Genomic DNA, 45,511 nt, shown 5'->3' on the forward strand with positions numbered 1-45,511 from the left:
ATACAATGCGCATATTGAATGTTCAAATATAGACAAATGTTTTCAATTTTATTACACTCCATGAAGAAAAAACCTTTTTATTCGATGAAAAGGGAAAAAAAAGAGGATATACCATAAAGATACATCCTCTTTTGGAAAGTATAGAAAGTGTTGAAGGGGCTTTATTTAATCAACTCAATGCTTCGTTTCACGAAGTTGTTGAGCGCTTCGCCTTTCAGCATGCCGTTCTGCAACAGGGCCAGGTCGATAAGCTGGCGGACAACAGGATTTTGGGCAGCATAACCGGTCAGGACGGCTTCCTTCTTCGTCTTTAGTTCGTCCCACTTCTTGTCCAGTTCGGTCAATTCATCCTTCTCGGCAACAGGGATTTCTTCTTCCTTCTTGCCTTCATGGCTCTTTTTCAGCGCATTGCGTCGGTTGTTGGTGTCGTCTATGGAGAGCTGGATGGGCGCGATGTCGGCAGCGCAGGCCTGTTCTTCACCGGCCAACACCTCCTTAACCAGCGGATGATCGGCATTGAGCACAAGATTGAACATGTCAGGCATGTCGCCATAGAAACTCATACCGGCCTGGATGTTGGCCATCTCTTTCATACGACGCATGTATTCGCTCTGCGTAATCATAACCGGAGCCGAGTTTTCACCCATAGCCTGTGCCACGACATAAAATTCCGTCTTGTCCATCTTGGGCAGCTGGCTCTTGAACATGGCTGAGAGAGCTTCCTGCTTGTCGGCCGCAAGCACTTCGTTCTTCTTGTCTTCCTTCACAATGAGGTTGTCGATGACGTCGCTGTCTACACGGGTGAAGCGCACCTTATCAAACTTCTGCTCCAGCATGCTTACGACGGCAATATCCAGCTGACCGTCCATCAGCAATACATTGTAGCCTTTGTTTTTGGCAGCCTCGATGTAGCTGTACTGCTCGTCCTTGTTGTTGGCATACAGATAAATCAGGGTATTATCCTTATCGCTTTGGTTGTCTTTGATGAGGGTCTTATACTCGTCGAAGGTGTATTGCTTGCCGTCGGTATCGGTGAAAAGGGCAAAATCCTTGGCACGATCGTAGAAATCCTCCTGAGTCAGCATGCCGTAGTCGATGAAAATCTTCAGGTCGTTCCATTTTTCTTCGAACTGTTTGCGGTCGTTCTTGAAGATAGACTGCAAGCGGTCGGACACCTTCTTGGTAATGTAGGTCGAAATCTTCTTGACGTTGGAGTCGCTTTGCAGGTACGAGCGCGATACGTTCAACGGGATGTCGGGCGAGTCAAGTACGCCGTGAAGCAGTGTCAGGAAGTCGGGCACGATGCCTTCTACGGAGTCCGTAACATATACCTGGTTGCAATAGAGCTGTATCTTGTTCTTGTTCAGTTCGATGTTGCTCTTTACCTTGGGGAAATAGAGCACACCGGTGAGATGGAACGGATAGTCTACGTTCAGGTGAATCCAGAACAAAGGCTCGTCGGACATGGGATAGAGGTCGCGGTAGAAGGTCTTGTAGTCTTCGTCCTTCAGCTCGCTCGGCTTGCGGGTCCAGAGTGGGGTGGTCTCGTTGATAACGTTGTCTTCAGCGGTTTCCACCTGCTTGCCGTCCTTCCATTCCTTCTTCTTGCCGAAAGCTACGGGCACAGGCAAGAAGCTGCAATATTTCTTCAATAGCGTGGAGATGCGGGACTCTTCGAGAAATTCCTTGCAATCATCGTCGATGTAGAGGACGATGTCGGTACCCCGGTCGGCCTTGTCGCAATCTTCAATGGTAAACTCAGGGCTTCCGTCGCAAGTCCACTTTACGGCTTGTGCGCCTTCCTTGCACGACTTGGTGATGATTTCTACTTTCTTGGCTACCATGAAGGCCGAGTAGAAGCCCAGACCGAAGTGGCCGATGATGGCGTTGGCGTCATTCTTGTATTTCTCAAGGAAGTCGTTGGCACCGGAGAAGGCTATCTGGTTGATGTATTTGTCGATTTCTTCGGCAGTCAGACCGATACCTCGATCGGACACGGTGATGGTGTCTTTGCCCAGACTGATGCGGACGGTCAGGTCGCCCAATTCGTCCTTGTACTCACCAATGGAGGACAAAGTCTTCAGCTTCTGCGTGGCATCAATGGCGTTGGACACCAGCTCGCGCAGGAATATTTCGTGGTCGCTGTACAAAAACTTTTTGATGACGGGGAAGATGTTCTCAGTCGTTACCCCAATGTTACCTTTTTGCATAATTCAAACAGTATATTATAGGTTTTACTTATTTTTGCTCTGACGTAAGGATACAAAAAAAATGCCAGTCCGTCGCGAACTGACATTTTGTCTGTATCTTCTTGTTCTTACGGTCAAAGTTTCTGCATCGTCAGCTCGTCCTTGCCGTCTTCGTAGGTCACGCTGACGGTATCGCCCGGTTGTACGCCGCCCGAAACAATCAGTTCGGACAGGCCGTCTTCCAGGTAGTTCTGGATGGCACGCTTCAGTGGACGGGCGCCAAACTGCACATCATAGCCTTTCGTGGCAAGGAACTTCTTGACCGCATCGTCTACCTGAAGATGATAGCCAATGTTCTCAAGGCGTTCATACAAGCCTTTCAGCTCGATGTCGACAATGCGCGTAATGGCTTCGAGCGACAACTGGTCGAAAGTGATGATTTCGTCCAAACGGTTCAGGAACTCAGGCGAGAAAGTTTTGTTCAATGCCTTTTGGATAACGCCACGAGAATACTCTTTATCGTCCGCACGGTTCTGAGCGGCAAAGCCTACACCACGGCCGAACTCCTTGAGCTGACGCGTACCGATGTTGGAGGTTATGATGATAACCGTATTCTTGAAATCAATGGTACGGCCCACGTTGTCGGTCAGCCGGCCTTCGTCGAGTACCTGCAAAAGGATGTTGAAGACGTCGGGATGGGCCTTCTCAATCTCGTCCAGCAGAACGATGGAGTAGGGTTTGCGGCGCACTTTTTCGGTGAGCTGTCCGCCTTCTTCATAGCCTACATAGCCGGGAGCGGCACCTATCATGCGCGATACGGTATATTTCTCCATGTATTCGCTCATATCAATACGTATCAGCGCATCGTCCGAACCGAACATGTAGCGTGCCAGCTGCTTGGCCAAATGTGTTTTTCCCACACCGGTCGGGCCCAGAAACATGAACGTGCCGATGGGACGATTGGGGTCTTTCAGCCCCACACGGCTGCGTACAATGGCCTTCACCAACTTCTCGATGGCCATGTCCTGGGCGATGACCTTCTGCTGAAGCTCTTCCTTCATGCCGGCCAGCTTCAGCCCTTCGGCCTGTGCCATACGCTGTACGGGCACCCCCGACATCATGGACACCACAGAAGCTATTTCTTCCTCGTCCACCGTCTGGCGTTGTTCTTTCAACTGCGCTTCCCAGTCGGCTTTCATCTGCTCTAATTGCGTCGTGAGTTCTTTCTCACGGTCACGGTAGCCGGCAGCCAATTCAAAGTTCTGCGCCTTCACGGCCTCGATTTTCTGCAAGCGGGCGTTCTCTATCAGGAGTTCCTGTTTTTCGATTTCCTTGGGCACACTGATGTTAGTCAGGTGCACACGCGAGCCGGCTTCGTCGAGAGCATCAATGGCCTTATCGGGGAAGTTGCGGTCATTGATGTAGCGGGCTGTCAATTTGACACACGCCTCAAGGGCGGCGTCAGTATAGCGCACATTGTGATGGTCTTCGTATTTCTCTTTGATGTTCTTCAATATCTGCAATGTCTCCTCGGCGGTGGTAGGCTCCACGATGACCTTCTGGAAGCGGCGCTCCAACGCACCGTCCTTTTCGATGCTCTTGCGGTATTCGTCTAAGGTGGTGGCGCCAATGCATTGTATCTCGCCGCGCGTCAGGGCAGGCTTCAGCATGTTGGCAGCATCCATAGTGCCTGCAGCGGCTCCAGCACCGACGATGGTATGTATTTCGTCGATGAAAAGGATGACATTGGGGTTCTTCTGCAATTCGTTGATAATGGAACGGATGCGTTCTTCGAACTGGCCGCGATACTTGGTGCCCGCTACGACGGACGCCATGTCGAGCATGATGACCCGTTTGTCGAAGAGTATGCGGGATACCTTACGCTGCGTGATGCGCAGAGCCAATCCTTCGACAATAGCCGATTTGCCCACGCCGGGTTCGCCAATCAATACAGGATTATTCTTTTTGCGTCGGCTTAAAATCTGTGCCAGGCGCTCGATCTCCCGTTCACGGCCCACAACGGGATCCAGTTTGCCTTCGGCAGCGGCACGGGTAATGTCGGTTCCGAAGTTGTCGAGTACGGGCGTATCGTTGGCAGAACGGCGCGTAGCCGTTTGTGACGAGGCAGACGAGCTGCCCGTACCGCTGCGAGAGTACGATGAACCGTCTTCTTCTTCGTCGTCATCGTCTTCGGTAAAACCCATGCCGGCGTTCGGATTGGCCGATTTCATCGTAAGGACGTCGTACACGTCCTGATAGGTAATGCCGTTGTCTGTCAGCACGATAGATGCCACATTATTGTCATCTTTCAGGATGGCCAGCAGCAAATGTTCCGTATCGGCCAGTTCGCTCTTCAGCAAGCGAGCTTCGAGCATACATATTTTAAGTATTCGGGTAGCCACAAGCGAAAGGGAAACTTCTGCATCGGGCAGCAAATCTTCTTCCGCTTCCAGGTTTTCTTCCAGCTCCCTTTTAATCCGGTTTACGTCCGCATCGAGCTTCATCAGCACATCCATGGCCTTTCCGCCGCCGTCGCGCAGGATGCCAAGCAGCAGATGCTCAGGGCCAATGTAGCTGTTTCCCAGTCTGTTAGCCTCTTCTTTACTATAGGTTAGCACGTCTGAAACTCTTTGTGAAAATTGACTGTTCATTGATTTACTCCTTTTGTTTGGGTTATAATCCGAGACAAAGATACGCATTTTTAGCGGCTCTGTCACGATGTTTCAGTAATAATCAGCAAATCCCGTGCCAAAATAGCGGAGCTGTCTTTTTCTGTATTCATCCATATCACAAAGTATGTCTGAAGGCATCACATTGCTTTCTCTAATGAAAAACATCGCTTTTCCCCGATGAAAACATTGGATTGGAAGAAGCAATTCTTGCGGATTATGGAAACAAAATATGATAGTTCGACAACCCCAACAGGGCTTTTGGCCGTACACCTTATATTATTTATAAAGTCTTTCGCTTTCCACATCGTGCTCCTGTCCACCTTCCTTCTGAAACTTTCTTTCCGAAATGTTTTCGTATGTCGTAAAAAAGCAGTACTTTAGCGTAGTTTTTCATGAACTATACAATGTATAATTAATAATCTTTTTAAATGCTTGAACAAGACAGAATTATAAAGATTAACATCGAGGAGGAAATGAAGTCATCGTACATTGACTACTCCATGTCGGTCATTGTTTCGCGTGCCCTTCCAGATGTTAGAGATGGTTTTAAGCCTGTTCACCGAAGAATTCTTTTCGGAATGATGGGGCTGGGAAATACGTCGGACAAACCTTATAAGAAATCGGCCAGAGTAGTAGGTGAAGTATTGGGTAAATATCATCCGCACGGCGACTCTTCCGTTTACGGCGCATTGGTACGTATGGCACAGCCATGGGCCATGCGCTACATGCTGGTAGACGGCCAAGGCAACTACGGCTCGGTAGACGGCGACAGTGCAGCGGCCATGCGATACACGGAATGCCGCCTGCAAAAGATCGGTGAAGACATGATGCAGGACATCGATAAGGAGACTGTCGACATGCAAAACAACTTCGACGACTCCCTTCAGGAGCCCACTGTGATGCCTACACGCATCCCGAACCTGCTGGTAAATGGTGCTTCCGGTATTGCCGTTGGTATGGCTACCAATATGCCTACCCATAACCTCTCGGAGGTAATCGACGCCTGCGTGGCCTACATTGACAACAATGATATTGACATTGAGGAACTTATGAACTACGTCAAGGCTCCCGACTTCCCTACAGGAGGCTATATCTATGGTATGAGCGGTGTACGCGAAGCCTATCTGACGGGCCGCGGCCGTGTAGTGATGCGTGCCAAGGCCGAGATAGAGACTGGGCAGACGCACGACAAGATTGTCGTTACCGAAATACCTTACGGCGTAAACAAGGCCGAACTCATCAAGAGCATCGCCGATTTGGCCAACGAAAAGAAAATAGAAGGTATCACGAACGCCAACGATGAGTCCGACCGCGAAGGTATGCGCATCGTCATCGACGTGAAGCGCGACGCCAACGCCAGCGTGGTGCTGAACAAACTCTACAAGATGACGCAGCTCCAGACCTCGTTCGGCGTGAACAACGTGGCATTGGTGCACGGACGTCCGCGCCTGCTGAACCTGAAGGAGCTCATCAAATACTTCGTAGAACATCGTCACGACGTCGTAATCCGCCGTACAGAGTTCGACTTGCGCAAGGCCAAAGAACGCATCCACATCCTGGAAGGCTTGATTATCGCTTCGGACAACATCGACGAAGTGGTTCGCATCATCCGCGCCAACAAGATGCCGGCCGATGCCATCGCGGCGCTGATGGAACGCTTCCAACTGACCGAAATACAGAGCCGCGCCATCGTTGATATGCGTCTGCGCCAACTCACCGGCCTGATGCAGGACCAGTTGCATGCCGAATACGAGGAAGTCAAGAAGCAAATTGCCTACTTGGAGGAAATTCTGGTGAACGACGAGCTTTGCCGCAAGGTCATTAAGGACGAGCTAATCGAGGTAAAAGAGAAATACGGCGACGAACGCCGCTCCGAAATCGTGTATTCTTCCGAGGAATTCAACCCTGAAGACTTCTACGCCGACGACGAGATGATTATCACGATCTCGCATATGGGCTACATCAAGCGTACACCGCTGAGCGAATTTCGCGCACAAAACCGGGGTGGGGTAGGCTCCAAAGGCTCTGAAACCCGCGACGAAGACTTCGTAGAGCACATCTATCCGGCTACGATGCACAATACCATGATGTTCTTTACCCAGAAAGGCAAGTGCTACTGGCTGAAAGTGTACGAGATACCCGAAGGCTCGAAAAACTCGAAAGGACGCGCCATCCAAAACCTGTTGAACATCGAACCCGACGATGCCGTCAATGCCTACCTGCGCGTACAGAACCTGAACGACCCGAAATTCATCAACAGCCACTACGTACTGTTCTGCACCAAGAACGGTGTCATCAAGAAGACTTCGCTCGAACAATATTCCCGTCCGCGCCAGAATGGGGTGAACGCCATCTCCATCCGCGAAGACGACCGCGTCATCGAAGTGCGCATGACCAACGGTGACAACGAAATCATCATAGCCAACCGCAACGGGCGCGCCATCCGCTTCCATGAAAGTACCGTGCGTGTCATGGGCCGCACGGCAACAGGTGTACGCGGCATGACACTCGACGAAGACGGGCAGGACGAAGTAATAGGCATGATATGCGTCAAAGATCCTGAGACGGAAACCATCATGGTTGTTTCGGAACAGGGATATGGCAAGCGCTCGGACATTGAAGACTATCGCAAGACCAATCGGGGAGGAAAGGGCGTGAAAACCATCAGCATCACCGAGAAAACCGGTAAGCTCGTGGCCATCAAATCGGTAACGGATGAAAACGACCTGATGATTATCAACAAGTCCGGCATCACCATCCGACTGAAAGTGGCCGACGTGCGCATCATGGGCCGCGCTACGCAGGGAGTACGTCTCATCAATCTGGAGAAACGGAATGACGAGATCGGCTCCGTATGCAAGGTAACCTCGGAAACGGAGGAAGACATGCCGCACGCCGAGAACCTGCCGGGTAGCGAAAACAACGTCGAGAACGCTGAAAATGAACCTGATAATGAATAAGAATAGACAACATAGTACTAATTTAAACTTTTCTACAATCATGAAAAAAGTATTATTTACAGTTGCTTTGCTGCTTGTCGCAGGTTTTACCTTTGCCCAGGTGAAAGCAGTAAAGGAAGCTAAACAAGTGGCAAGTGCAGTACAACCGGATTTTGCCAAAGCAGAAAAACTGATCAATCAAGCGTTGACCAATCCTGAAACAAAAGACCAGGCTGAAACGTGGGATGTAGCCGGCTTCATCCAGAGAAGAAGAAGCGAGAAAGAAATGGAAAATGCCTATTTGAGAAAACCGTATGACACGCTGCAAGTGTACAACAGTGCATTGAACATGTGTCGGTACTACTTCAAGTGCGACGAACTGGCCCAGATTCCCAATGAGAAGGGCAAGGTCAAGAACAAGTACAGAAAGCCCAACTCAAGCACGATCTTGGCAGAACGCGGCAATCTGATTAACGGGGGTATTCAGTACTACAACCGGTATCTGGAGAATGAAAACAAAGAAGACGGAGAGAAAGCATTGAGCTTCTTCGGTACCTATGTAGACATTGCCGGACATCCCATGTTCGCTGAAGATGCGACCGTTAAGGCCGACACCTTACTGCCGCAAATCGCATACTACGCAGCCATGGTGGCTACTCGTCTGGAAGACTATCCCGGCGTATTGAAGTATGCTCCGTATGCAAAAGACGACAAAGAGGTAGGCAAATACGCCATGGAATTTGTCTCTTTGGCCTTGAAAGCCCAGGGAGAAACAGACAAATGGGTTGCTTCACTGCAAGAAGGCGTGCAGAAATACCCCGACCACCAGTTCTTCTTCGGCAATCTGATTGACTACTACAGCAACAACAACAAATATGATGAAGCCATGAAGTTCGCCGACGATATGTTGGCTAAAGACCCGAACAATTCATTCTATCTGTATGTAAAGGGCTATCTGTATCACAATCAGTACACCGTTTTAAAGGAGGAGAAGAAGGACGACGAAGTTGCTGCCGCTTTGGAGAAAGCCATCGAATTCTATCAGAAAACCACAGAAGTCGACCCCAACTATGCGGAAGCCTATTCTAACTTAGGCTTGGTTTACTGTCTGCAAGCTCAGGATTACTCCGAAAAATCCACAACTGACGTAAACGACCCGAAGTATAAGGAAGATCAGGAAGTATTGAAAACTTTCTATGAAAAGGCAAGACCTTGCTACGAGAAAGCAAGAGAGTTGCAGCCCGATAAAAAGGAACTGTGGCTGAACGGCCTTTACAGAGTTTACTACAATCTGGAAATGGGTCCCGAATTTGAAGAAATCGAAAAACTTGGAAACTTCTAAACTTTGACTTACAACACGAATGGCCCTAAACCGGATTGGCGGTTTAGGGCTATTCTTTTTTTAGGCTCTCATCTCAGAACTTCCGGGAAAGCGCAAAAAGGAGAGTAGTATGCAGGGTATCTCCTTAGCATAGAAGCATTTCCCAATTATATATTAAACATAATCGTGATTATATTTCAAACGTGGCTACGCTATTTGGGATTCGTCTTCACAACGGGCGGAAACTGAAGAACGTCGCACAGATAACAATTTGCAGATACGCATCTATGGGGAGCACAGATACGCATCTATGGGGAGCACAGATACGTATCTATCGGGAGCACAGATACGCATCTGTCAGTTTGCAGATACGTATCTGTCAGTTGGTAGATACGCATCTGTCAGTTGGTAGATACGCATCTGTCAGTTTGCAGATACGCATCTGTCAGTTTGCAGATACGCATCTGTCAGTTTGCAGATACGTATCTGTCAGTTGGTAAATACGCATCTGTCAGTTGGTAGATACGTATCTGTCATGTTAGTAGATACGCATCTGTCAGTTGATAGATACGCATCTGTCATGTTGATAGATACGCATCTGTCAGTTTGCAGCGGGCAGCTTAATGCCATTTTGTACCAAGAAAAAATCCTGGCTGCCGCTTCGTAGGAAAAGACAACCGGGATTTTATACAGAATTTTTATCCTTCGGAGACGCTTGTTTATTGCTCGTTTGCTATTTCGTCCAGGATTTTCAATGCTCTGTCGAGTACCGTAGTATCATCTATCATCACCAGTCCGCCGTCGGGGCCCGGTTCGAAATGAATGCCTACACTCTTGCCCTCCTTAAAATTATGTCCGCCGAAGAAGTTTCTGACAGTCTCTACGCTCAGACCTAATTCATCGGCAATCCGGTGCATACTTCCTGTGGGCAGGGAATCTTTAATCTTGCGCAGTTCGTTAAAAGTTATTGTTCTCATAATTTTTTAATGATTTGGGGGTTTGAAAAGATTTGTCTTCAGTTTCTCAAATTATTTCTATGGAGGATGCCGGCACCCATCCTACTTTGCCGTCTTCCAGACGGATTTCCTTCCATTCGCGCATGCTGTGGTCCTTGATTTCCACCTTGCGGCCTTCGTGCAGGATAAAGAGGCCGGTTCCGCTCTCACTCGGCGTGCTGCGCACGGTGACGCTCGGCGACAAAATAATGGCATCCTTCCGGTTGGTCAGGTATTCTTTCTGTTGTGATGCAAACAGATTGGCAAGGATGGTCACCACCAAAAACAAGATGGCGGCGGAAAATCCGGCTTTCTTCCACTTGACACGACGGGTAAAGAAAAAGACAGACAGGGATGCCAGCAACAGCAGGAACGATACAATCCCCGTCTTTGCCCATGCGTCGGAACTCTGTGAATTGACTAATGACTTAATCCAGGTCACAAAAAAGATTTCGGGCACAGGGATGACTTTGTCGATGGTCTTGGCACGGGATATTTCCAAATTGGCGCGTATATCGGCGTTTCCAGGGCTTAACAGGAGGGCGCGCTCGTAGTTCAGGATGGCGCGCGCAATGTCGTCCGTCTTGTAGTAACAGTTGCCTAAATTGTAATAAATCTCCGGTGCTTCCCCCTGTTGCAGCAGGCTTTCATAGATTTGGATGGCCGATGCAAAATCATTCTTGACGTAGGCGCTGTCTCCTTCCGCCTTCGTCGCATTTACCATCTGCTTGGCTGCCGAAAACGCCGAAGCGTCGGACTTCATCAGCGAATCGGAGCCGACCGAATCGTTGAGGGCGGCATCCTGACCGCACAATGTGGCCGACGACGCCATTAATATAAGGGTTAAAATCCATATCTTTTTCATGCCATCTAATCTCCTCTGTTTAATGTTTGATTGAGTTTTCCATTTTACTGATTACATCAAATGATGCTGTATAGACCTTGTCCATAGCCTGATTGGCATCTCCCGGTGCAAAGCGGGCAAATTCGCAGCTGTCCAGTGCCCGGAGGAATTCCTTTATCAGGTCGTCGGCCACCCCGTATTTGCGCAGCTCCTCTTCGATGTTGTCTTTGGACAGACGCGAAACCGGAATAGTCAGCTTGTCGCTGATATAGCCCCACAAAGCTTTCAGCACCTCATCGTAGAACTCATCTTTCTTATTGGCCGCAAGCAGCTTTCCGGCCTGCTTCATGCGCTTCACTGCAACTTTGTTGGCTTTCTTCGTGCGGACTCTTGCCACATTGGCGTTGGCGGCAATCTGCTTGCGGTAAAGGATAAAGCAAGCTGCAAACACGATGCCGGGGATGAGATAGAACAGCCAGCAGGTTGTCGAGCCGTAGAAATACTTTCCTCTCGGCATTAGTTTCACATCGTTCTGCTTGATGAAACGAATGTCTTCATTCAGCACCTTCAGATCTTCCTTATTAGTAAAATTCGCGATCGTCTGCGTTGCATTGCCGGCTCCTTTGGCCACCTGGACGACGTATTCTTCCGTAGTCAGAGTCTTGTACGACTGCGACTTGATGTCAAAGTAGCTGAACCGGATGGGAGGGATTTTATAGGTCCCCGCATTGCGCGGAATGGCCAGGTATTCTATCACTTTACTCCCGGACAGGCCGGCGTTGGTCAGACGGAACTTGTTGTCGACCTTGGGGTCATATACTTCAAAATCTTCGGGGAACTTGATTTCAGGATCCGATACCAGTTTCAGATTTCCCGTACCGGAAATGACCAGCTTCACCGTAATGGCGTCGTTTGTTTTCACGTCCGTACTGTTGATGGAAGAAGAAAGGGTGAACTCCCCTACTCCTCCGCTGAAGTCCGCCGGCTTGCCGGCCGGTAAGGATTTGACGTCGACCGTCAGTTTGGGAGTCATCAAGGTTTTCTTTATCTGAATGCGTCCGGCCCCTCCGCTGAAGAATGCTTCAAACGGATCGACAACCTCTTCCATCTTCTCGATGGAAGCGTCAAAGCGGGCTGCATCAATGGTCAGCTTGCCCGACTGCTGCGGGAAAAGCACGAACTGGCGATAGATGGTGGAGTGATAGTTCCGCCCTTTGTAGTGTTCCAGTCCCCAGCGTCTGTCGTTGGGAAGCTCGACCTCTTGAGAATGAAATCCCTTGAAATCAGGCAGTTTCACATTGTCGAATCCACGAAGATCCACCACCGTATATATCTTATAAGTCAGCAGAATGGCCTCCTGCTCATAGACATTGGTTTTGCTGAGAGTCGCCGTAATGAACAAATCGTTATTGGCTACGGACGTCCCAGACGAGGACGTTCCTCTTCCGCCTTCTCGGCTGCTCCGGTCATCCTGCGCATCGGATGACTTGTCAGCAGGCAGCACTTTAATCTTAACAGAATTAGACAGATACTGCTCACGTCCCACCGAAAGCGTAGTCCCTGGAATGGTGTATTCTCCTTCAGACTTGGCTAACAAGATGTAAGTATATGTCAGATTTTCCGTAACATTCCCGTTGATGTCCTGCCTGCTATAAGAACGGCTGGGACCCATCAATACGTCAAAGCCGCTGACTGAAGGCGCCCGGAAGTCTCTCACCTTTTGTGTGTTAACCGTATATGACAGCCTGAACTGGTCTCCTACGGCTACGACATCGGGAGCTGACGCCGTGAATGTCACCTTATCGTCGGCATAACAATACAAAGCCGTGGCAAACAATGCCATCCATAAGAAAACGATTTTTCTCATATATATCATTTGTTGTTATTTAATTTACCAATCTTTCTCCAGACGGTTACCCTTGATAACCTGCTGTTGTTTTTTCACTTTGTCTTGCACGTCTTTCTCATCCTGCATTACGGAGTTCAACAACTGTTCCGCATTCTCCTTAGACATCTGATTGTCTTGCTTCTGCTGCTGGGGAGGTTCCTGCTGCTGATCATTGTTTTGATTCTGCTGTTGATTTTGCTGCTGATCTTGTTTTTCCTCCTGCTTCTGCTGGTTCTGCTGGTCTTGATTTTGCTGATCTTGTTGTTGGTCTTTCAGCAATTTCTGCGCCAAAGCCAGATTATAGCGGGTTTCATTATCTTTCGGATTGTTACGAAGCGACTGCTTATATGCTTCTATCGCTTTTGCATAATCTTTCTGCGACTGAAAGATGACACCCATATTATGATAAATCTGTGCCAGGTTAGGCTTTTCTTTCTCCACCTTGGCCGCACCGGCATATTGCTCCATCGCCTCTTGCAGTTTGTTCTGCTGCATCAATGTATTTGCCAGATTGTACATGGCAACGGTCGATTTCGGATTAATCTCCAATGCTTTCCTATAATTGATTTCCGCATTTTCATACACACTGTCGTTATACATCCGGTTTCCTTTCCGTATAAGATCGCGCTCGGCTTTCTGTGCATGTAGCGTCGCAGCTGCTGCGAACAGTAAAAACAATCCAATATATTTCTGATAACTCATGCTCATTGCTCCTTTTTCTTGGTTGAAAACAAATGGATATTGCGGAACAATGGATTCTTACGTTCCAATATCAGCATTTCAGCCAACAGAAGAATTAAGACAATCCATGCCACAGCCTGAAACTGTTCATTATATTCTGTATAGACCTTGGTTTCCACATCCGCCTTGGCCATTTTGTCTATCTCGCCGATAATCGCTTTTTGAGCGTTATTCGTGTTGTCCACACGTACATAGATGCCGTTACCCGTTTTGGCGATTTCCTGACACATTTGCTCGTTCAGGCGCGTTACAATGACATTACCTTCACGGTCACGGCGATAGTCGTTGGTTCCTTCCACCGGTATGGGCGCTCCGTCCGGCAAGCCAACTCCCAATACATTCACCTGAATGCCTTTTTCCGTAGCGGCCTTGACGGCTTCCATCGCCCCACCCTCGTGGTTCTCACCGTCGGTTATCAGAATAATGGCACGCCCTACCCCTTCCTGCGGTGTAAAACTGCGGGTAGCCAAACCGATTGCAGCTCCGATGGCGGTTCCTTGTTTGGAAATCAAGGAAGGGTCGATTGATTCCAGAAACATTTTGGCCGAAATATAGTCGTTGGTGATAGGAAGTTGTGTAAAGGCATCACCTGCAAATACGATCATACCCACTTTGTCATTCTGCATCTTGTCCACGAGGCGAGCCACCAGGCGTTTAGCCTTTTCCAGTCGGCTGGGCTGTACGTCTTGTGCCAACATGGAGTTTGAAATATCCAAGGCTACCAGCACTTCCACACCTTGTCTCTTGACAGTTTCGAGTTTTGACCCGAATTGAGGACGGGCCAGCAATACGGCAAAAAGGCCGATAGCAGCCCATACAAACCAGAACTTTACATCGGGACGATATCGGGAAACATCCGGCATCAACTGAGCCATCAATATCGGATCGCCAAACTTTTGGATCGCCTTACGTCTGCGATAGTTGGAATACAAATAAAATGCAACCAACAATGGCATCAATATCAGCAAATATAAATATGCAGGTTCTTCAAAGCGAAACATATCTTTATATACTCTCTAATTACAAATTATACTTCATATACACTGTTCTCTTCCAATTTATTATGGAATTTTCTTCAGAATGGTATTACGTAACAGCACTTCGAGCAATACGCACAAGAATGCTCCTATGGCAAACAGGCGATATTCTTCCTGCCGCTTGCTAAATTCCTTTACACTGAGTTTGGTTTTCTCTAACTTGTCGATTTCTTCATATACCTCTTTCAGCTTGGAATTGCTTGTAGCGCGAAAATAGTTACCGTCTGTGGTGCCTGCTATTTGCGTCAGGGTTTTCTCGTCTATCTCTACAGGCATGTTGACATATTGTACCGTACCCCCTACCGGATAAGGATAGGGTGCCATTCCGTTTGTTCCCACCCCAATGGTATAAACGCGGATACCGAAACTCTTGGCTATCTCGGCTGCCGTCAGAGGCGAAATATCTCCCCTGTTGTTCGTCCCGTCAGTAAGAAGGATGATGACTTTGGACTTAGCCTTGCTGTCTTTCAGTCGGGTGACTGCATTGGCTATACCCATACCCACAGCTGTACCGTCTTCAATCACACCGCATTTGATGTCCTTTATCAAGTTTAACAATACTGCATGGTCCACTGTCAGCGGACATTGCGTGAAGCTCTCACCTGCAAAGAGTGTGATGCCGATATTATCGTTGGGACGACCATTGATAAACTGGGCAGCCACATCTTTCGCGGCCTCCAGACGGTTAGGCTTCAAGTCTTCTGCCAGCATACTGGTAGAGACGTCGACAGCCATCATAATGTCTATACCTTCTATCTCGCTATTTTGCCAGCTGTCTGTGGTTTGAGGACGGGCCAACACCAAAATAAGCAGTACCAAACTAATGATACGCAGGACAAACGGTGCATGAAGCAGATAGTTCTTATAACTTTTTGGAGTATGGGCATAAACACGTGCATCAGAAATCTGAAGGGTTGCCTCATTGTTTCTGCGCTTCATGATATACCATACTATATAAGGTATAAGCAAAAGCAATAGAAATAAATATTCAATATTAGCAAAAACCATTGTTTTAAGCAAAGTAATTATACAACTCTTTACATATATAGACTACGGCCCAAATAAAGGCTGCAACTGCCATAACAATCCCCGCCCCCAATAAAAGTTTGGTTTGCAGGGAACGTTTCTCTACAATCGTTATCTCAGTAGGCTGCGGCTTCGCATTTTCGTCTTCTTTCTCTTTAGTCTCATTTATGAAATCTACCGCATTAATCAGGTTGGCATCATTTTCGTTCATCAGCGGATTGTGCTTGGCAAATTTTACCAAATCGGCCGTTTGAAATAAGGTGCGAAGATCGGCTAAAGCCTTTTTATCATTCGTTTCCAACAACTTTTCAATAATCTCAGTGGAGGTCATCTCTAACGCATTGAAACCGAAACGCTCTTTGATATAGGTGCGAAGAGTGTCTGTCAACTCCGTATAGTATTCCTTCGGCTGTCCTTTCTGCCATACTTTCTCTTGCTTGATGCGCTCTATTTCCTGCATAGCGACTTGGTGTGGCGGCAACTTGGGTTCCACTTTCACTTTGCGGATAATGGGTTTGTTGTCGCGAATTCGTTTTATCAGATAGATAGCTGCCAACAAGAAGGGAGCCAGCAACAGTACACAAGCTATAAACAGATACCAGTCTTCCCACACAAAAGGAGCGTTCATCACGGTTTTGGGGCCGAAAAACTGGTCGGGATGCAACGTATCCACAGGAATAGAATAAACTTTTAGTGCCAATGCCTTTGACCGGTAGGGCTTATTGTCTACCAAGACTTCCATCGGCGGAAGGTAATAAAGTGCCGAGTCGAAAGACGTGATGGTATATTCCTGAGTAATCAAAGTACGTTTTCCGTCATTCAACAACTGTGTATCGGGTTTTGCCACATCAACGATTTCCACTCCGCGCACCAATGTATCTCTGTATGCCGGAAATATGGCCCGTTTGTCGGCATCAAGCGATACTTCCAGTTTAATCTTCGCCTGCTCACCAATTAATATCTGCAAAGAGTCGATACTCGCGTCCACTGTTACAGATTGAGCATACCCTTTGCCAATAAAAAGCGATGCTATAGCTATAGAAAACCAATATTTTTTCATCATTAAAACGTTCTTTTCTTTACGACATCAGTTTCTTTTCGCAAACAATGTCATCAGGGCTTTTACATAGTCTTGGTCGGTACGCACTGAAACATTGTCCACATTACTTTTAGTAAACGTTTCATTCAGTTCGGCCTGCTTATTCACCCACCATTCGTGATGGGCTTTACGCACCGTGCGCGAGGAGGTGTCTATCCATTGCTCATGTCCCGTTTCAGCATCCTTTATTTTCATCAAACCGATGGCCGGAAGTTCTTCCACCCGTCGGTCATATACCTGGATGGCTACCACGTCATGCTTTCGGTTGGCAATGGTCATAGCATCCTTGAAACTCTCCTGGTCGATGAAATCAGAAAGGACAAAAGCTGTGCACCGGCGTTTCATTACATTGGTCAGGTACTCCAGTCCCATACGAATATTTGTACGACGGCTTTCTGCATGGAAATCAATCAGTTCTCTGATGATATACAGGATATGTTTGCGTCCCTTCTTGGGAGGAATGAATTTTTCTATCCGGTCAGAGAAAAAGATAACTCCTATCTTATCATTGTTCTGAATGGCCGAAAAAGCCAGCGTAGCCGTTATTTCGGTCACCATATCCTTCTTCATCTGTTTCACCGTACCAAATTCCAAACTACCGGAAACATCGACCAGCAACATCACCGTCAATTCACGTTCTTCCTCGAAAACCTTGACATAAGGTTTATTAAAACGTGCCGTTACATTCCAGTCAATATCACGAATGTCATCACCAAACTGATATTCGCGCACTTCGGAAAAAGCCATTCCCCTACCCTTGAAGGCCGAATGGTATTGTCCTGCAAAGATATTGCTGGATAAGCCGTGTGTTTTGATTTCTATTTGGCGAACTTTCTTTAATAGTTCAGTGGTTTCCATCTGCAAGTTTCATAAATATAAACTATCCGCGTCCTGCAAGCAAGGAACTTAAATATATCAATTAATAATCCACAACTTTTCGGAGATATTCCCGCTTACCGCGGCATATTATCTCTTTGGTCGATACATCAAGGTACTTCTACCTTGTTCAGGATACGGCTTACAATCTCATCCGAGGTCAGGTTGCCGGCTTCCGCTTCGTATGTCAGGCCGATACGATGACGTAGTACGTCATGGGCTACGGCACGCACATCTTCAGGAATGACGTAACCACGATGTTTGATGAATGCATAACTGCGGGCAGCCAGTGCCAAATTAATAGAAGCACGTGGAGAGCCGCCGAATCCTATCATTTCCTTCAACTCCTTCAAATCATATTTCTCAGGATAACGGGTCGCGAAAACAATATCTACAATGTATTTTTCAATCTTCTCATCCAAATAAACCTGACGTACCACCTTACGGGCTTCCATGATTTCTTCCGCTTTCAGAATAGGACGTACATCTGTTTTATCTCCGTTTATATTCTGGCGAATAATCAACTTTTCTTCTTCCAATTTCGGATAGTCTATGACGACTTTCAACATAAAACGGTCCACCTGGGCTTCGGGAAGCGGGTAAGTCCCTTCTTGTTCAATCGGATTTTGGGTCGCCATTACCAAGAAAGGTTCGGGCAACCTGAACGTTTCTTTTCCGATAGTCACCTGACGCTCCTGCATAGCTTCGAGTAATGCACTCTGTACCTTGGCAGGAGCACGGTTGATTTCATCAGCCAATACAAAATTTGCGAACACGGGACCTTTCTTTACCTGGAAGCTTTCGTCCTTTTGACTATAAATCATAGTACCGATAACATCGGCCGGCAGCAAATCCGGCGTGAACTGGATACGGCTGTATTTGGCATCGATCAAAGACGCCAGTGTCTTGATTGCCAACGTTTTTGCCAAGCCCGGCACACCTTCTAACAATACATGTCCGTCGGAAAGCAAACCGATCAGCAAAGATTCTATCAAATGTTTTTGTCCAACAATGACCTGGTCCATGCCAGCAGTCAGATTGGTAATGAAAGCACTTTGTCTTTCAATCCGTTCATTCAGTTCACGGATATCAATAGTTTCAGCCATAAATCAATATTTTTTAAGTTCTATTTTTCTGTTTTTATTGCATCAGCGCAAGCCTTTCTTTTTTGCTCCCAAAAGTACAGGAAATTCATAAACCATACCACCTAAATTTTATTAAAAATAGGGACTAAACCTTTAGATTAAACTAAATTTACTCGCATAGTACTTACAATGTGTACCTAATATATTTCACGCCGAGATATGACATTGAATATATTTTTACAGAAAAGGGATTGCATGATGTAGAAAACATAAGGTGCTATTTCGACATCATTGATTTTGTATATATTCTAATATGATGACAATCACCTATATTACAAACCAGCACATCACGCCTAACGCTATGCTACGACAATATTAGCATTACGGTAAATGTGAGACTTCACTCTGCCAACTTAATTTGAATCATGACAACCTCCATTTTTGGGTTCATTTCCTAAAATATACAATAATAATTGGTGGATAGGTATTTATTCAAAGAAATCCATTAAATTTGTCTCCAAAGCAATAAGTTAAACTACAATGAAAGACTTAAATCAGTTGAAATTAGTGTTGGTGAAGAGGAAAAACCAACAAATGGCTGACCGAACAGTTAGGAGTAAACCGAACAACAGTCTCCAAATAGTGTACTAATACGACCCAACCTGATTTGGCAACACTAAAACGTATATATCAGAGTTGTTGGAGATTAGTGTGGGCGAAACTATCAACTTTAAATAGGATGTACAATTATGAGCAATACCAAATTTAATGAGAATACCAGAGTACAGGTCCCGGCTGCACTTCATCTGTGCAAGTTAGGCTATACTTATTTGGATAACATTTATGAATACGACACAAAGACAAATATCTTGATTGACATTTTCTTAAATGCCGTAAAACGCCTTAATCCTGAATTGTCAAATACGGAGGCATCATTGTTAATTGCCAAAATTGTCAATATGGCCAATAATGATGATTTGGGACGTGAATTTTATCAGTTGCTTTCCGCAAACAGCGGCACGAAACTCATTGATTTTGAGAATCCCGAAAACAACAATTGGCATGTGACGACAGAGTTTACATGTGAAAATGAAGACACTGAAGATGAGTTTCGCCCCGATATTACTTGTTTTGTAAACGGTCTTCCACTTGCTTTCATTGAGGTCAAAAAGCCAAACAACCGTGATGGTATTCTGGCGGAAAGAGAACGCATCAACAAGCGAATGAGCAAACCGTGTTTTCGCCGCTTCTTCAACATCACCCAGCTGATGATTTTCTCCAATAACCAAGAGTATGATACCAACAGTCGTGTCCCTATACAGGGGGCGTTTTATTGCTGCACGGCTAAGGAGGAAGCATTTTTCAATGTATTCCGCGAGGAGGACAAACGGTATGTGGAAGATTATCCTTATCGGGCCATAACCGAAGAAAAGGAGAATAAGGTGCTGAAGCATCGCAACTGCGTGGTCATCAAGAACCTACCAGAATATCAAACCAACAAATCGGTAGATACACCGACAAACCGCATCATCACTTCCATGTTGAGCAAAGAAAGATTTTTATTCTTGCTGCGCTATGGTTTTGCGTATGTGGATTGTAAAATAGAATTGGCCGATGGCACACAGAGTACTCAATTACAAAAGCATGTGATGCGCTATCAGCAGTTATTCGCGTCGTATGCCATCCGTAATGCTTTGACAAGAGGTGTGAAAAGCGGTATCATTTGGCATACGCAAGGCAGCGGAAAGACGGCACTTGCCTATTATAGCGTGAAAAGTCTGACCGATTATTTTGCGCAACGTAATGTGATAGCAAAATTCTATTTCATAGTTGATCGCCTTGACTTGATGGAGCAGGCTAAGGATGAATTCGTGGCAAGAGGACTGACTGTCAGGACAGCAAACAGTAGGGATGAATTGATGTCAGATATACGCAGTACGAATTTGACGGAAAATGCAGAGGGCAAAGCTGAGATAATGGTGGTCAATATTCAGAAATTCAAACAAGATTCTACCAAAATACGGATTGATTCCGATTACAGTACCCGTTTACAGCGTATTTTCTTTATTGATGAAGCACACCGAGGCTATAATCCGCAAGGCAGTTTTCTTGCAAACCTTTTGGAAGCAGACCAAAGCGCTGTCAAAATCGCATTGACAGGGACACCACTACTAAAAGAAGAACGCGAATCATGGCGAGTGTTCGGCGACTACATTCATACTTATTATTACGATAAGTCCATTGCCGATGGCTACACCTGCAAACTAATGCGCGAGCCAGTTGAAACAATCTACAAAGAGAAGATTGAAAACATCCTTGATAAGTTGGCAGGCGATGTGGAAGTCAAGAAGTCTGATATTGACCGCAACCAAATCATGGAACATGAAAGCTACCTTAACGCACTGCTGGATTATATCATAGCCGATTTTCGCCGCTTCCGCCGAGAGCAAAATGACGAAACAGTAGGAGCAATGATAGTCTGCCGCACAAATCCTCAGGCAAGAGAACTATACCGTCTTTGGCAAGAGCGCTTCAAAATTGCAAGCGAGGTCAGTCTATACAAAGAGCAGCAAATGTTTATGGTGGCAGAACCGATGCTCCAATATGGGAACTACAAACCACTCACGGCATCACTCATACTGCATGACGAAGGCAACAAACAAGAATATATTGATGGCTTCAAGAAACGGCAAGAGATAGATGTTCTCATAGTCAATAAGATGCTTCTTACAGGCTTTGACGCATCACGTTTGAAGAAGTTGTATTTGGGCCGTTCTCTCGATGGACACGACCTGTTGCAAGCCCTTACAAGGGTAAATCGTCCTTATCGTGATTTCAAGTATGGCTATGTGGTGGACTTTGTGGACATTAAAGAAAACTTTGATGCAACCAATGACCGCTACTTGCGAGAACTAAACCGCACTTCAGACGAATCGGACAATTCGCATACCGGGAATATCGCTAACGACATTTTGGTCAGTAAGGAGGACATAGAGACCAAGATAAAAGAAATAAAGAGTGTGCTGTTCAATTTCACCGTAGATAATGTAGAGGAGTTCCGCAATCAAATAGACGAGATTGAAAACAAGGATAGTTTGTATGAATTACGCAACATACTTGCAGATGCCAAGGCTATAATCAACCAGATACGTTCTTTTGGTGATGAAGAAATCAAGGAGAAGCTTGCTTCGCTTCCCGTTAGAAGAATTCCCACACTTATAACAGAAGTCACCCATCGCATTGAGCGAATCAATCTTTTTGAAAGTACAGAACACAAGACTGATGTTTCCGGCATTATCAATGTGGCTCTTTCGGAACTGGAGTTTGAGTTCAAGAAAGGGATGCCTGAGGAATTGCAGATTATTGTCAACGATATTCGGGAACGTTGTGAACGGGTACAAGCAGAGTTTGAGGCGAATTTCGACATCAAAGAAGAACGGTATGTTACCCTCGCCGATGAGTTCCGTGAATATTTCCGCAAGAAAGGATTTGTGCCGCAAAACACCGAAGAGGCCAAAGTTAGCATTCAATATATGGACGAGGTGATGAAGAAAATACGCGAAATAAACCGCCGTAACAACATACTTAAACGCAAGTATAAAGGAGATGAACGGTTTGTCCGTATTCACAAACGCATTGAGGAGCAGAACCGAAGGCGTGAGCGCCCCATCATATCGGCGCACGAATATGAGATTGCTGAGAATTTGTCAAAAATGAAAGATGAAATCGACCGACGACTGTTCCTCGACATCAACATCCTTGATAATGAACCTGCATTTGGGCAGGATGTGCTGGCTATCATAGGCAAAGAACTTATAGCGATGAAGCTACGGGCAGACATCAAGGACCGCAAGTATTTAAGCAACTTGATTACAACAGAGTATTTACAACAACGCAACAACACTTATTAGTATTATGAATAATATCAATATAGCAGAGGCTACCATAGCCCTGATTGATTCTTTGAAAAGTACAACAGGAGCTTTCGGGTTGGCGGGAACAGGAAGTGAATACAAGATTGTGACTGAAATGTTTCTTTATAAGTTCTTCAATGACAAGTTTGGCTATGAAGCCAAGCGCGATCCGATGTATGGAGAACGTTTGTCGAAAGCAGAGAAATGGGATGCCGAATATGATACGTTCACCGATGATGAAGTGGAAGATTTGTTCAGCTATCTGCCACATTCTGTGCCACGCATGAAACCGGAACACACGTTATCACATCTCTACAATTCTGCCACAAAGGGTGATTTTTCCACTTTGCTCGATAAGACATTGGTAGATATTGCCTCGCTCAATGCCGGGACATTCTCTGTCACCACATCGGGAAAGAGTAAGGTCAATATTTTCTTTCCGCTTACAACCTACGTTACCGATACACAGAAACGTGACGAGTTTGCAAAGTCGCTGATGCGCAATGTGGCTTCATTCAACTTTGAAGATGTTTTTGATGAGAAATACGATTTCTTCTCACGCATTTTCGAGCATCTGCTGAAAGGCTTTAACAACGCAGGAGGTGGAAAATATGCCGAGTATTACACTCCGCGCGCCATAGCGCAAGTTATGGCACGCTTGCTGGTAGGTGAGAATACCGATTTGCGCGGTGTAACCTGTTATGACCCTTCGGCTGGAACGGGTACTTTGCTAATGGCTCTGGCACATCAAATAGGCGAAGAGCGTTGCACTATCTTCTCGCAAGATATTTCAGAAAAATCATCGGAAATGCTTCGGCTGAATCTTATTCTTAACAACTTTGCAGCCTCGTTGCCAAATGTAGTGCAAGGTAATACGCTTACAGAACCATCCCATAAGGAAAGTAACGGCGTGTTGCGTAAGTTTGATTTCATTGTCTCCAATCCTCCGTTCAAACTCGATTTTCCAGAATACCGTGATACCTTGGCTTCTGATACCATCCGTTTTTGGGCAGGCGTGCCAAATGCAGTGAAAAAGGTTGACCCGATGAAGCCAAAGATGGCTATCTATACTTGTTTCATACAGCATGTACTTAATTCCTTGAAACCAACAGGTAAGGCCGCCATCGTCATTCCCACTGGTTTCATCACAGCCAAGAACGGTATAGAAAAGCGCATCTTACAACGTATTGTGGACGAGCGATGGGTGTATGGCGTAGTTTCCATGCCAAGCGATGTATTTGCCACTACCGGCACTAACGTATCAGTCATCTTCTTCGACAAAACGACCAATCATGACAAAGTTATCTTGATTGATGCAAGTAAACTTGGCGAGGAATACAAAGAAGGGAACAACCAGAAACGACGTCTTCGCGATTTTGAAATAGACAAAATAGTCCACTCATTCCAAAACAAGGAAGCGGTAGAAGATTTTTCCGTGGCTGTGACCTACGATGAAATCAAGGAGAAAGGTTACAGCCTCTCAGCCGGACAGTATTTCGACATCAAGATTGACTATGTGGACATTACCGAAGATGAATTTAATAAGCGAATTGCTGAATACAAGCAAACGCTTTCCGAGCAGTTTGCCGAAAGCCGCCGTCTGGAGGAAGAAATCATGGAACAATTAAACCTGCTGCATTTCAATGAACAATAAGAAGTCCATACGATTTTTCAATGACCGAGAGGTTCGGGCAATATGGAGCGATGCCGACAATAAATGGTATTTCTCCGCAACCGATGTAGTCAGGGCTATCAACAATGAACCGGACTACACCAAGGCGGGGAATTATTGGCGCTGGTTGAAAAAGAAACTGTCAAACAACGGGATTCAACTCGTGAGCAGCACTCACGACTTCAAATTTGAAGCACCCGACGGGAAGATGCGAAAGGCAGATGTTCTGGATACAGACGGTGTGCAGATGTTGGCCAAACATTATCCGAACAATCGCGCCAATGCCTTTCTCGACTGGTTCACCTATTCCGACAATACGCTTGATGGTCAAAGCCGCAAAAAAGCATACGACCTCTTTGAAAGCGGATTGCTGAACACCTTGGAACCGGGCAGTATCAAATGCTTGCAACAAATTCACGCATACATCTTCGGTGGATTGTATGATTTTGCAGGACAACTGCGCACAAAAAACATAAGCAAAGGCGGTTTTGTATTTGCCAATGCGTTGCATCTTCCGACGATTCTTTTTAATATAGAGAATATACTGGAGACTACTTTCGATGAGATCGTAAGTAAATATGTAGAAATGAACGTTGCACATCCATTTATGGAGGGCAACGGACGCAGCACGCGGATATGGCTCGATATGATATTTAAACGTTCATTAAGGAAATGCGTTGATTGGAGCCGGATTAACAAGAACGACTATCTGCAAGCCATGCAAAAAAGTCCGGTGAATGACAGTGATATACGCCTTTTGCTGCACGGCGCCCTTACCGATAAAATCAATGATAGAGAGATGTTTATGAAAGGAATCGACTACTCATATTACTATGAGCAGGAAGATTGAGAACTAAAAGCTTTGGACTTTAACGAATAACTACCTAAAAAGACAACACGATAAATGGGGATAAAGAAATATAAATTAGGAGAGATTGCTGATATTATTGGCGGAGTGGCGTATCAACCTTCTGATATTTGTGATAATGGTATAAGAATTCTTCGTGGTGGAAATATTCAATCTCAAAGTATCATATTGAAGTCCGACGATGTTTTTCTGCCATTATCATACAAAAGTCAAGAAAATCAAATTTGTATTGGAGACACAATATTAGTTGCCTCAACAGGCAGTGTCGATGTATTAGGCAAGGCAGCTACATGCTTTAAGAAAATACCATATACACAAATAGGCGCATTTCTTCGTATTGTTAGACCTAAGGAACAACGCTATGCCATGTTGATTTCAATAGCATTGAATAGCGAATATTTTGCACGCTATATAAAATCACAAGCAAAGGGGACAAGTATAAACAATATAACCATCGGGCATTTGCACAACTTTGAAATATATTTTCCAGATGACTATATTCCTATCTGTAATTTGTATTTATCATTAGAAAAAAAGATTTTGCTTAATCGTGCAATAAATCAGAATTTAGAGGCTTTGGCAAAGCAACTCTATGATTATTGGTTCGTGCAGTTTGACTTCCCAAATGAGGAAGGTAAGCCGTATAAATCCAGTGGTGGAGAAATGGTATGGAGTGAAAAATTAAAGCGTGATATTCCTGCATCATGGGAAACCAAAACGATAGAGGATATTGCTGACGTTTACAATGGTGCAACACCTTCAACTGTTAATGAACAAAATTATGGAGGAGATATTGTTTGGATAACTCCAAAAGATTTATCTGACCAAAAGCAAAAATTTGTCTATCAAGGAGAACGCAATATTTCAAAAGCGGGATATAATTCTTGTAGTACTCATTTGTTGCCTCCAAATACAATATTAATGTCAAGCCGTGCGCCAATAGGTCTGTTGTCTATTGCTAAAACAGAGTTGTGTACCAATCAAGGATTTAAGAGTTTTGTTCCAAAAGTAGAAAACATATCAACTTACCTGTATTATTATCTAAACATTCATATCAGACAGATAAAACAACTTGGCACTGGTACAACATTCAAAGAGGTTTCTCGTGAAGATGTGTTGAATTTTCCAATTCTAAAACCAAGTGATGCAATCTTGAATTCATGGGAAGAACGAGTATCAGCTCTTAATAATAAACAGTTTGAAATTCAAAAAGAAAATGAATACCTTACTAAGCAGCGCGACGAATTCCTGCCACTCCTGATGAACGGTCAAGTATCGGTAAATTCGGACTGATGTCCGCATTTACGGTTGCGGCTCGGCATAGTGAAAGCCAGCTTTCTCTCTGCACTCGCCTTGCACGTAAATTCTGATTTATCGCACGATTGATAGCTAATTTACGATGAATGCTATCTAAAACAGCAACCATTATGTCTTGACGCATTTTATCAACGTTTTCAATGGGTATGGCTTTGTAAGCGGCTTCCAGTTGAAGATTTTTCAATCCAGAGGTTTTGCCCTCAAAATTGAAGAAAACGCCATTATTGTAGACTGCTGCAAGTAATAGAACAACATATCGTGGATTCACTCTTCTTTTACCCGAAAGGCAACGCAGAAATTGGTGCATACAACAGGATCTACTGTGTCGATTAATTCTCGCGAGATAAAAGCAACGCGACCTGTTGATTGTGTGGGACTCCCGCCGGATTTCTCCACGATGATATCCCCTGTTTTCAAGCATTTGGCCTCAAAAGATTGCCGGCTGATATAGCGCGTAGGAATCTGCCGAAATTGCTGTCATATATGGGAATAATATCCGCACCTCTTACACACGCGACTTTGCAAGGCTGACTTCCGAATAGTTTTCTTCGCCCCAGTCTCCGCTAATGAATAACTCTATGATATCTATTATATTATTCGTTATCCGCAATTCTATTCATTCTGCAACCTGAAAAACTCTTTCTGCTGTTCAATCTCCCGACGCAGTTCCTCTTGTGTCGGCATATAGGTAAGATACTTGGCAGCAAAAAGTTGGTCGTTGTTGTTAAGAACCGAATAATGTGCCACGTCTTCGTCTGTTTCAGCGCAAAGCAACATGCCAATGGTGGGGTTATGACCCTCCGGGCGTACCAATTCATCGTACATTTTGACATACATATCCATCTGTCCCACATCTTGATAGCGTAGCTTGGTGGTCTTCAAGTCGATGAGAACGAAACAACGAAGGTGATAATTATAGAACACCAGATCAATATAATAGTCCTCCTTCTCTGTATGGATGTGCTTCTGGCGGTCAACGAAAGCGAAGCCCTTGCCCAATTCCATCAAGAATGGAATCAAGTGATCAATAATGCTTTGTTCCAGATTGTTTTCCGTATAGTCGGTATTGTTCTTGAAACCAAGAAATTCCGCAACAACAGGATTCTTCAGATATTCAAGTTTATCCTGCAACGGCTCAGTCAGTTTTACCATTTCATCATGCACAACGGCTTTATCTTGTGACTGTAGCAAACGATGGTAATACTGAGAAGAAACGTTACGTTGTAGCGTGCGAGTGCTCCACATTTCGTTAGCAGCTTCGTTCTCGTACCAAGCACGTCCTTCTGCCGTAAGTTCCTGTTGAATGATGCTATAGTGCGTCCATGTGAGCCGGATGGGAAATTTTCCAGTCAATGATTGGAAAATGTCGTCACCGGTCAAATCCAAAGATTTTCCAGTCAGTGATTGGAAAAAATCTGGATGACTCTGATAGAATGACACGAACAGATATAAATTGCTTTTCTTGAAACCTCTGCCGTATTTGTCTGTTAGTTCTTTTGCCAGTTTCTGAATGACTTGCTCACCATATTCGGCACGTTGCTCTTTTAGGACTTCATGCTGAATGCGCAAGCCGAGAAGCCAGTTTCGCTTAATGAGGGTGTCATTAATGGAACGATATGCAGAAGTCTGTGCCTGTTCGATTATGGAACACGCATCGCCATACAATTCACCTCGCGAAAGGATTGCTGGGGTCTCTCCTTGCTGGCGGATAATGTCTTTATTTGTCATTTGCGCTCATTTTGAGCGCAAATGTACTAAAAAAGCCGCACATAGAGAGCTTTTCGTCACCCAAGATACTTTTTGTGGGCTATTTTTACATTGTTCTGGTTCACTATGACATACTGCAACGTCGTATCAATACGCACGTGACCAAGTAAACGTTGCACCTGTTCAATAGGCATACCTTTGTCAATAGCCATTGTAGCAAGCGTTCTGCGAAATTTATGAGGATGCACCTTCGAAATATCTAACTGCTTGCCGAGCATTCTGACTCTCACTTCCACCCCACTAATAGTGAGACGTGTGTGAGGAAACGAGAGAGAAACGAATAAGGCCGGATTTTTACTCGTGCCAAAATCCCGTTTTTCTTCCTCTTTTTTTCACGGGCAGATTCTTCCGGCCTGACGCCGTGCTTGCTGACCCTCTGACAAAGTGCTTCGTCCCCTCCTCATAAAGCACTGCATGACACCCTTACGAAGCACTGCGTCGGGACATCAGGAAGTGCTGCGTGACGGAGTAAGGAAATAGGACGATATAGCAATAAATAGGACAGATTGATTGACTTTTCAACTTTTTTTGAGAAGTTAATTAGAATGTCATGCTATGCTTTCGCTAATTGTTATTGCTTTTCAATCAATTTCGGAATTTTAAGTGTAGTACCAGAAGTTACATTATTCGGATTCTTCAACACGTCCGCATTATGCTTCACAATGTAAGGCCATAAAGCTTTTGTTCCGTAAAACCGTAAAGAAATCCGTGTCAACGTTTCTCCTTCTTTGACAGTATAAGTGGTTTCTGTTCCCATTATTTCATAATTGACAGAATCCGGTTCTACCGGCTGTGCCTTGACTGTCGTTTCTTTGACAACTTTTTGAGGGATCTCCACTTGCTGTTTTGAAGCTGGATTTGTCGATTGTTGAATTCGAAGTGTATCTTCTGTTCTTTTAAGAGAATCCTCCTGAATAGAATCTTGTTTCAAGTCTACCATAACAGTCGGAGAAGTATATTCCTCCTCAAGCGATATAGGGGCCGATTTCTCTTGCAAATCGGGATAATAAAGATAGAAGACAATGCTTGCACAAGCCCCCAATACACATATCAGTACAATCGCAAACCACTTCAAGCCATTACCTTTATTTTCTTTTATAACCGCTTGCGGCAGAACTCCCTTATCCGTATCTTCCGTTTTTTGCGAGTTTTTCTGGGTTTCTTCTGTTGTAGATGATTCACCTTCTTTTTCCTGTTCATCAGCGCTCTCTTCAATCGCAACATTTTCGGTTACTATGACCGATTCAAAGGATGGAGAAGCAGCCTCAGGAAAAATATCCGATATCGCAGCCGACTCATTTGCAGCATTTTGCCCAATGGAAGTATCTTCTAATTCATTCTCGTCGGTCCGTTCTATCGGCGTATCTTCCAAGACTGTATTCTCATTTAGAATTACAGTCTCAAAATGTCCAAATGGTCTGTTAATTAATTCTTTAAGAGCAGAATCTGGCGTAAAAGAAACTTTTGTATGTCCTTGTATTTCGATTCGTTCTCCAGTATTGACATCAATGCTGCCACGACTTTCGACACCAATCAGTTTGAACGTACCCAATCCTTTTATTTTAACATACTTGTCCTGCTCCAGCCCTTTCTCAATTACTGCAAAGAAAGTTTTTACGAATTCCTCCGCTTCTTTAGGAGCAATGCGATGCTTTTCCACAAGCAGTTCTATCAAGTTCTGTATGTTTACTTTTTCATTCATAGCAGCAAATTCTCAAAGGGTATAGAGGAAGATTTCATTTAAACTTTTCTTTCAACAGGGTACTGGGGCGGTATGTAAGTACTAACTTTGGAGGAACCAGCATGCGCTGCCTGGTGGTAGGGTTTATAGAAATACGCTCGGCCTTTTTCTTTACTTCGAAAGTGCCAAATCCTTGAATGGTTACGACATTCCCTTCTCCCAGCTGTCGGGTCATGCCGGAAAGTAAGGAAGACATTAGTTCTGAAGTGTCTTTCAAGGTATACCCCAGTCTTTTTGATAATTCTGACGTAAAATCTTTATTATTCACTCGTCTTTCTGTTTTATATTTTACGGACGCTATATTAGCAAAATTCCGTCATATAAACAACATGTTTTTGAGAAATCTTTAGATAATGCGTCCATAAAGGTCGAAATCATCGGAATTTACGATCTCTACCTGATAAAAATTGCCGATAATCAGCTTTTCTCCGTTCCTTTCAATCAATACTTCTGGATCTACTTCTGGAGAGTCAAACTCGGTACGTCCGATATAGTAATTGTCTTCTACGCGATCAATAATGACTTTCGTCTGTCGACCAATTTTTGCGGCATTAAGTTCTGACGATATATCCTGCTGGATGGCCATCAACTCATCCAAGCGTGCTTGCTTCACTTCCTGAGGAATGTTATCTTCGTAATTGTCGGCTGCAAAAGTTCCTTCTTCTTCCGAGTATGCAAAAGCTCCCATTCGATCGAAACGCACCATACGCACAAATTCCTTCAATTCTTCAAAGTCTGCTTCTGTTTCTCCGGGATGGCCTACCATCAGTGTAGTGCGTAAGTGAATACCCGGTACTTCTTTTCGAAAGTTTTCTATTAATTGATAAGTCTGTTCTTTGGTGACATGCCTGCGCATCTTTCGTAACATATTGTCACTGATATGCTGCAAGGCAATGTCCATATATTTACATACATTGGGACGTTCACGCATTACACGGAACAGGTCAGTCGGGAAATGTGCCGGATAGGCATAATGTAACCGTATCCACTCTACTCCAGGTATGTCAGCGATACGCTCCACCAATTCAGGAAGCATTTGTTTATGATACAGATCCATGCCATAATAGGTCAGTTCCTGTGCAATGACCTGAAATTCTTTTACGCCATGACCAGTCAGATATTGGACTTCTTGCAATATTTCCTCCATCGGTCGTGAAACATGGCGGCCCGTAATGATAGGAATGGCACAATAAGAACACTTCCGGTCGCATCCTTCAGATATCTTCAGATAAGCATAATGAGCAGGAGTTGTAAGGACCCGTTCATTGTGCAATTCTTCCCGATAGTTCGTTCCTAAATCATGTATGAGTTCTTTCCAGTCGAATTTACCGTAAAATTTGTCCACTTGGGGAATTTCGATAGCCAGTTCTTTCAGATAGCGTTCAGAAAGACACCCCATGACATATAGCTTCCTTAGCAATCCCTCTTCTTTCGCTTGGGCAAATTCCAAAATCATATTGATGGACTCTTCTTTCGCATCTCCAATGAATCCACATGTATTGATAACTGCAATTTCCCCTTGAGGACGTTCTGCATCATGAGTTACGTGATAACCGGCTTCCTCAAGCTGACGCATCAAATGTTCTGAATCAACCAGATTTTTAGAGCAACCTAAGGTGATGATGTCTATTGTATTCTTTTTCATCAATTCTCACCAAACAAAGAATCTACAAACTCTCTCCTATTGAAAACTTGTAAGTCTTCCATCCCTTCACCCAATCCGATGTATTTTACCGGTATCTTGAACTGATCGGATATACCAATAACAACTCCACCTTTGGCTGTCCCATCCAACTTGGTTACCGCCATAGCCGTCACCTCTGTTGCCAAAGTAAACTGCTTGGCTTGCTCAAAAGCATTTTGACCGGTAGATCCATCCAATACCAACAATACTTCATTGGGGACATCTGGATTTATCTTCTTCATTACATTTTTTATCTTCGTCAATTCATTCATTAAGCCCACCTTGTTATGCAATCGTCCTGCGGTATCAATGATAACCACATCCGCATCATTGGCCATAGCAGACTTTAATGTATCAAAGGCTACAGAAGCAGGGTCAGAACCCATTTTCTGCTTGATAACAGGAACACCGACCCTTTCACCCCATATCATGAGCTGTTCGACAGCTGCAGCACGGAACGTATCGGCTGCTCCCAAGTAAACAGATTTGCCAGCCTTCTTGAACTGATAAGCCAGTTTTCCGATGGTAGTTGTCTTCCCCACTCCATTCACACCTACCACCATTATTACGTATGGCTTCTTTGCAATAGGTGCATCAAAGTCATTGGCATCATCTGTATTATTTTCGGTAAGCAACATCGAGACTTCATCACGCAGGATATGATTCAGTTCCTGTGTATTCATGTATTTTTCAGATGCAGCCCTTTTCTCTATCCTTTCAATGATTTTGAGTGTAGTCTCTACCCCCACATCCGAAGTGATAAGTATTTCTTCAAGGTTATCCAGCACTTCGTCATCGACTTTCGTCTTTCCAGCTATAACACGTGCTATCTTTCCAAAAAAACTTTCCTTGGTCTTGGACAAACCCTTATCCAATGTTTCCTTTTTCTCTTTTGAAAAAAAACTAAAGAATCCCATATACTAATGCATTATTTGCACAAAGATAGATAAAAAAAAACGATTGACAATTAGTCTGCAAAAAGAAATCCTCTTGACAGACAGACTGGCCGACAAGAGGATTTTATCAAAAGTGATTGTTTAAAATCTTATTTTTTGAAAAAGTCTTGAACCTTTTCATTAGGAACCATTTGCTCATCAAAGATGTAAGCACCGGTTTTAGGTGACTTAACCATCTTGATAACCTTTGTATAAGCACGACCTTCTTTAGAACCTTCGTGCAAACTTGCTACTGTTTTCTTTGCCATGAGTTATACGTATTATTTGATTTCTTTGTGTACTGTCACTCTCTTCAAGATAGGATTGTACTTCTTCAGTTCCAATCTCTCAGTGGTGTTCTTTCTGTTCTTCGTCGTAATGTAACGGGAAGTACCCGGCATACCACTATCTTTATGTTCTGTGCATTCCAGAATTACCTGCACTCTGTTACCTTTAGCTTTCTTTGCCATATTCTAAATCTCCTCTTTTTTAACCAATTACTTTAATGGTCTTCCAATCACAATAACCTTTAGCTACAGCATCATTCAAGGCAGCATCCAGTCCTTTCTTGTTGATAATGCGCAAACCAGCAGCACACAAGCTCAAGCTAATCCAGCAATCTTGTTCTACATAGTAGAATTTCTTGTTAAACAAGTTCAAATCAAAGGTTCTTTTGGTTCTTCTCTTTGAGTGTGAAACATTGTTGCCAATCATGGCTTTTTTCCCGGTAATTTGACAAATCTTCGACATTTCTATCTCTATTTTTATAGTTTTTATCTATACTTATTTCAAACAGAGCGCAAAGTAAGCACTTTTATCGTTAACAAACAAGCTTTTCAGGAAATAATTCATTGTACAATAGCATTTTCCTCTATTTCAAAATCTCAATAAGCAAATCTATGGCATTTTGAATTGCATTCTGCACATTTTTTGCCCGACCATTATCTCCTGTTTGCATAACTGTTACAGATTCATTTTTATAGGCAACAGCTATCCAGATTGTTCCTACAGGCTTTCCCTGGCTTCCACCTCCCGGCCCTGCAATACCAGAGGTTGCAATAGCACAGTCTGTTTTCAGCGTATTCATCGCTCCTGCAGCCATTTCCATTACTGTTTCCCTGCTAACCGCTCCGTATTTCTCCAGAGTATCAGAAGAAACATGCAACAAACTGGTCTTCACATTATTCGAATAGGCCACAATACCTCCCATGAAATATTCCGAACTGCCAGCCACCGATGTAATGGCAGCTGCGATTCCTCCACCGGTACAGCTTTCTGCGGTGGAAAGGGACAATTTCTTCAATTTAAGCAAATTGCCCAATTCCTCTTCTGCTTTCACAAAACCCTCCTTCCTTCTATTATTTTAAAGTAACACGCGAATAAGCAGGCGCTTCCATCGGACAAAAATCCTTATCCTGATACTTGAAGTATCCTGTAATGGCAATCATAGCGGCATTATCTGTCGTATAACTGAATTTAGGTATAAAGATTTTCCATCCATACTTTTCAGCATGTTCACGGAAAGCATTTCTTAGACCATTGTTTGCTGAAACGCCGCCAGCTACAGCCACTTCTTTTATATTATACTGTCTGGCAGCTTTACGAAGTTTGTCCATCAAAATATCCACAATAGTCGCTTCAAGCGATGCTGCCAAATCGGTTTTATGATGCTCTATAAAATTCGGATCTTCTTTTATCCAGTCGCGTAAAGAGTATAAAAACGATGTCTTCAAGCCGCTAAAACTATAATCTAATCCAGGAATATGCGGTTTGCTGAAACAAAAAGCTTTCGGATTGCCTTGACGTGCCAGCTTATCAATGATGGGGCCTCCGGGATATCCCAACCCCATTACTTTTGAACATTTATCTATTGCTTCTCCTGCAGCATCGTCAATAGTCTGCCCCAAAATCTCCATATCATTATAAGCTCTCACTAAAATGATTTGTGAGTTCCCTCCTGAAACAAGCAAGCAAAGAAAAGGAAAATCAGGTTGTATATTCTCTTCATTTTCCACTTTAATGAAATGCGCCAACACATGTCCCGTCAGATGGTTAACATCTATCATCGGTATTCCTAATGAACGGGAAAATCCCTTGGCAAAAGACACTCCAACCAACAAAGATCCCATCAGCCCAGGCCCTCTGGTGAAAGCAACGGCACTCAGTTCATCCTTGCTTATTCCCGCACGTTTCAAAGCCTCGTGTACAACCGGCACAATATTCTGCTGGTGAGCACGAGAAGCCAATTCGGGCACAACCCCGCCGTATGATTCGTGTACAGCTTGACCGTCCACAACATTCGATAACAGGAAGCCATCTTTGATTACAGCCGCCGAAGTATCGTCACACGAACTTTCTATCCCTAATATTATTATACTCATAGCGTTTATTTACATTTAAGCTTTGCAAAAGTAGCGATAAAAGTAGACGGATAATGTATTATTTCCTATTTTTGTGTGACAAAATATAAATTAACGATACTATCAAAGGGCTGAAACAAACATTACGCTGGATTATCGGTATAATTATAATGTCATATATCGGTATAGCATTGCTGCTGAATATTCCCTACATTCAGCACAAAATGTCTATGTTTGTAACCGATAAATTAGAAAATCTATTAGACACCAAACTGACTTTAGGACGTATTCATATTGGACTTCTGAACCGCATCGTTATTGAAGATCTGATGCTGGACGACCGTTCAGGAAAAGAGATGCTTAAAGTCACGCGCTTTTCTGCAAAATTCGATGTTCTCCCGCTTTTTCAAGGACGCATTTCCATCAACAACATCCAGCTGTTCGGCTTTACTGCCAACCTTGAGAAGGCCACTCCGCAATCTGAGCCGAATTTTCAGTTTATAGTCGATACATTTGCATCCAAAGATACCATCCCCAAACAGACAAATCTCAATTTAAGAATCAATTCTCTCCTCCTTCGTCGAGGAAGAGTCTCGTACAACATCTTGTCTGAAAAGGAAACGCCTGGCAGGTTCAATGTCAATCATATCAACCTACGCAATATTATCGCCAGCATTTCGTTGAAAGCCCTGCAAAATGATTCTATCAACGCATCTATCAAACGAATGAGCCTTGAAGAACATTCTTCAGGTTTTAAATTAGACAAGCTGGGACTAAAGATAATCGGTAATGAGCGAGAAATGCAAATAGCAGGCTTTGGCATCGAGCTGCCTCATACCAATCTGCGGATGGATACTATCCGCATGGAATATGACAACCTAAAGGCTATGGAAGATTTTGTCCATAACGTTCGATTCTCTTGTCGCCTGCTTCCATCAGATATCACTTTATGCGATTTGTCAGCATTCGTACCCGTTTTTTCATCTTTTAAAGACCCGTTACGGATAGAAGCTGAAGTGAACGGTACTATAGACCAGCTGAATTGCCCACGATTGGCAATATCGTCCGGTAAGGAGTTTTTGCTGAGAGGAGACGTTTCGTTTCAAGATTTATCTCATTTTCAGGATGCTTACGTATTCGGAAATCTGTCTCACTTACATGCCAATCCTGATGGGGTTGCATTTTTTATCAAAAATTTCAGCAAAGACTACAAGGGAGTTCCCGCAGCAATTCAACGATTGGGTACCATCAGTTTCCAAGGAGAAATATCCGGCTATTTCACGGATTTAGTTACCTACGGACGCTTGCACACCAACATTGGGAGCCTGAACACGGATATAAAAATCAGTTCAGACAAGGATAAAAAATCAATCTCCTATTCAGGTTCCATGGCTACATCCAATTTTGAACTTGGAAAGCTGACAGGCATCCCTAAATGGGGAAAAATAACGTTCAACATGGGAGTACAAGGACGTCACACCTCCCATAACTACCCGTCTATTGAAGCTAAAGGACTTATCACATCGTTTGACTACAGCGGCTATACGTATGAGAACATTACTTTGGACGGTGAATATAAGCAAGGAGGTTTTGCAGGTAAAATCGTGTTGGATGACGAAAACGCTTCCCTAAATCTGAACGGAACGATTAATACAGCCAGCAAAATACCGACTTTCAATTTCTTAGCCGAAGCCAAGCATGTGCGTCCTCATACATTGAACCTGACATCCAAATATGAAGATGCCGAATTTTCCGTCAAACTGAAAGCCGACTTCACCGGTGGTTCCATTGACGAAATGAACGGTGAAATTAATATTGACAGCCTGCAATTTATTTCTCCTGAGCAATCCTATTTGATGGATAACTTTAAGTTGACAGCTACGCAACAAACCGGCTCCAAACGACTTGATATTCATTCGGCATTCTTGCGGGGAAGCATTGTCGGCGATTACTCCTATCGTACCCTACCGACCAGCTTTTTGAACATCCTGCATAAATACGTTCCGGCATTGCTGCCTTCCAATGCACCAAAGGCAGTCAATACTGAAAACAATTTCGGCTTTGATTTACATATCTACAATACGGAATTGTTTTCAAAAGTATTCGGGCTTCCACTTACCGTATATACCCACTCCACATTGAAAGGATATTTCAATGACAAGGCTCAGCGTATGCGTATGGAAGGTTATTTCCCTCATTTGCGGTATAATAACAAATTCATTGAATCGGGATTGGTTTTGTGTGAAAATCCAAGCGATTATTTTCATGCCCGCATCCGCTTCACCCATAGAAAAGCTGACAGTTCCGTCAATCTGTCCGTAGAAGCATCCGCTAAAAATGACAGCATCCAAACCATATTGAACTGGGGAAATAGCAGTGAAATCACTTACAGCGGACAACTTTCCGGCACGGCCCGTTTTATGAGACAGCAGTTAGGTACGCAAGTTCAATCGCCCCGCCGGCAAGCGGAACGCAGCCATAACCGGAAGCAGCCTCCGCTGAAAATGGTGGTTGACATTCACCCTACAGACATCATTCTGAACGATACATTGTGGAATATTCATCCGGCACAAGTCGTACTTGATTCGGGCAAAGTATATGTACATAATTTCAATTTCACCAATCAAAAACGCTTTCTCCGCATCAACGGAGTCTTGTCTGACCAACCTGAAGACACCGTACATCTGGATCTGCAACAAATCAATATCGGATACGTATTCGATATAGCGGACTTGGGGGTCAATTTCCAGGGTGAAGCTACCGGACCTGCATACGCAACCGGCGTTTTCAAAAAGCCGGTCATGAGCACAGACCTGTTCATCCATAATTTAGGCATCAACAACGGTCTTCTCGGCGATGCCGACATACACGGAGAATGGCATCACGATATAAAAGGCATTTACCTGGATGCACGCATTCGGGAAGCGGATATTGCCCGGACCCATGTTCACGGATTTATCTACCCCATCAAACCCACCAGCTCGCTCGACTTGCAGATAGATGCAGACGGCACGAACCTGAAATTCATACACTATTATATGAAAGATATTACGCCCGAATTTACGGGGCGGGCGAAAGGGAATGTCCATTTCTATGGCAAGTTCAAGGCATTGACGATGGAAGGACAAGTGTATGGAGACGCTTCCATGAAAGTAGAAGTGCTGAACACGACTTTCTTCGTAAAAGACAGCATCTACATCGAACCGGGCGGATTGACCTTCAAAAGCAATCGGATTTCCGATATGTACGGAAATCAGGGAACCTTGAATGGCTACCTGCATTATACCCATTTCAAAAATCTAAGCTATCGTTTTAATTTCAATGTAAGCAATATGCTGCTAATGAACACCAGGGAATCCAGCGATTTCCCATTCTACGGAACCGTCTACGGAACAGGGAATGCCAGCATTGCCGGCAACGCGGCGGAAGGTGTAAACATTAACGTAGCCATGACGACCAACCGGAATACCAATTTTACATACATCAAAGACAATGTGACTACGGCAACGAGCAATCAGTTTATCCGTTTTGTCGATAAAACGCCAAGACGCACCACGGTTCGGGATGACATTCGGCTTTCCACCTACGAGATAGCCCAACAGGATATAGAAAAAGAAGAGCAGGAACAGGAAATAGATACCGATATTCGCCTCAATCTTATTATAGAAGCAACCCCTGACGCGACCATGCGCATTATCATGGACCCGATAGCCGGCGATTACATCAGCGGACACGGAACCGGCAATATCCGCACGGAATTCTACAACAAAGGGGACGTCAAACTCTTCGGAAGCTACCGCATCAGCCAGGGGATATATAAATTCAGCCTGCAGGAAGTCATCCGAAAGGATTTCACCATCAAGGATGGAAGTACGATTACCTTCAACGGAAATCCGGCCAATTCCAATCTGGACATACAGGCCAACTATACTGTCAACTCGGCATCGCTCAACGACTTGATACCCGATGCAAGCGACTATCAGAATACAAACGTGAAGGTGAACTGCGTGATGAACCTGAGCGGACACCTTACTTCGCCCACCATCAAACTGGATTTGGAGCTGCCCAACGAGCGCGACGAGATAGAAGCCCTGGTGCGGAATTATATCCCAACCGACGAACAGATGAACATGCAGATATTGTACCTGCTCAGCATCGGCAAATTCTATCCTTCGGAAACCATCGGAACCGGGCAGAACTCGGACGTGATGTCCAGCGTACTGTCTTCCACCCTCTCAGGACAACTGAACAATGCGCTGTCGCAAATCATAGACAACAACAACTGGAACGTAGGCACCAACTTCAGCACCGGTGAAAAGGGCTGGACGGACATGGAGTTTGAAGGGATGCTGTCCGGCCAACTTCTCAACAACCGCCTCCTTATAAACGGAAACTTCGGCTATCGGGAAAATCCGATGGCTAACACCAACTTCGTCGGCGACTTCCAGGCCGAATGGCTGGTCACCCGTTCCGGCGAAATCCGGCTCAAAGCCTACAACGAGACAAACGACCGCTATTATACCCGAACGAACCTTACCACGCAAGGCATAGGCATCGTGTTCCAAAAAGAATTTGAAAAATGGAACGAACTGCTGTTCTGGAAAAAATGGAAGCTTTTGCAACTCAAGAAGCTGAGATCCAAAAAGGAAAAACCGGAAAACGGGACAGTGGCAGAGACAGAAACAGACTCCCCCTCAAAATGATACATGGTTTTGCACGGGTTTCTTGCCGCCTGCATGACCTACAGATGCGTATCTACCAACATGACAGATGCGTATCTACCAACTGACAGATACGTATCTATCAACATGACAGATGCGTATCTACTGACTGACAGATGCGTATCTACCGACTGACAGATGCGTATCTACCGACTGACAGATGCGTATCTACCGACTGACAGATGCGTATCTGTGCTCCCCATAGATACGTATCTGTACTCCCCATAGATACGTATCTGTACTCCCCATAGATACGTATCTGCAAATCGCCGGATTGGCAGGCATAAAATAACACAAGTCCGAAAGAATCTTTCGGACTTGCGTCGAGGAGACAGGCTCCCTTGCTTTATATAATATACTACCCTATCCCAAGAAAGAGATAAGCACACCGGCAGCAACGGCCGAACCGATGACGCCCGAAATGTTGCTGGACATGCAGTAGTTCAGCACGTGGTTTTTCGGGTCGTACTTCGTGGCAATCTCGTTGCACACGCGACTCGCCATAGGCACGGCACTCAAGCCGGTTGCGCCAATCAGCGGATTAATCTTCTTCTTCGCGAAAAGGTTCACCAACTTCACAAGCAGGATGCCGCCCGAAATGGACAGGGCAAAAGCCAGAAAACCTCCGGCTACGATGCCGATGGTAGTCCAGTTCAAGAAAGCCGCGCTCGTCATGGTTGCACCCACACTGAGACCCAGGAAGATGGTGGCGGCATTCATGATGCTATTGGCGGCGGCGTCGAACAGGCGGCTTGTATCCGAGCCGATTTCCTTGATGAGATTACCGAACATCAGCATACCTATCAGCGGCACGGCCGTCGGAACGAACAAGGCTACGATGGTCGTCACGGCTATCGGGAAGATAATCTTGAGCACGCGCAGGTTCTTGATTTCGGTCTTCGACGGATAGAGCTTCTCCTGTTCCTTCATGTTAATCATCAGCTCCTTCCGGGTGCAAAGCAGCTTCACTACCAGCGGGATGATGACCGGTACCAGAGCCATGTACGAATAGGCTGCGATGGCGATGGGGCCCAGCAGGTGGGGAGCCAGCCGGATGGTGGTGAAGATGGCCGTAGGACCGTCGGCACCTCCGATAATCCCCAGCGCACCGGCTTCTTTCGGCGTGAAACCCATCAGCACGGCACAAATCACCACCGTAAAGATGCCCAGTTGGGCAGCCGCGCCGAAGATGGACAAGCGCAGGTTACGGAGCATGGGGCCAAAATCGGTCAGGGCGCCCACACCCATGAAGATGACGGGCGGCAGGAAGCCGGTCTTAATCAGCATGTAATAGATGAAGTTCATCAATCCCAGCTCGTGCGCAATATCGTGCAGCGGCATCTCCCAAATATTCTTCGCCACCCCGTTCACTATCACCATCCCGTTCTCGTCGGCCTGGATGACGCCCATTTCGCCGCCCGGAAAGTTGGCGATGAGCACACCGAAGGCGATGGGCACCAGCAGCAACGGTTCGTAGTGCTTCCTGATGCCCAAATAGAGCAGGACGAAGGCAATGGCATACATCACGAGGAACGACGGGTCAGCAATGATGTTGCTGAATGCCGTCATGTCATATAGCTTTCCAAATATATCTTCCATTATCCAATCTTCATTAATACGTCGTCTTCTGATACTGAGTCACCCGTATTCTGGCAGATGGCGGTCACGGTACCCTCCACGTCGCTACGGATGGCATTGTAGGTCTTCATGGCCTCGATGTAGCACAGCAGGTCGCCTTTCTTCACGCGGTCGCCCACCTTGAGCGGCGTTTCCTGCGTGTTTTTGGTCAGAAAGAACTTGCCTTCCAGCGGAGCCACTACCGAGTGTCCTTCACCCGAAGGAGCCACTTTCTCGGTAGCCGATGCGGGCAGGTCGATGTCGCCGTAAGCCACGGTCACGCGGTAAGCCTGTCCGTCCACCTGTACGGTCAAGGTCTTCGGTTTGGCTTCTTCGGCCGGCGTGTTGTTCTGCTCGGCGCGTCGCTTCTCCACGTCGGCCAGGAAGTCTTCCTTGGCCTTTCCGCTCTTGTATGCCTCATACTGGGCGGGGTGCATGGCATATTCGAAAAGTTCTTCGTCGTCTTCGCCCGTATCCCATTTCTTTTCCTTCATCATCTTGCGGTACTTGTCCAGGCAGTCGGGATAGTTATCCTGCGGATTGCCGGTGAAGAACTTGCGTCCCTCGCGTTCGGCTTTTTCCACGATTTCGGGAGCCAGCTCGCCCGGCAGTTTTCCGGCCTTTCCCAATATCATGTCCCAGATGTCGTCGGCAATCATGCCCCAACGTTCCTTGCCTTTCTCTATAGCAATGACATTCATCATGGCCAGGTTCTTGACATACTGGCTGAAAGGTGTCACCAATGGAGGATAGCCCACGCGCGGCCATACGTAAGCCACTTCGTTGAAAAGCTTGATGAGCAGCTCATCCTGCTTCATGAAGGGCAGGTTGCGCTTGGCCTTGTATTTGTTGATGCTTTCAAGGTTCGTCTCCAGGTCGGCCATCAGCGAACCCATCATGCCGCCCGGCAGCCCCGGAGCAATGAGCAGAGAGTTCATCAGACGGTTGCGCGGCGAAATGTACAGACCCAGAAAGTCGTCCATGAACTCCTGGATAAGGGCGCGGACCTTCATGTAGGCCCCCATGTTGATTTCGGGTACCTGATAGCCGGCGTCCTTCAGCATGGCCTGCACGCTGAGCAGGTCGGCATGCCCTGTACCCCACGACAGCGGCTCCATGCCCACGTCGATATAGTCGCATCCGGCTTCACAGACGGCCAGGATGCTGGCCATGTTAAAGCCCGGACCCGCATGGCTGTGATATTGGACAGGAATGTCCTTGATTTGCTTGATGCCCGCCACAATCTTGCCCAGTGTCACGGGCCGTCCGATGCCCGCCATGTCCTTGATGCAGATTTCGTCGGCACCGGCCTCAATCAGTTGTTTAGCCGTGTTGACGTAGTATTCCACCGTGTGTACCGGCGAGTAAGTAATGCAGAGCGAGCATTGCGAAATCATGCCTGCCTCGTGGGCATAGCCGATGGAGGGGATGATATTGCGCACGTCGTTCAGTCCGCAGAAGGTGCGGGTAATGTCGGTACCCTGCGCCTTCTTTACCTTATAGAAGAGCTTGCGCACGTCGGCCGGCACAGGACTCATGCGGAGGCCGTTCAGCGCACGGTCTAACATGTGCGTCTGTATGCCGGCTTCATGGAAAGGTTTCGTCCAGGCACGCACAGCCTTATTCGGATTTTCGCCAAAAAGCAGATTTACTTGTTCGAAGCCGCCCCCATTGGTTTCCACACGGGCAAAGCAACCCATCTCCACAATGGCGGGAGCCACCTTCACCAACTGGTCTACGCGGGGAACATACTTTCCGGCACTCTGCCACATGTCCCTGAATACCAAGCTGAACTTAATTTCTCTTTTCATCGTTGATGCGATTCTATAATAATATGAATAATGTTTTTATCTCAGTTTTTCCACCTTCGTTACTTTGCCTTTGTCGTGTGTCACTACCGCTACGGCCGCACTGATGGCCGCCATGATGTTGGCCGGTATCGGTGCCGCACCTTCTTTCTTGGCAGCAGCCGTCTCTTCGGGCGCATACTTGTTGACAAGCGCTATCATTGCCTTGCCTAAATAGATGACAATCAGCAGGATGGAAAACACTGTAGCCATACCCACCATCATCAGTAAAAGTGCAATATTCAAATTCTCCATATCAATAATTTGTAATCATTTTCTTGCATTCTGTAAAAAAATTGCCCGAAATTACCAATAATTGCTTATAGTATAAAAGAATATAGTGATAAAAGATGCTAAATGATAAAATTGGGAATCAGCAAAAAGATTAGTTTACGGTCCCCGACCGCCGTCCGGGCTACATCGGAAGAGCTACAAAAAGTATTTCGTTTAAATATCTCCAAACACTTGAAAAGCCACCATATTCTAATTTCTAAAACATAGAATAAAGTGGCTTTTTCAATAGACAATACTTTTTCTAAATCCTCTCTATAAAACTGAATAAAAGATTGTTATGCTTGTATGGCTATTATCTGTATGTATATTAATTTAATCCCATGTGAGTTTTGCAAAATACTTTTCATTATCTTCTGTTCCTGAGATTTCGGTTACATAACCGTCTTTCCCGTTTTCCATGCTATTGCTGTCTAATCTACTTCAAAGATAGAATCTTGATATGTAGTATTATTTATAAATAACCCTTATATCTATTGAAAAATTAAGATTTGCCCCTGACTTTTTACCACCGGAGGTTATTCCAATAATTTCTCCATACCTATTTATCAATGCACCGCCACTACTTCCGTGGTCAATATATGCGTCATGTTGAATAAGATAGCCTGAACGCTTTCCCGATACAATTCCAGAGGATATAGTGTTTTCTAATTCTTCGGGACTGCTAATTGCATAAACCTTATTGCCAACTTTATATCCGCTTTTAGTAACAGGAATATGATTAAATCCGCTTCCTTGTACTTTAAAAACAATATAATCGTATTTTTTGCTATATGCCAAAACTTCTTGAATCTGATATTTACTTCCATCAGAGAGTTTTATAATTGTTTTTTCTATATAAGCTCCTTTGAAAACATGATAGTTACTAATTCCAATGCCATCGCTACTGACAAAAAATCCAGACCCTTGAGAAACATTATAATTATCACTAGTATAAATCATAAAAACTGCTGAATTGTATTTCTCAAAAATCGTCGTTGCATCCATTTCCATGCTGGAATTGCTAGGAACGATTTTGGATAAGACCGCATAGTCTGCTCTCATTTCTGAGGGAGCTTCTGGAACAACTAAAGATAGTTCAGGGGTAGGCTTAGGGGTAGGTTTAGATTGTAACTGCAAACTAGCATAATAGGATGTTTCTGCATATTTATCAATATAGGGAATATCCACGAGAACACCGAGAAATCCAGTAAACAGCATATTCCACCATATATGTCCTCGATGTTTAAGAGATGTATAAATCGTTTTAGATTCGTATCCGTCTTTCTTGAAACTCAATGAAGATTTGGGCTTTTTGCTTTTGAATGTACAAGGAGTAGTACCAACGTAACTTCCATCTGCATAAACACTTGCCCCTTTGGGATATGAATCAACATAGATTTCTTTTTTTCGTCCCAAGAGTGTAACACAACTACTAAGCATAAAGCTTCCTGCTAACAGGATCACAGCGATTTTCAATTTATCCATATAATTGCTACAATGTGCCACTCAATACCCGGAAGAAGCGATTTTATTTTATGATTTTGCCTATATAAAGAAAAGGTGTGGGTACTTTGGCTTATTATCTTGTTGAGGCTCTCTTATTTTTAAGAGTTCTGGACTGCCCACCGTATGTAATAAGCAAAGCCCACACCAAGAAATTATATAAGCCACCCGTTGAGGTAGGTATATAATCTGATGTGGGCGTTCCTGCTTATTATTCATACGGTAGAATTGTCCAGATTCCCACAAGGAATAATTTAGCTAAACGCCCTTTTCGTCTATATGTCCTTTCAGTGTCTTAACGCATTGGAACTTCTGAAATTGCTGCAAAATTAGCGAAAGATTTTAAATAGCGAAATATAAACGTTGATAAATGTAGTTCTTAGTGCTTTAAAACATAATCCGTAGTAATTAACGTGAGTTCGATATAAGAATGAATATATTCATCTGATTAATAAGGACATAGCTATAAAAGCATTTAATTTATAGTATCAAATTATCACATTTAAACGATTATCACTATGTTTTCGGAGTCTGAAGTTATAGAGATTTATTGGGAATAAATATCGGATGACCATAAAAA

Annotated in this window: 34 protein-coding genes and 2 pseudogenes; 9 read left to right on the forward strand and 27 right to left on the reverse strand. The window is 44.8% G+C overall.

All coding sequences use genetic code 11. The features are described from left to right. Positions 1-161: 161 nt before the first annotated feature. A complete protein-coding gene (gene htpG, locus Q0Z70_RS05305) occupies positions 162-2,210 on the reverse strand; it encodes a molecular chaperone HtpG (protein ID WP_298073078.1) in 2,049 nt (682 codons plus the stop codon). A gap of 113 nt (positions 2,211-2,323) precedes the next feature. After that, on the reverse strand, positions 2,324-4,840 hold the full coding sequence (locus Q0Z70_RS05310; RefSeq protein WP_298073079.1) for an ATP-dependent Clp protease ATP-binding subunit: 2,517 nt from the start codon (positions 4,838-4,840) through the stop codon (positions 2,324-2,326). 449 nt (positions 4,841-5,289) lie between these two features. Here Q0Z70_RS05310 and gyrA point away from each other — a divergent pair, with 449 nt between their 5' ends. From gyrA to Q0Z70_RS05325, 3 genes are all read left to right on the forward strand, one after another. Further along, positions 5,290-7,821 carry a DNA gyrase subunit A gene (gyrA, locus tag Q0Z70_RS05315; protein ID WP_298073080.1) on the forward strand — a complete coding sequence of 844 codons (2,532 nt, stop codon included), beginning with the start codon at positions 5,290-5,292 and terminating at the stop codon, positions 7,819-7,821. 40 nt (positions 7,822-7,861) lie between these two features. Beyond that, positions 7,862-9,142, forward strand: coding sequence for a tetratricopeptide repeat protein (locus tag Q0Z70_RS05320; protein WP_298073081.1), 1,281 nt, complete (start codon positions 7,862-7,864; stop codon positions 9,140-9,142). Between the two features lie 266 nt (positions 9,143-9,408). Further along, complete coding sequence (locus Q0Z70_RS05325; protein ID WP_298073082.1) at positions 9,409-9,621, forward strand: hypothetical protein; 213 nt, start codon at positions 9,409-9,411, stop codon at positions 9,619-9,621. 219 nt (positions 9,622-9,840) lie between these two features. On the opposite strand, the gene Q0Z70_RS05330 is transcribed toward Q0Z70_RS05325, so the two are convergent. From Q0Z70_RS05330 to Q0Z70_RS05370, 9 genes are all read right to left on the reverse strand, one after another. Next, positions 9,841-10,098 (reverse strand): DNA-binding protein, encoded by a 258-nt coding sequence (locus Q0Z70_RS05330; protein WP_298073083.1) that lies wholly within the window; start codon positions 10,096-10,098, stop codon positions 9,841-9,843. Between the two features lie 46 nt (positions 10,099-10,144). Continuing rightward, on the reverse strand, positions 10,145-10,981 hold the full coding sequence (locus tag Q0Z70_RS05335; RefSeq protein ID WP_298073084.1) for a tetratricopeptide repeat protein: 837 nt from the start codon (positions 10,979-10,981) through the stop codon (positions 10,145-10,147). Positions 10,982-11,000: 19 nt separating this feature from the next. Next, positions 11,001-12,827 carry a BatD family protein gene (locus tag Q0Z70_RS05340; protein ID WP_298073085.1) on the reverse strand — a complete coding sequence of 609 codons (1,827 nt, stop codon included), beginning with the start codon at positions 12,825-12,827 and terminating at the stop codon, positions 11,001-11,003. A gap of 24 nt (positions 12,828-12,851) precedes the next feature. Then, entirely contained in the window at positions 12,852-13,556 is a 705-nt protein-coding gene (locus Q0Z70_RS05345; protein ID WP_298073086.1) for a tetratricopeptide repeat protein, read from the reverse strand. Then, positions 13,553-14,590 carry a VWA domain-containing protein gene (locus Q0Z70_RS05350; RefSeq protein WP_298073087.1) on the reverse strand — a complete coding sequence of 346 codons (1,038 nt, stop codon included), beginning with the start codon at positions 14,588-14,590 and terminating at the stop codon, positions 13,553-13,555. The genes Q0Z70_RS05345 and Q0Z70_RS05350 overlap by 4 nt, the downstream gene beginning before the upstream one ends. A 60-nt stretch (positions 14,591-14,650) precedes the next feature. After that, on the reverse strand, positions 14,651-15,634 hold the full coding sequence (locus Q0Z70_RS05355; protein WP_298073088.1) for a VWA domain-containing protein: 984 nt from the start codon (positions 15,632-15,634) through the stop codon (positions 14,651-14,653). A 4-nt stretch (positions 15,635-15,638) separates the two neighbouring features. Beyond that, positions 15,639-16,712, reverse strand: coding sequence for a hypothetical protein (locus Q0Z70_RS05360; protein WP_298073107.1), 1,074 nt, complete (start codon positions 16,710-16,712; stop codon positions 15,639-15,641). A gap of 27 nt (positions 16,713-16,739) precedes the next feature. Then, positions 16,740-17,609: a DUF58 domain-containing protein gene (locus Q0Z70_RS05365; protein ID WP_298073089.1), complete on the reverse strand. Its 870-nt coding sequence runs from the start codon at positions 17,607-17,609 to the stop codon at positions 16,740-16,742. Positions 17,610-17,737: 128 nt separating this feature from the next. Then, entirely contained in the window at positions 17,738-18,733 is a 996-nt protein-coding gene (locus Q0Z70_RS05370) for an AAA family ATPase (protein ID WP_298073090.1), read from the reverse strand. A gap of 519 nt (positions 18,734-19,252) precedes the next feature. Between Q0Z70_RS05370 and Q0Z70_RS05375 the strand changes: the two are divergent. The 5 genes and pseudogenes from Q0Z70_RS05375 (at position 19,253) to Q0Z70_RS05395 (ending at position 26,459) form a co-directional block, all read left to right on the forward strand. Then, positions 19,253-19,450, forward strand: a pseudogene (locus tag Q0Z70_RS05375) (helix-turn-helix transcriptional regulator). A gap of 11 nt (positions 19,451-19,461) precedes the next feature. Beyond that, entirely contained in the window at positions 19,462-22,623 is a 3,162-nt protein-coding gene (locus Q0Z70_RS05380; protein ID WP_298073091.1) for an HsdR family type I site-specific deoxyribonuclease, read from the forward strand. 4 nt (positions 22,624-22,627) lie between these two features. Continuing rightward, complete coding sequence (locus tag Q0Z70_RS05385; RefSeq protein ID WP_298073092.1) at positions 22,628-24,280, forward strand: class I SAM-dependent DNA methyltransferase; 1,653 nt, start codon at positions 22,628-22,630, stop codon at positions 24,278-24,280. After that, positions 24,270-25,148, forward strand: a complete 879-nt coding sequence (fic, locus tag Q0Z70_RS05390; RefSeq protein ID WP_298073093.1) for a protein adenylyltransferase Fic — start codon at positions 24,270-24,272, stop codon at positions 25,146-25,148. Before Q0Z70_RS05385 ends, fic begins: the two co-directional genes overlap by 11 nt. 54 nt (positions 25,149-25,202) lie before the next feature. Next, a complete protein-coding gene (locus Q0Z70_RS05395) occupies positions 25,203-26,459 on the forward strand; it encodes a restriction endonuclease subunit S (protein ID WP_298073094.1) in 1,257 nt (418 codons plus the stop codon). Here the strand turns inward: Q0Z70_RS05395 and Q0Z70_RS05400 are convergent. The 12 genes and pseudogenes from Q0Z70_RS05400 to tsaD form a co-directional block, all read right to left on the reverse strand. Further along, entirely contained in the window at positions 26,395-26,790 is a 396-nt protein-coding gene (locus tag Q0Z70_RS05400; RefSeq protein WP_298073095.1) for a hypothetical protein, read from the reverse strand. The two genes, Q0Z70_RS05395 and Q0Z70_RS05400, sit on opposite strands and share 65 nt — an antisense overlap. A gap of 305 nt (positions 26,791-27,095) precedes the next feature. After that, complete coding sequence (locus Q0Z70_RS05405) at positions 27,096-28,211, reverse strand: PDDEXK nuclease domain-containing protein (RefSeq protein WP_298073096.1); 1,116 nt, start codon at positions 28,209-28,211, stop codon at positions 27,096-27,098. Positions 28,212-28,267: 56 nt separating this feature from the next. Then, a pseudogene (locus tag Q0Z70_RS05410) lies at positions 28,268-28,543 on the reverse strand (site-specific integrase); the annotation flags it as partial. 278 nt (positions 28,544-28,821) lie between these two features. Beyond that, positions 28,822-29,952, reverse strand: coding sequence for an HU family DNA-binding protein (locus Q0Z70_RS05415; RefSeq protein WP_298073097.1), 1,131 nt, complete (start codon positions 29,950-29,952; stop codon positions 28,822-28,824). A 34-nt stretch (positions 29,953-29,986) separates the two neighbouring features. Continuing rightward, the gene (locus tag Q0Z70_RS05420; RefSeq protein ID WP_298073098.1) at positions 29,987-30,259 is read right to left on the reverse strand and encodes an HU family DNA-binding protein; all 273 of its coding nucleotides are present in this window, start codon (positions 30,257-30,259) and stop codon (positions 29,987-29,989) included. 78 nt (positions 30,260-30,337) lie between these two features. Further along, entirely contained in the window at positions 30,338-31,636 is a 1,299-nt protein-coding gene (rimO, locus tag Q0Z70_RS05425; RefSeq protein ID WP_298073099.1) for a 30S ribosomal protein S12 methylthiotransferase RimO, read from the reverse strand. Further along, a complete protein-coding gene (gene ftsY, locus Q0Z70_RS05430; protein ID WP_298073100.1) occupies positions 31,636-32,592 on the reverse strand; it encodes a signal recognition particle-docking protein FtsY in 957 nt (318 codons plus the stop codon). Before ftsY ends, rimO begins: the two co-directional genes overlap by 1 nt. Before the next feature lie 128 nt (positions 32,593-32,720). Further along, on the reverse strand, positions 32,721-32,879 hold the full coding sequence (locus tag Q0Z70_RS05435) for a DUF4295 domain-containing protein (protein ID WP_005777897.1): 159 nt from the start codon (positions 32,877-32,879) through the stop codon (positions 32,721-32,723). Between the two features lie 12 nt (positions 32,880-32,891). Next, a complete protein-coding gene (gene rpmG / locus Q0Z70_RS05440; protein ID WP_002560155.1) occupies positions 32,892-33,080 on the reverse strand; it encodes a 50S ribosomal protein L33 in 189 nt (62 codons plus the stop codon). Between the two features lie 19 nt (positions 33,081-33,099). Then, positions 33,100-33,360 carry a 50S ribosomal protein L28 gene (gene rpmB / locus Q0Z70_RS05445; RefSeq protein ID WP_002560154.1) on the reverse strand — a complete coding sequence of 87 codons (261 nt, stop codon included), beginning with the start codon at positions 33,358-33,360 and terminating at the stop codon, positions 33,100-33,102. Positions 33,361-33,481: 121 nt separating this feature from the next. Beyond that, positions 33,482-33,949 (reverse strand): CinA family protein, encoded by a 468-nt coding sequence (locus Q0Z70_RS05450; RefSeq protein WP_298073101.1) that lies wholly within the window; start codon positions 33,947-33,949, stop codon positions 33,482-33,484. A gap of 19 nt (positions 33,950-33,968) precedes the next feature. Beyond that, positions 33,969-34,991 (reverse strand): tRNA (adenosine(37)-N6)-threonylcarbamoyltransferase complex transferase subunit TsaD, encoded by a 1,023-nt coding sequence (tsaD, locus tag Q0Z70_RS05455; RefSeq protein WP_298073102.1) that lies wholly within the window; start codon positions 34,989-34,991, stop codon positions 33,969-33,971. 203 nt (positions 34,992-35,194) lie between these two features. Between tsaD and Q0Z70_RS05460 the strand changes: the two genes are divergently transcribed. After that, complete coding sequence (locus Q0Z70_RS05460; RefSeq protein ID WP_298073108.1) at positions 35,195-39,673, forward strand: translocation/assembly module TamB domain-containing protein; 4,479 nt, start codon at positions 35,195-35,197, stop codon at positions 39,671-39,673. Positions 39,674-40,054: 381 nt separating this feature from the next. Here the strand turns inward: Q0Z70_RS05460 and Q0Z70_RS05465 are convergent, their stop codons facing one another. The 4 genes from Q0Z70_RS05465 to Q0Z70_RS05480 all read right to left on the reverse strand — a co-directional run bounded on the left by Q0Z70_RS05465 (position 40,055) and on the right by Q0Z70_RS05480 (position 44,913). Next, positions 40,055-41,290 carry a sodium ion-translocating decarboxylase subunit beta gene (locus tag Q0Z70_RS05465; RefSeq protein ID WP_298073103.1) on the reverse strand — a complete coding sequence of 412 codons (1,236 nt, stop codon included), beginning with the start codon at positions 41,288-41,290 and terminating at the stop codon, positions 40,055-40,057. Further along, positions 41,290-43,119: a biotin/lipoyl-containing protein gene (locus Q0Z70_RS05470; RefSeq protein WP_298073104.1), complete on the reverse strand. Its 1,830-nt coding sequence runs from the start codon at positions 43,117-43,119 to the stop codon at positions 41,290-41,292. Before Q0Z70_RS05470 ends, Q0Z70_RS05465 begins: the two co-directional genes overlap by 1 nt. A gap of 36 nt (positions 43,120-43,155) precedes the next feature. Further along, on the reverse strand, positions 43,156-43,410 hold the full coding sequence (locus tag Q0Z70_RS05475) for an OadG family protein (RefSeq protein ID WP_298073105.1): 255 nt from the start codon (positions 43,408-43,410) through the stop codon (positions 43,156-43,158). Between the two features lie 486 nt (positions 43,411-43,896). Beyond that, on the reverse strand, positions 43,897-44,913 hold the full coding sequence (locus Q0Z70_RS05480) for a trypsin-like peptidase domain-containing protein (RefSeq protein ID WP_298073106.1): 1,017 nt from the start codon (positions 44,911-44,913) through the stop codon (positions 43,897-43,899). Positions 44,914-45,511 lie beyond the last annotated feature (598 nt).

Origin of the sequence: uncultured Bacteroides sp., from assembly GCF_947632445.1 — a bacterium.
GTDB lineage: Bacteria > Bacteroidota > Bacteroidia > Bacteroidales > Bacteroidaceae > Bacteroides.

What these genes read in the sequence shown, in the direction of transcription:
- htpG (WP_298073078.1), bottom strand. Translation starts at nt 2,210, where the DNA reads ATGCAAAAAGGTAACATTGGGGTAACGACTGAGAACATCTTCCCCGTC.
- Q0Z70_RS05310 (WP_298073079.1), bottom strand. Translation starts at nt 4,840, where the DNA reads ATGAACAGTCAATTTTCACAAAGAGTTTCAGACGTGCTAACCTATAGT.
- gyrA (WP_298073080.1), top strand. Translation starts at nt 5,290, where the DNA reads ATGCTTGAACAAGACAGAATTATAAAGATTAACATCGAGGAGGAAATG.
- Q0Z70_RS05320 (WP_298073081.1), top strand. Translation starts at nt 7,862, where the DNA reads ATGAAAAAAGTATTATTTACAGTTGCTTTGCTGCTTGTCGCAGGTTTT.
- Q0Z70_RS05325 (WP_298073082.1), top strand. Translation starts at nt 9,409, where the DNA reads ATGGGGAGCACAGATACGCATCTATGGGGAGCACAGATACGTATCTAT.
- Q0Z70_RS05330 (WP_298073083.1), bottom strand. Translation starts at nt 10,098, where the DNA reads ATGAGAACAATAACTTTTAACGAACTGCGCAAGATTAAAGATTCCCTG.
- Q0Z70_RS05335 (WP_298073084.1), bottom strand. Translation starts at nt 10,981, where the DNA reads ATGAAAAAGATATGGATTTTAACCCTTATATTAATGGCGTCGTCGGCC.
- Q0Z70_RS05340 (WP_298073085.1), bottom strand. Translation starts at nt 12,827, where the DNA reads ATGAGAAAAATCGTTTTCTTATGGATGGCATTGTTTGCCACGGCTTTG.
- Q0Z70_RS05345 (WP_298073086.1), bottom strand. Translation starts at nt 13,556, where the DNA reads ATGAGCATGAGTTATCAGAAATATATTGGATTGTTTTTACTGTTCGCA.
- Q0Z70_RS05350 (WP_298073087.1), bottom strand. Translation starts at nt 14,590, where the DNA reads ATGTTTCGCTTTGAAGAACCTGCATATTTATATTTGCTGATATTGATG.
- Q0Z70_RS05355 (WP_298073088.1), bottom strand. Translation starts at nt 15,634, where the DNA reads ATGGTTTTTGCTAATATTGAATATTTATTTCTATTGCTTTTGCTTATA.
- Q0Z70_RS05360 (WP_298073107.1), bottom strand. Translation starts at nt 16,712, where the DNA reads ATGAAAAAATATTGGTTTTCTATAGCTATAGCATCGCTTTTTATTGGC.
- Q0Z70_RS05365 (WP_298073089.1), bottom strand. Translation starts at nt 17,609, where the DNA reads ATGGAAACCACTGAACTATTAAAGAAAGTTCGCCAAATAGAAATCAAA.
- Q0Z70_RS05370 (WP_298073090.1), bottom strand. Translation starts at nt 18,733, where the DNA reads ATGGCTGAAACTATTGATATCCGTGAACTGAATGAACGGATTGAAAGA.
- Q0Z70_RS05380 (WP_298073091.1), top strand. Translation starts at nt 19,462, where the DNA reads ATGAGCAATACCAAATTTAATGAGAATACCAGAGTACAGGTCCCGGCT.
- Q0Z70_RS05385 (WP_298073092.1), top strand. Translation starts at nt 22,628, where the DNA reads ATGAATAATATCAATATAGCAGAGGCTACCATAGCCCTGATTGATTCT.
- fic (WP_298073093.1), top strand. Translation starts at nt 24,270, where the DNA reads ATGAACAATAAGAAGTCCATACGATTTTTCAATGACCGAGAGGTTCGG.
- Q0Z70_RS05395 (WP_298073094.1), top strand. Translation starts at nt 25,203, where the DNA reads ATGGGGATAAAGAAATATAAATTAGGAGAGATTGCTGATATTATTGGC.
- Q0Z70_RS05400 (WP_298073095.1), bottom strand. Translation starts at nt 26,790, where the DNA reads ATGCACCAATTTCTGCGTTGCCTTTCGGGTAAAAGAAGAGTGAATCCA.
- Q0Z70_RS05405 (WP_298073096.1), bottom strand. Translation starts at nt 28,211, where the DNA reads ATGACAAATAAAGACATTATCCGCCAGCAAGGAGAGACCCCAGCAATC.
- Q0Z70_RS05415 (WP_298073097.1), bottom strand. Translation starts at nt 29,952, where the DNA reads ATGAATGAAAAAGTAAACATACAGAACTTGATAGAACTGCTTGTGGAA.
- rimO (WP_298073099.1), bottom strand. Translation starts at nt 31,636, where the DNA reads ATGAAAAAGAATACAATAGACATCATCACCTTAGGTTGCTCTAAAAAT.
- ftsY (WP_298073100.1), bottom strand. Translation starts at nt 32,592, where the DNA reads ATGGGATTCTTTAGTTTTTTTTCAAAAGAGAAAAAGGAAACATTGGAT.
- Q0Z70_RS05435 (WP_005777897.1), bottom strand. Translation starts at nt 32,879, where the DNA reads ATGGCAAAGAAAACAGTAGCAAGTTTGCACGAAGGTTCTAAAGAAGGT.
- rpmG (WP_002560155.1), bottom strand. Translation starts at nt 33,080, where the DNA reads ATGGCAAAGAAAGCTAAAGGTAACAGAGTGCAGGTAATTCTGGAATGC.
- rpmB (WP_002560154.1), bottom strand. Translation starts at nt 33,360, where the DNA reads ATGTCGAAGATTTGTCAAATTACCGGGAAAAAAGCCATGATTGGCAAC.
- tsaD (WP_298073102.1), bottom strand. Translation starts at nt 34,991, where the DNA reads ATGAGTATAATAATATTAGGGATAGAAAGTTCGTGTGACGATACTTCG.
- Q0Z70_RS05460 (WP_298073108.1), top strand. Translation starts at nt 35,195, where the DNA reads ATGTCTATGTTTGTAACCGATAAATTAGAAAATCTATTAGACACCAAA.
- Q0Z70_RS05465 (WP_298073103.1), bottom strand. Translation starts at nt 41,290, where the DNA reads ATGGAAGATATATTTGGAAAGCTATATGACATGACGGCATTCAGCAAC.
- Q0Z70_RS05470 (WP_298073104.1), bottom strand. Translation starts at nt 43,119, where the DNA reads ATGAAAAGAGAAATTAAGTTCAGCTTGGTATTCAGGGACATGTGGCAG.
- Q0Z70_RS05475 (WP_298073105.1), bottom strand. Translation starts at nt 43,410, where the DNA reads ATGGAGAATTTGAATATTGCACTTTTACTGATGATGGTGGGTATGGCT.
- Q0Z70_RS05480 (WP_298073106.1), bottom strand. Translation starts at nt 44,913, where the DNA reads ATGGATAAATTGAAAATCGCTGTGATCCTGTTAGCAGGAAGCTTTATG.